General features: G+C 42.4%; 38 protein-coding genes (1 of these 38 cut by a window edge). 10 read left to right on the forward strand and 28 right to left on the reverse strand.

The annotated features are described in order from the left end of the window. The 10 genes from FET73_RS11575 to FET73_RS11620 form a co-directional block, all read right to left on the reverse strand. Positions 1-205 carry the 5' end (the start) of a DUF4124 domain-containing protein gene (locus tag FET73_RS11575; RefSeq protein WP_154224123.1) on the reverse strand. Its footprint begins 317 nt before the window's first position, so the window shows 205 of its 522 coding nt (coding positions 1-205); its start codon is at positions 203-205; the stop codon falls past the left edge of the window. A gap of 128 nt (positions 206-333) precedes the next feature. Next, positions 334-1,518, reverse strand: coding sequence for an ABC transporter permease (locus FET73_RS11580; protein ID WP_154224124.1), 1,185 nt, complete (start codon positions 1,516-1,518; stop codon positions 334-336). Beyond that, the gene (locus tag FET73_RS11585) at positions 1,515-2,240 is read right to left on the reverse strand and encodes an ABC transporter ATP-binding protein (protein ID WP_154224125.1); all 726 of its coding nucleotides are present in this window, start codon (positions 2,238-2,240) and stop codon (positions 1,515-1,517) included. Before FET73_RS11585 ends, FET73_RS11580 begins: the two co-directional genes overlap by 4 nt. After that, complete coding sequence (locus FET73_RS11590) at positions 2,237-3,667, reverse strand: alpha/beta hydrolase (RefSeq protein WP_179952252.1); 1,431 nt, start codon at positions 3,665-3,667, stop codon at positions 2,237-2,239. Before FET73_RS11590 ends, FET73_RS11585 begins: the two co-directional genes overlap by 4 nt. A gap of 301 nt (positions 3,668-3,968) precedes the next feature. Next, complete coding sequence (locus FET73_RS11595) at positions 3,969-4,280, reverse strand: cupin domain-containing protein (protein WP_179952253.1); 312 nt, start codon at positions 4,278-4,280, stop codon at positions 3,969-3,971. A gap of 131 nt (positions 4,281-4,411) precedes the next feature. Beyond that, positions 4,412-4,915, reverse strand: a complete 504-nt coding sequence (locus FET73_RS11600; protein WP_154224127.1) for a DUF695 domain-containing protein — start codon at positions 4,913-4,915, stop codon at positions 4,412-4,414. An 84-nt stretch (positions 4,916-4,999) separates the two neighbouring features. Continuing rightward, a complete protein-coding gene (locus FET73_RS11605; RefSeq protein ID WP_154224128.1) occupies positions 5,000-5,365 on the reverse strand; it encodes a hypothetical protein in 366 nt (121 codons plus the stop codon). A gap of 25 nt (positions 5,366-5,390) precedes the next feature. Beyond that, positions 5,391-6,158 (reverse strand): hypothetical protein, encoded by a 768-nt coding sequence (locus FET73_RS11610; RefSeq protein WP_154224129.1) that lies wholly within the window; start codon positions 6,156-6,158, stop codon positions 5,391-5,393. 110 nt (positions 6,159-6,268) lie between these two features. After that, positions 6,269-6,916: an NAD(P)H-binding protein gene (locus tag FET73_RS11615; RefSeq protein ID WP_154224130.1), complete on the reverse strand. Its 648-nt coding sequence runs from the start codon at positions 6,914-6,916 to the stop codon at positions 6,269-6,271. Between the two features lie 31 nt (positions 6,917-6,947). Further along, positions 6,948-7,370 (reverse strand): MarR family winged helix-turn-helix transcriptional regulator, encoded by a 423-nt coding sequence (locus tag FET73_RS11620; RefSeq protein ID WP_154224131.1) that lies wholly within the window; start codon positions 7,368-7,370, stop codon positions 6,948-6,950. A gap of 235 nt (positions 7,371-7,605) precedes the next feature. Between FET73_RS11620 and FET73_RS11625 the strand changes: the two genes are divergently transcribed. Next, positions 7,606-8,631, forward strand: a complete 1,026-nt coding sequence (locus tag FET73_RS11625; protein WP_154224132.1) for a helix-turn-helix transcriptional regulator — start codon at positions 7,606-7,608, stop codon at positions 8,629-8,631. Between the two features lie 152 nt (positions 8,632-8,783). Continuing rightward, the gene (locus FET73_RS11630) at positions 8,784-10,259 is read left to right on the forward strand and encodes an amidohydrolase family protein (protein ID WP_218944317.1); all 1,476 of its coding nucleotides are present in this window, start codon (positions 8,784-8,786) and stop codon (positions 10,257-10,259) included. Positions 10,260-10,433: 174 nt separating this feature from the next. Here the strand turns inward: FET73_RS11630 and FET73_RS11635 are convergent, their stop codons facing one another. The 7 genes from FET73_RS11635 to pyrC form a co-directional block, all read right to left on the reverse strand. Next, on the reverse strand, positions 10,434-10,907 hold the full coding sequence (locus FET73_RS11635; RefSeq protein ID WP_343032285.1) for a GNAT family N-acetyltransferase: 474 nt from the start codon (positions 10,905-10,907) through the stop codon (positions 10,434-10,436). Between the two features lie 277 nt (positions 10,908-11,184). Continuing rightward, positions 11,185-12,144, reverse strand: coding sequence for a glycosyl hydrolase family 18 protein (locus FET73_RS11640; protein WP_179952255.1), 960 nt, complete (start codon positions 12,142-12,144; stop codon positions 11,185-11,187). 272 nt (positions 12,145-12,416) lie between these two features. Next, entirely contained in the window at positions 12,417-12,884 is a 468-nt protein-coding gene (locus FET73_RS11645) for a GNAT family N-acetyltransferase (protein WP_154224135.1), read from the reverse strand. Positions 12,885-13,070: 186 nt separating this feature from the next. Beyond that, entirely contained in the window at positions 13,071-14,000 is a 930-nt protein-coding gene (locus FET73_RS11650) for an SdiA-regulated/phytase-like domain-containing protein (RefSeq protein ID WP_154224136.1), read from the reverse strand. Positions 14,001-14,165: 165 nt separating this feature from the next. Beyond that, the gene (locus FET73_RS11655; protein ID WP_154224137.1) at positions 14,166-15,386 is read right to left on the reverse strand and encodes a M24 family metallopeptidase; all 1,221 of its coding nucleotides are present in this window, start codon (positions 15,384-15,386) and stop codon (positions 14,166-14,168) included. 288 nt (positions 15,387-15,674) lie between these two features. Then, complete coding sequence (locus tag FET73_RS11660; protein ID WP_154224138.1) at positions 15,675-16,046, reverse strand: VOC family protein; 372 nt, start codon at positions 16,044-16,046, stop codon at positions 15,675-15,677. 13 nt (positions 16,047-16,059) lie between these two features. Continuing rightward, a complete protein-coding gene (gene pyrC, locus FET73_RS11665; RefSeq protein ID WP_154224139.1) occupies positions 16,060-17,097 on the reverse strand; it encodes a dihydroorotase in 1,038 nt (345 codons plus the stop codon). A 183-nt stretch (positions 17,098-17,280) separates the two neighbouring features. Between pyrC and FET73_RS11670 the strand changes: the two genes are divergently transcribed. The 5 genes from FET73_RS11670 to FET73_RS11690 are packed head-to-tail and all read left to right on the forward strand — an operon-like array spanning position 17,281 to position 24,357. Next, entirely contained in the window at positions 17,281-17,670 is a 390-nt protein-coding gene (locus FET73_RS11670) for a GntR family transcriptional regulator (RefSeq protein WP_154224140.1), read from the forward strand. 11 nt (positions 17,671-17,681) lie between these two features. Continuing rightward, positions 17,682-18,599 (forward strand): ATP-binding cassette domain-containing protein, encoded by a 918-nt coding sequence (locus FET73_RS11675; protein WP_154224141.1) that lies wholly within the window; start codon positions 17,682-17,684, stop codon positions 18,597-18,599. Further along, the gene (locus FET73_RS11680) at positions 18,592-20,478 is read left to right on the forward strand and encodes a hypothetical protein (protein ID WP_154224142.1); all 1,887 of its coding nucleotides are present in this window, start codon (positions 18,592-18,594) and stop codon (positions 20,476-20,478) included. The genes FET73_RS11675 and FET73_RS11680 overlap by 8 nt, the downstream gene beginning before the upstream one ends. After that, the gene (locus FET73_RS11685; RefSeq protein ID WP_154224143.1) at positions 20,471-22,333 is read left to right on the forward strand and encodes a hypothetical protein; all 1,863 of its coding nucleotides are present in this window, start codon (positions 20,471-20,473) and stop codon (positions 22,331-22,333) included. Before FET73_RS11680 ends, FET73_RS11685 begins: the two co-directional genes overlap by 8 nt. Beyond that, positions 22,330-24,357, forward strand: coding sequence for an alpha/beta hydrolase family protein (locus FET73_RS11690; protein ID WP_179952256.1), 2,028 nt, complete (start codon positions 22,330-22,332; stop codon positions 24,355-24,357). Before FET73_RS11685 ends, FET73_RS11690 begins: the two co-directional genes overlap by 4 nt. A gap of 85 nt (positions 24,358-24,442) precedes the next feature. Here the strand turns inward: FET73_RS11690 and FET73_RS11695 are convergent, their stop codons facing one another. From FET73_RS11695 to FET73_RS11705, 3 genes are all read right to left on the reverse strand, one after another. Beyond that, the gene (locus FET73_RS11695; protein ID WP_154224145.1) at positions 24,443-24,988 is read right to left on the reverse strand and encodes a YaeQ family protein; all 546 of its coding nucleotides are present in this window, start codon (positions 24,986-24,988) and stop codon (positions 24,443-24,445) included. Positions 24,989-25,083: 95 nt separating this feature from the next. Beyond that, the gene (locus FET73_RS11700) at positions 25,084-26,298 is read right to left on the reverse strand and encodes a dipeptidase (protein ID WP_154224146.1); all 1,215 of its coding nucleotides are present in this window, start codon (positions 26,296-26,298) and stop codon (positions 25,084-25,086) included. A gap of 89 nt (positions 26,299-26,387) precedes the next feature. Beyond that, positions 26,388-27,542, reverse strand: a complete 1,155-nt coding sequence (locus FET73_RS11705) for a Vgb family protein (protein ID WP_218944318.1) — start codon at positions 27,540-27,542, stop codon at positions 26,388-26,390. Between the two features lie 200 nt (positions 27,543-27,742). On the opposite strand from FET73_RS11705, the gene FET73_RS11710 reads away from it, so the two are divergent. Both FET73_RS11710 and FET73_RS11715 read left to right on the forward strand, forming a co-directional pair. Then, the gene (locus FET73_RS11710) at positions 27,743-28,609 is read left to right on the forward strand and encodes an SPFH domain-containing protein (RefSeq protein WP_154224147.1); all 867 of its coding nucleotides are present in this window, start codon (positions 27,743-27,745) and stop codon (positions 28,607-28,609) included. 21 nt (positions 28,610-28,630) lie between these two features. Further along, a complete protein-coding gene (locus FET73_RS11715; RefSeq protein ID WP_154224148.1) occupies positions 28,631-28,798 on the forward strand; it encodes a type II toxin-antitoxin system antitoxin in 168 nt (55 codons plus the stop codon). Positions 28,799-28,819: 21 nt separating this feature from the next. Here the strand turns inward: FET73_RS11715 and FET73_RS11720 are convergent, their stop codons facing one another. The 8 genes from FET73_RS11720 to FET73_RS11755 all read right to left on the reverse strand — a co-directional run bounded on the left by FET73_RS11720 (position 28,820) and on the right by FET73_RS11755 (position 38,075). Then, complete coding sequence (locus tag FET73_RS11720; RefSeq protein ID WP_154224149.1) at positions 28,820-29,773, reverse strand: alpha/beta fold hydrolase; 954 nt, start codon at positions 29,771-29,773, stop codon at positions 28,820-28,822. Between the two features lie 92 nt (positions 29,774-29,865). Then, the gene (locus tag FET73_RS11725) at positions 29,866-32,976 is read right to left on the reverse strand and encodes a TonB-dependent receptor plug domain-containing protein (RefSeq protein ID WP_154224150.1); all 3,111 of its coding nucleotides are present in this window, start codon (positions 32,974-32,976) and stop codon (positions 29,866-29,868) included. Between the two features lie 18 nt (positions 32,977-32,994). Next, a complete protein-coding gene (locus FET73_RS11730; protein ID WP_154224151.1) occupies positions 32,995-34,149 on the reverse strand; it encodes a tetratricopeptide repeat protein in 1,155 nt (384 codons plus the stop codon). A 2-nt stretch (positions 34,150-34,151) separates the two neighbouring features. Next, the gene (locus tag FET73_RS11735; protein ID WP_154224152.1) at positions 34,152-34,808 is read right to left on the reverse strand and encodes an energy transducer TonB; all 657 of its coding nucleotides are present in this window, start codon (positions 34,806-34,808) and stop codon (positions 34,152-34,154) included. After that, entirely contained in the window at positions 34,808-35,218 is a 411-nt protein-coding gene (locus FET73_RS11740) for an ExbD/TolR family protein (protein WP_154224153.1), read from the reverse strand. The genes FET73_RS11735 and FET73_RS11740 overlap by 1 nt, the downstream gene beginning before the upstream one ends. A 1-nt stretch (position 35,219) precedes the next feature. Next, entirely contained in the window at positions 35,220-35,822 is a 603-nt protein-coding gene (locus FET73_RS11745) for a MotA/TolQ/ExbB proton channel family protein (RefSeq protein WP_154224154.1), read from the reverse strand. Positions 35,823-35,828: 6 nt separating this feature from the next. Beyond that, on the reverse strand, positions 35,829-37,241 hold the full coding sequence (locus tag FET73_RS11750) for a MotA/TolQ/ExbB proton channel family protein (protein ID WP_154224155.1): 1,413 nt from the start codon (positions 37,239-37,241) through the stop codon (positions 35,829-35,831). A 12-nt stretch (positions 37,242-37,253) separates the two neighbouring features. Then, complete coding sequence (locus FET73_RS11755; protein ID WP_154224156.1) at positions 37,254-38,075, reverse strand: DUF3450 family protein; 822 nt, start codon at positions 38,073-38,075, stop codon at positions 37,254-37,256. Positions 38,076-38,290: 215 nt separating this feature from the next. On the opposite strand from FET73_RS11755, the gene FET73_RS11760 reads away from it, so the two are divergent. After that, complete coding sequence (locus tag FET73_RS11760) at positions 38,291-40,042, forward strand: hypothetical protein (RefSeq protein ID WP_179952257.1); 1,752 nt, start codon at positions 38,291-38,293, stop codon at positions 40,040-40,042. Positions 40,043-40,724 lie beyond the last annotated feature (682 nt).

The raw sequence follows: 40,724 nt of genomic DNA on the forward strand, positions 1-40,724 counted from the left end.
CTTCATTGACTTTTGGATTGGGTGTGGTTTTCAATTGTGAAGGCACCACAGAAACTGGCTGCGCCTCAACGGCTTCATACCGGTCATCAATTTTGGTTTGACTGTAATGTGTGACACCATTAGGGTCTGTATATTTATACAAAGTGGTTCCTGCAATTGCCAAAGAAGACAGCAAAACCAAACAAACTAAAGCAAACTTTTTCATGAAGGATTCAACAATTAAAGGTTATAAAATAATGCTTTTTACCACAAAACACCAGCATTTTTATTGATTTCAGGTCACAGGAAAAGCCCAATGACCTTTCCTGTAAAACCTCGTGTACTGACATCTTATCAGTCTGAAAACAGCATTTTTTCTCGGTTGTATAACTGAACAGCAACCCAAGCCAAAATCAAGCCAAGTAACAAGGTACTGAAAATGGTCACTAAAATCGCATCCCAGCCCACCACTTCACCACGAATCATTTGATTGATGATTAAGTTTTGGTTCAAAATGGGAATCGCCATCATCCAGAGCTTTTCTTTCACCGGCAAGAACATCAGCATCATGCTGGGTATCATGGGAATCATAATCAACAACCCCACATAAGTTTGCGCCTCACGGAATGTCTTGGCAAAAGCCGCAATTATCGTCTGAATTGAACCCGCTAACAATGCCAAAGGTGCCAACACCAAAAACATCAGCGCCATAGACATGATATCCAAGTCGAAACTCATACCCAGTTTTTCAAATGGGTACCAAGGCAAGGTTAATTTGAAGGCCAATACCGTCAGGACCAAAGTCAACAATCCAAAACTGACAGTCGCTGCCAATTTACCAGACAAAATCGCACTTCGTGACACTGGATTCAAAAACAACGGCTCCATCGACTTCCGTTCTTTTTCACCCGCAGTGGTATCAATCGCCAAATACATGCTACCTGCAAACAAACCAATGATCAAAAAGTATGGCAAAAAGCTTAAAAACTGTGCACCACGAGAAGTTTTTGTCGATAAATCATGGTCTTCAATATATATAACTTGAGTCAATGACTGTGGAATTCCACGCAACTGTAAACGCATGTTACCAATGCCCCTGCTGTAACCATTCACCAATGCTCGGGCACGGCGTACCGTCACCTTTGCCGCGCCTTTGGCTGAATCATCATAGTAAAGCATCACTTTTGCCGGTTCTCCGTTGCTGACTGCCTCAGCGAATCCTTCATCAATCTCTAAAACCACATCATGGTCTTTGTCTTTAATCACCTGTTCAGGAGATTTGTCGATTTCTATGAGTTCAACACCTTGGCTTAACAAAAACGTCTTCATGCTCTGCGCATGTTCCATCGCAACAACGGGTAATTCCAAAGGCTTTTCTGACTTGTCTTTTTGCATTTTGACCGTCATGTTCATTAAACCGACCATCAACAATGGCCCCATAACAGAACCCATTAAAACCGAAGACATCATGGTGCGTTTGTCCCTCAGGTTTTCGAACACCTCTTTCCAATACACCGTACTGAATGCAGAACGACTCATAGCTGACCTCCTGTTACTAAATGCACAAAGGCATCTTCTAAATTGTCTCTGCCCGTTTCTGTCAACAAATCAGCCTCAGAACCACGAGAGCGTATCGCGCCTGCATCTATCACCACAATGTCATCACACACTGCCGATACTTCTTGCATCACGTGCGATGAAAACAAAATGCACTTGCCTTTGGCTTTTTCATCACGTAAAAAATTACGCACGCCTCGTGTACTCATTACGTCCAAGCCATTGGTTGGCTCATCTAACAAAATATTTTGCGGGTCATGAATTAAACAACGTGCCAAAGCCACTTTGACCCTTTGACCCTGAGAGAAACCATCGGTCTTGCGTTCAATGAATTTTTCCATGCCCAAACGCTCAACCATTTCATCTATTCGAAGGTTTATATCAGCATCATTCATGCCTTGCAAACGCCCAAAATATTCAATATTTTCACGTGCGGTCAACCGGGTGTAAAGGCCGCGAGCATCAGGTAACACACCCATGCGAGCTCGGGCTCCAATCGGATCAACTACAGAGTCAATCCCATCAACAGTCACCGATCCAGTCGCCGGTTTGATCAAAGCATATATCATCCGCATGGACGTGGTTTTACCTGCACCATTGGCGCCCAACAAAGCGGTAATTTGTCCGTCAGGGGCTTCCAAAGAAACGTTTTTTACTGCTTCGACTTCACCGAAGCTTTTACTGATAGATTTTACTGAAATCATTCTTTTGGCCCATTGAGGTTAACGAAAAAGGTCAAGTCTTGGAAACTTTTCATGCATTCTGTGTCCAACTCTACCTCAGGATCTTTGATAAATTGGCCAAATATTTTTGGCATACAACCACGCGTCACAGCAATGTGACCTTGCCCTTTGGCCACTAAATGTTGGGAATTACTCAGCGTTTGCATCGCTTTATCGGCAAAAGCCGGTGGCGTCACAGGATCTAACTCACCTGATAACAACAAAGTCGGAATGTCTGATACCACATCTTCCTTGAACGATGCATCCGCCCTTGGGCTGTCCCAAATGTCACAACGTGCTTTGATCAATTCATAAAATTTATCACCAAAAATATAATTCGACATTTCAGGCTGTTTGTCTGCCATGAACGGTACATCCTCAGCACAAATCACAGACAGCTCTAAAGCATTGTTTAAACTTTCTTCTAAATTGGCGCCTACCATTAAAGACTGATAAGCCATGGTTTCATATTGACCATGATTGGCCAAAGACACCATCAAAGGTATCAAGCCCATGGTTTCAGGGCCATATGAAAACATGCGCAATGCAATCGCCGCATACTCCTTAGAAAAGGTCAGTTCTTCACGCTCACCCAAAGCTGGGCTGATCATGCTCAACTCAACAGGGGATTCCTCTAAAGTTTGGAATAATTTCCACATTTGCTGCTCAGCATCACCAAAAGCTTCTTTACATGAGACATCGGCTTCACATCGCTCAAAAACAGCGCGTAAGGTGTTTTGCAAATTGGCTTCATGAGAAGAAGCCAAAGGTTCACTTTGAGGCACCACTGAATCTAACACCACAGCACGCAGCGATTCTGGAAACATTTTCATGTAGGTTAATGCCTTACGTGTTCCGTAAGAACCACCATAAATGTTCCATTGCTTAATATCCAAAGCCTGCCTGACAGCTTCCAAGTCTTTGATCGCATCGGTGGTGGTGAAATAATCTGTGTCCACATCCATGCTGTCTTTACAATCTTTCAACCAAACTTTCCAACCATCAGACTCATAGTCCAACAATGTCTCCACGTCTTCATCCTCGATTTCACAGCGCAAAGGATGTGAGTTACCGGTGCCTCGTTGATCAACCAAAATGATGTCACGGTCACGCATATAAGAGTGGAAAACACGACTCAATCCTGCATAAGTTTCTACTGCGCCTTGACCCGGGCCACCGGCCAATAAAACAATCGGATCATCGGCTTTATTATCAGAAGGTGCGGCAATCAAAGCCACATTCAAATCAATCGTCACATCAGGAACGTCTCTATTAACAGGAACCGTTAATTGACCACACTGCGCTTTTTTACTGACACCGCCCTTGCCAATATAACAAGGCGACAACTCAAGTGCCTGAACAGGTAATGACAAAGCCATCACCGCCAAGGCGGAAAAGATTTTTTTCATAATTAGGGATGCTTTTTGAACTGTAAAGATTGTAGCGAAAAGTCGATTAAAAAGCCATAGACCATGAGTCATGTTAGTGAGTCTCAACATCGCTTCTTTTTCTTATATTAGAAAATACCAAAATTAAATATCTGTTTAAGAAAAAACCGCAACGTTTCGACCATTTTTGGCGTTTTTTCTGAGTCGACTTAATGCACCTACAGGCCTATTGCTAAGACTCACGCCTAGCTATGCAGGTAAAAATAGCTGACTATAATCGCGAAGCGATGGTCAACTGTTTTTATTTCGTTTCAACAACTTGTTATACGCTTCCTTCTGATTCTATGACTAAGATTCTTGCTTCACCACGAGGATGCGCAACATGTTCAGTTCCAATAGAGGCATAAAATATATCACCAGTTTCTAGCACTGCTGATTGCTCAATTCCATTTTTTTTAAACAACATTTCAACAACGCCATCTAAAACAACAAACACTTCTTCGCCGTCATTTACATGCCACTTATAAGGCTGATCACTCCAATGCAAGCGCGTCGTAATACCGTTCATATTTGCGATATCTTTTGCACCCCAAGCACGTTCAGATTTGAATTCCTTAGTTCTAATTATTTCCACGATATGTCCAAATTATGAATAGCGTTTAACGCCCAGCTAAGCCGCTGGAACGGCGTTGATTGTTTTGTGCGAGCGTAGCGCGGTTAAACACAAAAGAACCGACGCAGTGTAGGTCAGACTTGAACCGCTTGTTATGTTTTTAATTGATCGAAATACCATTGCGCTTCCTTCCAGTCTGGGTCTTGAACCATACGCCAATCAAATTGACGAGGATATCTGTGGTTTTCAGCGACATATTTTAGATGCTGGTCCGCTATCTCAGGATCATATACTCGCCAAACCAACCGTCTAGTACCATTCCAAGTTTCTCTGATGAGGAAAAGAGCGTTTCCACCTGCCTTTATATCTTCCTCAAGCTTATCTCCAAACGGATCAACAATTTCCCTCTCCGCGATAGACGGCATTCCATTATCTATTAAGTCTTCAAAATCTATAATTACTGATAAATGCCAAGAAAATATATTTTTGTGCTCAAATCCTTTTAGTCCCGAATTAAGCATACCGATACATGGGAGGTTTTCTTCCTTCCAGTCTAACAATGCATAAGACTCGTCAGGAAGATCAATCCGGACTTCATTTTCTTTTAGAGATTTTTCTTTCTTCCGCCAAAACATTTTAAATCCATTGGTAAACATAACAACTTATTAAACACACATTATAGGCTATTAACAAAGCTGTAAAACACTGGTTTTGCTGGTTATTTGGGGGGGGTTAGCCATTTATTGCTTATGTTCAAACGCATTCTTTACTTTTATCGCTTCTTTTGAGCAATCATTCATTAAACACAGTGCCACAGCAATGCCCAGCTCGTTAGTTTCGCCCTCTAGCAATGTTTTTGCTTCATCAAACTTATGTTGATTCAGAAGTCCAAGCACCCGCATTTTAGAGAAATATTCTTGCGCATGAATGCCATAAACCTCATCATAGTGCTTCAAGTTAGCCCTTCCCAACAACACGAAACCAAGAATGGCCAAGGCCAGTGTTGGCAAAAAAACCCATAAAGGTACACTGCGCTTCAATCTGGCATTGGAATTAGAATTCATAGTCATAAAAAAAGTATAGTTGGATTGGCGCTCAAGTTTCAATCAATTATCGACAATTAAAATCGCATCAGTCATACAAGCGGCTGATAAATTGATCGACATTGACCGTGATGTCATCTTCGCCAATACCATCAAAAGGATTCTCTAAATGGTTTTGAATGTTAGACAAACTCACCAACACCAAGGAAAACAACACCGGCATCACATAGGTTAAATAAGGCGAGTAATCTTGCGACTCAAAAGCGAAATAAGGCCCATAAAGCACAGGCAATAAGGAAATGAAAACGGTGCTGAAGGTTCTTAAGGTCCTTGGCGTTCTGTATTGAAAAATGTGTTTGGCATCTTCAAAAGCCAGGAACATCTTGCTTAAATATTGGTTACAGCGTGAGACTTCGCCACTGGCCAAACCATTGCCACGCAGTTCCACCTTAATGAAACGTGACAAGCGGGAAAACGATTGATACACCGCCTCTTCGTTTTTTCTCACATCACAAACGCGATTGACTAACAGATTCTGATAGGCCAAAAACAACCCCCTGATGGTGTCTTTGGCTTCTTTCAATGTGGCATCTGTAGGCTTTTCCAAACAATCTCTGGTAACAAAATAGATGGCTTTGGCATGGGCTTTCAATGAACTGTATTTCATCAACGCAATTTCACGCCTTTTGTATGCGCCATTGATTGAAAACACTATCGGAAAAATGATGGCTGTAGCGAACAAGGTCAGTGGATAATCTGCCATGATTGAGTATCTGATACAAAAGTAAGTCGACAGCACAGAAAGGGTGGCGATGATTAACGTTTTGAAATTGATGATGAGGAATATTTTTTTCATGAAACGATGTCAAATGTAAAACGGCTGGCATTATAAGCCAAATTTAAAAAGGAATTAAGCGAATATGCTGTCTCTGCATTGAGGTGTTAATGACTGAAAGGACTTAAACTTTAAAAAATTTCATCCAGTGCAAACACCTGCTTAACACCCGCACCACTTTTGGGGGTTAATGCGACAGCCACCATTTTCTTCGCCACTTCATCACCAGTTATGGGCCGGTACTTTTTAAGAAATGGCAATTTGCACAACGCGGGCATGACCCAGCTGCCGATGGTTTCACCCAATCGAAACCCTTCACGCTCTCCCAACAACAATGAAGGTTGCATGATGCTGATGCGCTCAAAAGCCAACAAAGACACGGCATCTTCGAGTTCACCTTTCATCTTTAAATACGAGCTTCTGCTGTTGGCATCAGCTCCTGCCGATGAAACCAACACATAATGTTTCATACCGTTATCTGCTGCAAACTTGGCGATTTCATACTGGTAATCATAATCAACCACCCTTTGCGCCGCTATAGAACCTGCTTGTTTGGCGGTCGTTCCAAGGCATGAAAACAGCACATCGCCTTGAAAACTGGCTTTGTGGTTTTCCAAAGCGTTAAAATCCACCACATCATTTATCACTTTTGAAGACTGATAAGTCACAGGCCGGCGGGTAACAGCTATGACTTTTTTAAAACCAGCTTCATTAACCAAACGACCGACCAGCCTACCGCCAACCAAACCCGTTGCACCAATCACTACAGCTGTTTTCATGTGTTTTCTCTATTCAATATATCCTTTATTTTTAGCATTTTATTTTATTCAATAAGCCCAGCAGTTGAATGACTTCTGATTCATCCAATAAAGCAAAAGCGGAAGCACAACTGTGCCCAAAGGTCACTAAGGCATCGCGATACAAAACTTCACCCGTGGTTGTAAGCGCGACCATACTTTGACGCGCATCCCTGCTGTTTTCAGTTTTTTTCACCACATTATTTTTCATCATAGGTGTTAACAAACGAGTCACCCCAGATGCTGTAAGTCCAATCGAATCAGCCAAAGCAATGCGACTCAAAGCTCCGCCATTTGATTCATTTAACTGATTCATGATGGTGAACTCAGTTAAGCTGATACCATGCGGTGTCAAACTTGAATCCACTTTTTTATTTAACATGGTGTTGATATATCCTTGTTCTAACATCAGTGTAGTGTGTTTATTTAAATCCATTTCTTATCCTTTACTAATAATTGAGTAGTCAAGTATATTTCAAGCATAAACCAATGTCAATAAAACCAACAATGTTGTTAAGCCATGCGTCAGCTTGGTTAGAAGTTAATACAAAAACAAACACCTAAAAGCACCGACTAAATGCCAATAATCTGTTAACCTGTACTGATGAAAACAGAAACCTTCCTCTACAAACCATGAACAATAAAAAACCCTCATTGAGGCAAAGCAACTGATGCTGTGGCTTGATGCTTTTTTCAGATTTTCGGCCATTGGGCTGTTGATGTTGTCGATGCCTGTGATGCTGACGTCTAGAAAATTATCTAAACCAATGGTTTATCTGTTGGTTTCACAGTTCTTTTTGTTGGTACATTTATTGGGGTTTACTCCCTTGGCATTTCATTTGCCCGATGAACTGAAGTTAATCCTGCGTTTGCTTGATGTCGGCTTGTTGGTGTCGGTTTGGTTGTTTGTGCTATCGATGTTCCAGCGGCATTTTAAACTTCAGGTTTTGCATGTGGTTGCATGCGCATTTGTTGCGGCCATTATGCTGGCCGAACGATTGGTGCAGTATGGCTATATGTCGTCATTACCCACATGGTGGGCTTATTTGGTCAACATATCGGCGCTTTTCATCACGATTCATATGGTCTTTGTTACCATCACGGGTCACACAGATGATTTGGTTGAAGCCAGACGCAGAACCCGCATCAAAATGATGCTTTTGGTGGCGCTGTCAGTCACCATCATGGTTGTGCTCGGCTCGGTTTTGTTGCCCGAATTTCAACCAACAATCAATGCCATCAGTATTTGGCCTTTGGTATTCATCATGAGTTATTGGGTGTTCAGGGTGGATGATGCGGTGTTTGCCTTTGATGCCGTGGTAAACAAACAATCCCAATCGCTTTCGGTTAAGGAAACCAAACTACAAACCGATTTAATGCAGCTGATTGATTCCGAAAAAATCTATTTACAAGCCAACATAACGATTAACTCTTTGGCTAAAAAATTGGGCGTCAGTGCGCACGTATTAAGACAACACATCAACCAACATCTGGGCTTTGAAAATTTTTCTGCCTTCATCAACCAATACCGCATTGAAGACATCAAATTGGCATTAGAAAATCCAGAAAACAATCACATTCCAGTTCTGACATTGGCCTTGAATTATGGCTTCAACTCCTTACCGCCATTTAACCGCGCTTTTAAGAAAATAACAGGCCAAACCCCCAGTGCCTATAGGAAAAACACCTTAACTTGAGTAATCGATCAGGTTTTTTAACTAATCGACCAGACCGAATTGATTAAAATTCATAAGCTGGAAGCCTTTCAAATCAAGGCAACAACATGCGCTTCAACACCATCAAAAAAATATCCAAATGGACCGTCCTGACCCTATTATTCACAACAGCCATGACAGTCTTTTATGGTTACACAGAAGTTAACCGTTTGTGGGGTGCATACACCACAAAAGTAAACCCATCAGATTATGAAACCGCACAAACTGATGTGGTCATAACTCATGTGAACCTGCTGTCAGAAGATGCCACAAATATGATTCCTAATCAATCAGTGGTAATTCACCAAGGCAGCATAACAGCCGTCGGCAGCGATATCTCGATACCAACCGGTTACCAAGTGATAGATGGCACAGGACAATACCTGATTCCCGGCTTGATCGATTCACATGTGCACCTGTGGCAAAGCCCCAATGATTTGCTGCTGTATTTAGCCAACGGCATCACCCACATCAAAGAGATGAACGGCAGTGAAGAACATTTACAATGGAAACAAGAAATAGAACAAGGCCGACCTGGGCCTGATATGTTTGTCGCCTCACGCCGCCACAACAGCAACGACTTCATCAAGGGATGGTTTGACAGATTGACTGCAAAAATCAATCCAGTCAACGATATGGCAGACATTGAAGATGATTTACTGGCGCTCAAAGCACAAGGCTTTGATGCCATTAAAGTGTATACCTTCTTAAAGAAAAAACACTTCATGGCATTCAATGAAACAGCAAAAAAACACGACATCAAATTACTTGGACACACGCCGATTTCAATGACCTTAGATGAAGTTTGGGGCACTGAACTGCGCGAACTGGGACATGTGGAAGAAATCGTTAAAGCCTTGATTCGTGAATTTGCTGGCTATGATTACAGCAATGCCAATGAGTTTTTGGCCCATGTAGCATCTCGAAAAAAAGACATCATATCTAATTTATTGAAACACGACATCACCGTCCAAACCACACTAACCATCATGGAAGGACTGGCACCCATCCGTGCAGATGTTGATCAAGTGTTACAGCAAGTTGAACTTGAATATGTGAATCCCGGCATCACCGAATCAACCCACCCATCCATCCCAGTATTGGGCTGGTTACCCAAAGTGAACATCTACCGCCTGCCAGATGACATTGTTGATGACATGTCAGAAGAACAGAAAGCCGATGACCAAATTTACTGGAAAACCTATGCCGAAGCCAACCGCATGCTGATCCGTGCATTTGCTCAAAATAACGTCAAACTACTCGCCGCCACTGACGCCAATGTTCCAGCCAGGGTGCCCGGTTTTTCTTTGCACGAAGAATTAGTGGCGCTGAACAAAGCAGGCCTGTCAAATGCAGCAGTATTAAAGACCGCCACAACCAATCCTGCCCAAGCCATGGGCATCAAAACGGGAAAAATTAAAGCGGGCTACCAAGCTGACATGTTGTTACTCAATGACAACCCCTTACAAGACATCAAACACACCCAAAACATAAAAACCGTCATCAACAATGGGCGGATTTATGACCGTGACACTTTGAACAGAATCTTAACCGCAGTAAAAGCCGCCAATGACGAAAGCAGAACCGAAGACATCAGCCATTATCATTGAGTGGGCTGTAAGGGATAGTTGGCTAAAGTTGAATCGACTCTTTGGGTTAGTTCAACGCCGCAATTAGCGACAAATTTGGAGTGGCCGTTTTGTGCTAGCGTAGCGTTAAAGCACAAAGAGGTCACGGAAGATTTGTCCAGCACTAGCAACGCTAGTGCGCGCTACTTTGCCTTGTTAGGTATTAAGCTGTAGCCCTTTTCTAAAGAACTTACTAAATACATCGAGCTCATAATTACCAAACGGACCGCATTCTTCAAACCCATGTTTTTTATACAGCGCTACAGCCGGAGCAAAGGCCTCGTTACTTCCCGTTTCTAAACCAATTGTTGAGTATGCGCGCATTTTTGCTTCTTTAAGAACTAGCTGTAGAAGACTCTCCGCGACACCTTTTCTTAGAAAGAGACGACTCGTCTTCATTGACTTAATTTCACCAAAATTATCATCTATCTCTTTTAGGGCAATACAACCTGCTATTTCTCCGTTAACACGTGCGGACCAGAAGGTTATTGATCTATCATTGAGCGTTTCAGGATCTAATGCATGAATACTCTCTGATGGTGAATATTTGAGCATCTCTTTCAGGTGCTCATTGAGTAATACCAAAACTGCACCATCTTCTAGATCATCCTGAATAATCTCAATTTTCACTAGAACATTCCTTCTGCCTAACAATTTATTAAACACACATATTATACTTTTCACAAAGGAAAAATGCCTTGATTTTGCTTATTTATTGGGCTTAGATTCACAAATCAATCAACTTAATTGGCCTTAATGGTGTTAGATACACTCTTATACGCTGGTATCTTAAATATTCATGATAATAAAGCATAAATATGGAGTTTCTCGACAAGTCAGGGTGAAGATCAAATTCCTACATTACAGTGATCATACAGTTTACTTTAAAACCACCTGACTGTCTTTCTCAACGCTTCACAATCACCCCCCTCACCAACTTCGACAAAGTCACTTGTTGGTCTTGTTCGAAGATGTAGTTTTGGGAATTCAGGCGCCAGGTGGTGACGGCTTTGAAGCCGTAGGTTTGCATACCGGCGTGAGCTTGTTGGGCTGTTTGGTAGCCGGGTTCTTTGCCTGTTGGGTTGGGTATTGCGGTCATGGCTTCGAATTTTGCGCCGTAGGCGAAAGCATCGGGTTTGACGCCAATATCAATGAACTGGCTAGGCAGGCTGTTACTGAAATACATTTGGAAAGCGATGATGTCAAAATGTTCATTGACGGTTTCTACATCTAAGTTGTTGGTTGTGGCTGGGCCCATGGTGAGTAACAAGTTATTCGCTTTGAAGGCTTTGCCGATTGCTGAAAAAGCCGATTTGAATTGTGCTGGCGTGGTGTCGTCACTGATGCCAGGGTTTCCCCACTCCCAGTCAATATCGAAGCCATCTAAATTGTAATGCTTGAGGTAGGCGACCACATTCGCAGCAAAAGCATCGGCTGATGCGACATCTGGGTTAGTGGGATCTGGGAATATTTGTGATATCAAGTTTGCTTTGCCATAAAGTAAGGTCAGGCAGATTTTGATGTTTGGATTGGCTTGCTTGGCATCTCTGACGATCCATTCCATGTAGTCCTGATTCGTCGGGATGCTGCCATCTGGGTTGGCAGGGTGTGTGACATGGTCTAAAAACAGGGTGTGGCTGCTGCCATCACCTGTTGGGAACGTTTCATTGCTGGTTGGCACGATGTCTACGAAGCACAAGTTGATGATGTCATTGGTCTGATAGACTTTTTCAGTGATAAGTCGCTGAAATGCACTGTTTGGACTGTTGTAATTTGTTCCTGATGGATCGTCTTCATTGAGCAAGATCCATGCGTTACACATGGCTGGTAATTTTGAAGCGAATGGTGGATTAGATGACTGAGTCATGCTGATTCTCCTGTTATGTTGGCGTGTGTGAGTCATTGATTAACCTCTACAAAGCGATGTTAATACAATGGTTTCTGTATTTTTTGAGCTTAAAATACTGAGGCAGGTTTACGTTGAACACATCTCATTGCATTTATAAAACACAATTGTCTCGCTATAAACCCAGCCTACATAATAGGGTGTTATCGAAATGAACTTCATCTCACTTTATCTGGAGGTATATTCTTTCAAACAGGAATATGAACCCAAACTGTATCTATTAAATTGATTTTTTAAGTTTTGTGAAATGATCGTTTCATGACAGTTTTAGGAATGCCGTGGTCTGGCAGGTACTGTTTGTATTCCGTGAAGCCGTGTTTTTCATACAGCTTGATGGCGGGTTTATTGACCACAGCGGTTTCAACAATGTATTCATCGACCTCATGCAAACTGAATACGTATTGAATTAACTGGCCTGCTATGCCTTTTCTGAAGTGTTTTGGGTCAACGGTTAGGCTGCAAATTTTCAATTGAGAATAATCACCGACGGTGTGGTTGACTTCAATCACTGCGGCCAAGTCTTCACCTTCGAAGAAACCATAAAAATCTGTAGTCGAATTCTGGATAGCTTCTGCACTGCGGCTCAAGGGTGGAAAATCATCCACGCCAATCAAACTCGCTTCGATTTGATATGAATCTTGAAACACTTGAAATATGTTTTGTGCAATCGATTCATCTTGATGACTTAGTATAATTACCATACTTTTTGACCTCAAGTCAGAATTTAAAACTCGTATTGAATAGGCATCACAAGAACCCTTTTCTAAGGGTGCTACCAAAATATCAGATAATGGCAATGTTATTAAATAATATAATGCTTACAATAACACAAACATTTTAATAAGCCAGCTCGAATGAACCCTGAACTGGCTTAATACTAAAGCTGTTTATTGAATGTCGGCACAGGAATTAAATTCAAATCCATTTTTAAAAATCAGATCTAAATTGTTTGCTGCTGAAGGAACTGCCAAAGCACCCGCTGAAAAAGTATCTGCGGCGGCGAATGGCGAAGTTAAAGGTGTGTCATAGGTTAGTGTAGAAAGATCCAGAACGGATATATCCCCAGCTTCATCGGTTACCAGGTAGGCAAAACCACCACCCACTGCAATACCATCAATATCAGTAATTCCAACAGGATAAGCAACTAAATTCGTTATATTACCACTGGTGTCTATGGTAACCACCTGACCTGCTGTATCATTAACACCATAAATAATACAGGTTTCTGGATCTGCATCAATACCGCTGATGCTTTCTGTTGAGGCTGCAATTAAAGTGGCTTCAAACGTTTGTAAATCAATTTGATAAAAACCATTTGATGCACCAGCTCCAGCTTCATATCCATACAACACACCATTTCTCATGGCTAATCCATCAATTCTTTGTTCAAGCCCACCTACAGTAATATTGCCTAATAAAACTGGAGCTCCCCCGTCCGTATAAGGTAAAGCAAATAAATTATCACCAAAACCAGTAGCGCTGGATTGTGTGAACAAAATACGCTCATTGTCTGGGTCAGCAGTTGCCCCCCAAACACCATTACCAGAAAGAATGGATTGAGCTGTGTTCATGTCTACATCTACAGAAAACGTATCATTTAACGATGATGTTGATCCAGAAGCATTAGTACTTGTTCCAACAAATAAAGTATCACTTATATCGACTGGCATGCCTAATACTTGTTCATCGTCAACTTTATTAATGTGATTGTTTTTTAACTCGCCCGAATGACTCCATTCCTCAATTCCCTGCGACTGTACTGGAGCTGCAATTAAAAATAAAGAAGTGGCAGCTATGGTTAATATGATTTTTTTCATTGAATTCCCCTGTTTAGTAGAATCTATTATTATGATTGAAATCAGCTAACCTGTAAATATAATTGGATTACTTTTTGACAAACCAGTCACAAATCTATAATTCTTGTCGTGATAAGTACGTCAAATCAAACCCATATCACCAAGTAATACTATTTCTCAAAATACTTAACTTTCTCCAAATGGATTATCGATAGATTGCGATGGTTCGGTGAACCATTTTGGCCCTTCAGCCGTCATGTAAAAATGGTCCTCTAAACGCACACCAAATTCACCGGGCGCGGCAATCATCGGTTCGTTACTGAAACACATGCCAACATCCAAAGGTGTTTTGTCACCGCGAACCAAATATGGGCCTTCATGAATTTGTAATCCGATGCCATGGCCGGTGCGGTGTGGTAACCCGGGCAAGTCATATTCAGGGCCGAAGCCGTGTTTTTCTAATTCATCTCTTGCCGCTTGGTCTGCCGCTTCACATGGCACGCCCAATTGAGCGGCTTCAAATGCCGCTGCCTGTGCGGCTTTTTCTGCCACCCAGATTTCACGTTGGCGGTCGTTCGGTTCGCCGAACACGTAACTGCGGGTGATGTCCGAAATGTAACCTTCGACCATACAGCCAGTATCAATCAGCACCATGTCGTTATTTTCAAGTGGCTTGGGTGTTTTGACACCATGTGGAAAGGCACTGTCTTCGCCAAATAACACAATACAAAAATATGAGCCCTGGGCGGCACCCACTTTCTGATGTGCTTGGTTAATAAATGACGTGACTTCTGCTGTGCTGATGCCTGTTCGCAATATCTTTGCAGCGGCTTTGTGTACAGCAATCGTCATGTCTTTGGCCACTTGCATCAATGCAATTTCATTCGCTGACTTTCGGCTGCGACAAAATTGACTGACCCCTTGACCGTCTTCAAACTGGGTGTCTGGGCTGATGTGTTCGCCGGCTTTTTTCAATGCACTGAACATGGTGAAATTCAAATTTTCATCCAATCCCACCGTCTTGATGTCTGATGATTTGAACAATTCAGCCAATAATTGGAATGGGCTCTCATGTTCTTGCCAGCCTTTGACCTCACCTTGAACTTGCATGAAGTCATTGATGGTTCCAATCTCAAAAAAGGGAGCGATGTAAATCAACTCACCCTCTGCTGTCAACAAAGCACCAACCAATCGTTCACTTGGCTTCCAATGTGTACCAGTGAAATAACTGAGGTTAGGCCCTGCGTGAAGGTACAAAGCATCCCAGCCCAAATCACTCATGTGCTGTTGCGCTTTTTTGATGCGTTGTTGGTATTCTGGCAGTTGAATGGCTTGCACAGATGCAGTCATGTTGGATAATTTATCCAGTTCCGTTTGGGCATCACTGCCGCCAACACCAATGGTCATGTCATCACCGTAATTTGAAATAGAAAAAGCATTATAAAGAAGGTGTCTAACAAAAATAAAGGACTGAAAGCACAAGGAGTCATTTTGGTTTCATTCTTCAGATTAAACTCAAAATATGGATTAAAAGAAACTAAAAGTACCGTCGCAGGCACGACTCGATTATTTAGCTACTATTGGGAAATGATCCAAACATTCACGTCACCTTCGGGCTTGACCCGATGGTCTTGTTGTTTTTAGTACAATATTGAGATAATCGGGTCAAGCCCGAGTATGACATCAATCTTAATTTTACGAGATATTCCCAAGTTTAGAGTGAATACCAAATTTATTACCTGATGGATCGATAAAGCTCAAATGGTGACCACCTAAGTTTTCAATTTCTTCATATTGCACACCGTTTCTTTTTAGGTGCTCTAACAAAACAATCGGTGTATCATTGAGAACATCACCAACTCCAATCCAGAAGTTTGAGGATACCTGCTTATTTTGCCCAAATACAGTCAAATGCCTCTCTGTATCTGTTTCTTCCAAATCGAGTATAAGCCCTACACCTAAGTTACAAACCAACCTCCCTGCCTTGTATTCAAAAACACCTAGCTTATTAGCATAAAAATCAATTGCCGCCTCAATACAGGTCACAGACAAATTTAAATAGACCATTTTTATATGGTTATTAAACCAAACGCCAAGCCAAAATTTCGCCCGCTTGATAAGGCGATATGGTCAAGTCGCCTTCGCCTATGGTAGCGGGGACTTGCTGGCTTTCTTTGACCAAGCTGATTTGCTTTTGATTCACTGGCAAGTCATAAAATGCTGGTCCATTCAAAGAGGCAAATTTTTCTAACTGATCCAAAGCACCATCTTCTTCGAACACTTGGGTATAAACTTCGATGGCGTGTGGTGCACTGAAGATACCAGCGCAACCACAAGCGCTTTCTTTGGCACCGATGGCATGTGGTGCGGTATCGGTACCGAGGAAGAATTTTTTACTGCCCGATGTGGCGGCTTTTCTCAATGCCAGTCTGTGTAGTTCACGTTTGGCTACCGGTAAACAATACAAGTGCGGTTTGATGCCACCGACCAGCATGTCGTTGCGGTTGATTTGTAAATGATGTGCCGTAATAGTGGCAGCGATGTTATCACCTTGTGACGCAACAAAATCAGCGGCGTCTTTTGTGGTGATGTGTTCAAACACCACTTTCAATTCTGGCATGTCTTTGAGCAACGGCGCCATGATGGTTTCAATAAACACCGCTTCTCTGTCAAAAATATCAATTTCGCTGTCAACCACTTCACCATGAACCAACAAGGGCATGCCGATTTCTTGCATCGCTTCCAAAACAGGATAAATGCCTTTCATGTCGCTGACACCGAAACTTGAATTGGTCGTGGCATTTGCTGGGTATAATTTGGCCGCGGTGAACACGCCTTGTTCATGCCCCTTTACCAATTCTTCTGGCGCGATTGAATCGGTCAAATAAGCCGTCATCAATGGTTGGAAATCTGGGTAATCAGAGGTCGCTGCCAAAATACGATCACGGTAGGCACTGGCCAAAGCCGTGGTGGTCACTGGTGGTGCCAAGTTTGGCATGATGATGGCGCGGCCAAACTGTCGAGCGGTGTATTCCGCCACTTGATTCAACATGTCGCCATCGCGCAAGTGTACGTGCCAGTCGTCTGGTTGGGTGATGGTGATGGTTTGCGCAGTCATGAATTATCCAGCAATTTTTGATTGTGGCAATTATAACCATTCACAGCACAAGGTAAACAATCATGACATGGCTAAAGTATGCCATTCGTCCTTTTTTTCTTTCAATTCACAGAAAATTCTTGCTTATCATTTGAAGTGTATGTACTGTACCACTACTTATGGTACACCATTGATGATAATCATATGATTCAAATAGTAACCGGGGACGCCCGGCCGATATTTAAACAAATTGTAGATGGCATTCGAATGCAAATTATGACAGGTCAATTGGCAGTGGGCGCGAAGCTTCCCAGTGTCCGTGGCTTATCAGTACAACTGACGGTTAACACCAATACGGTTGCAAAAGCTTATTCAGAATTGCTCTCTCATGGCTTGGTTGAGTCTCGCAAAGGTTTAGGCCTTTTTGTCATTCAACCGAAACAAATACTTAGCGATCAAGAACGTGAACAGCGACTTGATAAAGCGGTTGATGCTTTGATTCATGAAACGATTGGACTCAGCTTCAGCCACGATGACATCTTGCAACTGGTAACAGAAAAGTTATCAAAATTGCCCGATGGGAAAACAGAATAAACAGGTGAAGCATGTCAAAATACATTATTGAAACTCAAAACTTATCAATGCAATTTGGCGCCAAGCTGGCATTGAACAACCTCAACTTAAAAATCAATAATGGAGGAATCCATTCTATTGTGGGCAGTAATGGAGCAGGGAAATCCACCCTGTTCAAACTGTTATTGGGCGTTTTATCACCGACTACTGGTGAAACATTCATTCTAGGTCAAAACAGCCAGCAGCTTAAGCCCATGCACCGTGGCCACATTGGCTTTGTCAATGAGGAGCACACTTTACCCAGTTGGATGCAAGTGGATGCTCTGGTTTCTATGGAAAAAAGCTTCTATTCAAACTGGAACGATGCCATCTACCAACAGGTTATCGGCAATTTTAATGTTTCACATAAACAGAAAATCAGCCAATTATCTCGAGGTGAACGGGCTGGCGTCAACTTAGCCTGTGCTTTGGCAAAAAGACCAAAAGTGTTGATTCTGGATGAGCCCACTTTGGGCTTGGATGTGGTGGCCAAACAAGCATTTTTAGAATCCTTGTTGTTCACTGAAAAGAATGACAAATGCACCATCATTTACTGTTCACACCAAATGGATGAAATAGAAAGGGTCGCAGATCAGTTGATTGTCATGGAGCAAGGGCAACTGGTTAACACCTCAACTCCTGAAGCTTTTTGCCAAAGAATTCATTATTGGGTGGTTGACTTTCAGGGTGAAACGCCAAAATCTATGCAAATCCCGGGGTTCTTGCAACAAAGAGAAATTGAAGGGGAAATCCATTATATGGTGATTGATCAAGATGAAGCATTGAAAGAGGCATTCCTGCAATTGGGTGCGCTGAGTGCTTTTCAATCAGAAGTCAGTCTGCAACAAGCAGTGAATGGCTTTTTGTCCCGTAACCACCATAAGCCAGACACCGAGATACAACATGTTTAATCTGTTTTCATGTGAATGGCAGAGAGTCAGGAAAGCCGTCTTTGGGGGGTTGTTAACACATACCATTTTGCTGGGGCTTTTTATTAATTTTGGATTGTTCAACAGCGAGGCCATTGGTTTTAAAATTTCTCTCACCTTGCTTTATGCTGCTTGCGGTTATTTATTTGGCATCACTCAACTCAACACGCACACCAAAAGCAGTCAATGGACATACCTAGTCAATCGCCCAATTGGTGTTAAACACATCTATTTGGCTTTGTGCCTGACTGCTTTAACAGCCTTTGTAGTGGTCATAGTTTTGCCCTTTTTCTTAGCAACACTGGTATTAGACATATCACAAAAAGAGGTCATTGACCTGAGGCACTACCAGCTGCTCGCTTATTTGTTTGGCATCACTACCAGTTTTTATTTGGTTGCCAGTTTTACCGTTTTAATACAGAAAAAATCAGCACATCTGCTGTTAATGATTACCCTGTTGCCAATCATCAGCATCAACATGGGCGGGTCAGTTTATTGGCTCTTATCTGGCGTCTTGATTTGGATATTTTTTATGGTTTTTGCCGCTGTTAAAGTCAACCTAAACGACCTGCCAACTAATAAAGTATTCTTGATTTCAACAGCAGCCGCCTATCAATATGTCATTTATTTCATGGTGATTTCAGCAGTGTTTCTGACCAGTGAATTTATTTTGGATATGGAAACCAGAAATAAAAAAAGCCAATCCTCAGAACCGCTGAATGCCGATGATTTCAGAACGGTAATTTTCATGGAACCCCAAAAAGCCACAATCACCGGCCTATACACTTCCGATAACAAATATAGAAATGAGATTGCTGAAATCGAACTCAATAAAACTTCTCGTATCAGGAAAAGGATTTGGTTTCACCCTGTAAAGCAACAAATGCCATTTATGGATGAGAATAAACCTGTTATTACGGACCCAGAAAACAAAATAGTTTGGCACTTCAGCCACAATCTCATGTTATTCATTGGTAAAGACAGTGTCAGTAATCGTATTATCGGTTATCTAGGAGCAAACGGACGCCAAACGCAGCTCGAAACAGCCACTGACAATTCCTACTTTCCTGAAGTACCATGGATTGAACATGACCAAATTGTAGTAAAGCATCAGCTATACCAATACCAAAGCCAACAACAAAAATTGCAGTTATTATTTACTGCCAATGAAAACGAATACTTACTCAATGGCCTGCAACATCATGGTTCTGTGCTTTCTGTGATAACCAACCAACACCTGTACCTTTTTGACAGCATTAATTACCACAATGATGAATTACCCTTAGTACCTCAAATAGTGATGCCCTTACCTGGTGATTATAACAACCTCTGGGATGCTCAAATTACAGAAGTGGGTAACAAATTTATCTTAGCGTTTACCTATGGAAAATCATTCCGTCGTAACATTTATGGCGCAGAACAATTGAGTTATGAATTCACTTTAGGAGGTGAAGTTAAACCCATCAATCGAAGACAACTAAAACAAAACCCAAGCTACCTACTCAAGGATCTTGAATACATGCTATCACCTGCTTGGAAGTTGGGCTTAGATTATTTTCCTCCGCATCCTTCACGCGACCGTTATTTAGTTGAAAGACGACAAATCACTGGATTATCTCAAAGCACATATATGAAATTGCTTTTTTGGGGTATTTTTTATGCTCTGATTACATTCCTTTTGGCTCAAAACAGAAGCATACCTCGCTCAAGAAAATGGAGCTGGACAGTACTGAACATTGTCCTTGGCTTACCAGGTGTCATCTCATTCCTGTTGCTAAACCCTAAAAACACACCTCTTGTCACACCCCCAGAAAAGGCAAATACTGCACAAATCAATACGGAGCAACCTTCTCATGTTTGAACTATATATCAATGAAATAAAGCGGCTGAAAATGTGGGCTTTTATACCTTGCTTGGCGTTTTTACTGCTTAACACTGCGTCAATTTATTTTGGTGAATATGCAGACTCAGGCTTGATGATTGGCAATGTTCACTCAGTAATTTTTGCTGTGGTTACTTTATTGTTAGGCTTGGTACAATTCCACCCATATAAAAACAGCAGTGCCTGGCTGTATTTAATCAATCGACCTGTATCAAACACCAGCTTGTGTCTGACTTTAGTTTCAGCAGCTGCCACCATCATTTTTTTCCAATTTGTCTTCACTGACATAATGATCACTTTAGTCATGGATAATGTCAGTGACTTTCTCATTGAAAGTCGACACTATCGACAAGCAGTTTATATTTTCTTCGTTTCATTGGGCTTTTACTTGAGTGGCGTTTATATCCGTTTGTGCCACAGCAAAGGTGCATTCTTAGTGATTATTTTTCCAGTATTTGTGATTGCATCATTGTTACTTGGAGGCCCATCAATTGGACTTAGTTTTTTCTCAGCTGCGTGGCTGTTGTTGTTGGTCATCAGTGTCTTTAAAGCCAACATCAATAACAATCAAACCCATTTGTGGGGGAAGGTTTTAGCCGTAATTCCTTATCAATTGGCGATGTTTCTTATCGTTGGTATGCTTATCACCTTCAGCATACAAATGAAGAACATGCTGATTAATGGGGCTGGCGTTGATATTCCATGGAATGAATACTTTCCAAATGATACTTATTCACATGTGGTTTATTTAGAAGGAAATGAACAGTTAGGGTTGACTTTAGAAGAAGCCAACAAGACCATTAAAGCACGTTACCAGTCACAACTATTGAACGTAGAAACCACCCCTATTACCCGGAATGTAAACGCATCACCTTCAGTAAACTTGTTACCCTATCAACAAAGAATCAACAACCTATCTATTTTAGACAACGCGAATAACAAGCTATGGACATTTAGTTTTGATCAAATGTTGTTTTTAAATACAGACAGTTCAAAAAACAAAGAAACAAGACTCGGCATACAATCCGAAGATGGTGAAACAACTGCTTTTGACCAAATTCCGACAGCAATAAACCGTGCTGGTTACCAACAGGTCATTACCGAGCAACAGCTTCATTTTTATGACCCGGATTTAGAGTCGCTAACCCTACGCATGACCGTACCCAGTGATGAAACCATTCTGTCAACTTTGAATAAAACAGGTACATTGATGGCGTTAATTACAACCAAGAACCTGTATTTCTTCAACGCCAACCAAGTGAAAAATACGGCGGGCATGTTGACACCAACTACAGTCATTGCTTTGCCTGGTGCACATGAAAATATAGGCCAAATTGAAGTGGCTGAAATGATGGACAGCACCTTAGTGAGCTTTTTGTTTGGAAAAAACAGCAGCACCGGTTTATTCCCAGCTGAACAAATTGCGATTGAGGTTGATTCAAGCAGCAATCATGTCTCGATTTTAGCAACGAGGCCTTTAAAGCACGGATTCAGCGAGCTTTACCACCATTTGGGCTGGATGATTTCCCCATTAACTAACTGGGTGTATCAATATCAAATGGTTCCCCTGATTAAGGCTAAAAGCATCAAACCTGAAAGCCTTACTGGTCAGCTTAAATTATCATCACAATTTAAATTGATCATCGCATTGTTAACATTAACGGCTGTTTTTCTGGTCATTTGGATTTCTGGAAAAAGATCCAAAACAGCAACTGAGCGCTGGGCATGGATCGGACTCACCTGCTTTACAGGGATTATTGGCTTGTTCACTTTCCTGTTATTAAGCGACAGCAATCAAGCGTTAGTTCAGTCTCACAACGAGGACAAATCATGATTTTAATCTATTCAAATCAACTGTTGGCATTAAGTTTATTGCTATTCAGCACCTTGCTTTTTGGTCAACAACCTTCTAAAGAAACCAACTTGTCTGATGCAATCAAAATACATCAGTCTGCAAAAATACCTGAGCCATTCAGTATCCAACATGCCACTACTAAGGTAAAAATCAAGCACATTCAATTGTCTCCTAATGGAGAAAACTTATACTTCATAACACGAAAAGACAATGGCGTGGTTTTGCACATTTATAACATTGAATCTGAAAAATCGAAAACACTGTTCCATTCGAACGTTCTTAATCGTGCCCATTGGTCAACCGACGGCAAGATATTGTTTTTACAAAGTACTGACTATTTGGCATACATTGATCCTTTTGCTGAAAATGCCAAAGCCCACATTTTTCATCGTTTTAACCACGAAAATGAAGAACAATTCTATGGCGTCGATCGCAGTCAATCACAGCAGGTGTTGATTAACAGGAAGATGAACACCCAACATGACGGCAAACCTTATCAGCTCCTGCGCATCAATACCTTAGGTGATCAACAGTTGATTTTTTCCGATAAATCAAAAATTTATGATTACCTTTTTGATGCATCAGGACAATTGGCTTTTATTCGCCAACCAGGTAAAGAGCAACACAATATTTTTCAAATCACTGGCAAAGAGAAGAAACTGGTTTTCAATTGCCAAACCATCGATAAATGCCAATTAATACAGTTTAAACAATCGACAAAAGAGTTGAGCATTTTAGGGCTTGCTGACTTCAATTTCAGGAGCTTATTCAGCTTCAACTTAAACACAAAAGCAATTGAATTGATTCACCAAGATCCCGAACAAATTGCAGATTTGATATCGATTAATACAGACCCATCAACTGGTGAAGTCACTCAACTGGATTACCTTTCTGATCGAATGCGTCATTATTCGTTAAATGAGGATTTGAATGCCGACTATCAGTGGCTTGAATCTCAATTACCAGGAAACTTGTACATCAGTTCAAGGAAAACTGGTGAAAATTGGCTGGTCATGCAGACCAATGCCCAATTACATCACCACAAATACTATATATACAACTTCAAGGAAAAACAGCTAAAGCCCATATTAGATAATCATCGCCTTTCAGGCAATCCAATTTCACCTGCACAGTTAGCCGCGAATATACCTGTCAGTTATACAGCTTCAGACGGCATGTTATTACATGGATATGTGATGTTACCCGCTGGCCGTAAACTGTCGGAGGTACCATTAGTTGCCAGCATCCATGGTGGCCCTTTTAATCGCGTCAAAGGTGGATACAGCCCAGTCCAATATTTAGTCAACCAAGGTTATGCTGTTTTTCAACCAAACTTCAGAGCCTCTACGGGTTATGGTCTTCAATATTTATTGGCTGGTAAGGAAAAATTCAGTACCCGAGTGCAGCAAGACATTGTTGATGGGTTTGAGTATCTATTGGCTCAAGGCGTGGGTGATCGTGAAAAATTAGGCGTATTTGGTCACTCTTTTGGCGGCTACTCAGTACTGTCACTGATGTCTAGTTACCCCGATTTATTCAAGGCAGGTATTGCTACCGCACCGGGTACAGACTTGTTAGAACTGTTACAAACATTGGACAAGAAAGGCATCAATGAATATGACGGTGTACCACTCAGGTTTGCTCTGCCGGTCTTGTTTGCAGACATGGAAAACCCTGTAGTTGTTGAACAAATGAGAAAAACATCCCCAAGAAACAATGGTAATAAAATCACCAAACCTTTATTAATTTGGGGAGGTGGTAAGGATGAACGCATACCTATAACACACCTCAGGGAATTTGCTTTGAAATTAAGACAATCAGGTCAAACAATTGAATTTATAGAGGATAAATACACAGGGCACAACCCAAGCCCTAATGACAGCATTACGCCAAAATCCATGTTGTTTTTGGTTGCTGCGTTTCTGAATAAGCACATCAAAAATGTAGAAACTGAATCAGACACTGATATCAGCACATACATCAAGAAGCACAGGGTTTATTAAAAAGATTTCAGTTCTAAATCAAGGTGAATAACTCATTATTCACCTTGAAACCTAAACTCATATTATCTGTTTTAATAGATATGTTTTATGAAAGTGTCTTCACAACCATTTCACAAGCTTCAGTTTCGTCGCTGATGTAAACGGTGTCATCGCTGATGCTGACTGACCAGTCCATGTTGCGTCTGGCGAGGCTGGCCAATTGCTGTGTTTGGTTCCAGTCGAATTGGAAATACTTGACGTTTTTGAATGCGCTGACCTTGCCTTTGGTTTGCTCCCACCAGGTGTCTGACTTGCTATTGAAACTGTAGACCAAAACCTCTGGTGCTAAGCGGCTGGATTTTTTAATACGCTCAGGTGAGGGTTCACCCATGTCGATCCACATCTTCAATTGGTCATCCAATGTTTTGATCCAAATGTCTGGCTCTTCGACCACCGACAAGCCTTTGGTGAACTGCAGTTGTGCTTCATAATTGACTTGAACATTGAGGCAATATGCAATGATTCTCGCCATCATACGTTCTAAATTTTCTGAAGGGTGTAATGCAATGGTCAGACTGAAAGCATCATAATGATTGCGGTTCAAATCAGACAAGGCAATATTCAATTTATAGATGGTTGGCTTCAGGGCCATAAGACATGTGCTCAATATGTGGGATGTATATCAATAACAATTGTTAAAAAAACCCTCACGCTGGATAAGGGTTTTATTTAAACGTTTGTTCCGTTTTATTTTGAACGGTGCTGGTTGGCGTAATCTTCAACTTGTTGCCATACACGGAATAAATTACCTGACATGATTTTTTCAATGTCTTGCTCTGAGTAGCCACGTTTCAAAAGGCCGGCAATTAAATTTGGGTAGGTAGAAACGTCTTTCAAACCTGTTGGCAATGAGTCACCGACGCCATCGTAGTCAGAACCGATACCCACATGATCAATCCCTGCAATCTTCACCACATGATCGAAATGATCCAAAACAATATCTAAAGTAGCGAATTTTGTTGGGTTTTTTTCTAGGTATGCTTTAGAAAAAGCTTTGGCTTCTTCGCTGTCAATCGCAACACCCTTTTCTTTCAGAAATTTCATGCCAGCTTCTTTATAAGCATTGAAGCTTTCAATAGATTCTTGTGAAACAAATGTAGAACCAAAGTTGATAAAGATGACACCGCCTTTGGCTGCCATGGCTTTGATCATGTCATCACCCATGTTACGTTCAAAGCCTGGCGTGAAGTGACGTGCCGAAGAATGTGAAGCAATAACTGGAACTTTACTGGTTTCCATCACGTGTTCAAAGGCTTGGTCAGAAATGTGTGACACATCGACCATGATGCCGATGTTATTCATTGCTGTGACCAACTTTTTACCGAAATCAGTCAAACCTTGTGCAGGTCGCTTTTCATCATATGAAGAATCTGAAATGTGGTTACTCAAAGAGTGTGACAATGTGATGTATCGGATGCCACGGTCATAGAAATGTTTTAAGTTATCCATGCTGCCGGCAATTGGAGAACCGTTTTCCATACCCAAAGGCAAAGAAATCAACCCCTCTTTGAAATTGGCTTTCACTTGTGTTGGCGATGTCGCTAAGGCGAATTTATCTGGTGATTGTGCCACCATTTTTTCAACGCCATCAATCAACTCATTGGCAACGGCTGTGCTGTCACCCCCTTCCGCTTCAATGCTGGCAGGGATATAAATCGACATAAAAGGCGCATCCAGTCCACCTTTTTTAGCGCGAGGATAGTCAAAGTCACCGCTTTCGGTCGCTTGGCTAACGTCTTCATACTTTTCTTTCAAACGGTAAGGCACATCAACATGTAAATCAGCAATGACGTATTTTTTACTGATGGTTTCGGCTTGTTTCGCCAAATCTGATCCTGCTTGAACGGAAAACGTCAGGCCGAAAAGACACATGGCTGACAAAGTTTTGAGTTTGAATTTCATGACATAACCTTACCAAAAAAAGAGTGATTGTACACCAGCACAAAGTCGTTATCTGTTATCTAAACACTTATCAACTCAGTTATCTTGATTCAATTCCTTTTTATATCCACTTCAATGATTCTGTTGGTGCTGCTTTGGTGAATCAAAATATTTCCTTCTTTTGTCGCTCGCATGTGCCTGATGATCCCCGCATAAAATGATCCCGAGGGTATTGTCCAGCTTTGGAAAGTTTCATGTTGAGGATCAAAACGCACCAAGGCATCTGGCCGCATGCCCGACTCGTTGTACCAAATGATGTCATCCACAACGACAATGGCATAAGGGTGTGACTTGGGACCACTGGGTGACGGCCATTCTTTTACATGTTTGGTTTTGGGATCAAAACGACCCAAACGACCGAGGCTTGAATTAACATACCACAACATGCCATCACTGGAAAAATCAATGCGCCTCACTTTGGTTGCTTCATCAGGTAACAGGTGTTCTGTCAGTGCCATGGTTTCTGGATTAACCTGCACCAAACAGTTGTTACCATTACATGCCACCCATGGTTGACCGTTTGCATCAATTTTGATGCCATAGGGCCTTGAGCCGGATCTCGGCATATCCACTAATTTTATCTCACCGATTTTAGGGTTTAAACGACCAATTTTGTTGCTGTGTTGCAAAGTAAACCACATAATACCTTGATCATCAAATACCGCTGTGTGTGGGTCTTTGGCATTTTGATCTGGCATCGGATAAACAGTGATATCACCTGTTTCAGGATTTAACTTACCTACCGTTCCATTCTTATTACCTGTATACCACACACCACCTGAAGGGCCTAAGGTCACAGAGTGCGGCATCGCATTGGCTGGCAAGGGGTATTCTTTCATTGCTCCTGTTTTTGGATTAATGCTTCCAACCAAGTTACCCCATTGTCCAGCCCACCAAATCAAGCCATTTTCAGCTTGCACAGGGTCGCGTGAACGCTGGCCTAAAGTCGGCACCACCCACTCTTTGAATTCGATTTGGGCGTTCCCAGAAATCAGTTGTGGTTGTCGACGCGTATTGGGCGGGAATTGTTTTGCCAAATAATCAAGAATGCTTGCCTGATTTGGGTTGCCATTCAAATCAATCATACTAGCGGTCAATGCTTGCCAATCCTTGTGGCTGTAACCCATGCTGTCAGTGATGCGATTGATGCCATGACAAGCCGTACAATATTGTTCTGTTAGTTGTGCTCCAGATGCTTTTGTCACGACAACTTCCTCATCTGCCAGCACCCTTAAAGGTAACAAAAAAACCAAGATCACTAAGTAACACATCAACTTCATATCTTTTACCATCCAAAACTTGAATCAGTTCAATATTATAAACCATGACTTTCCTCACTGTTTATTTTGAAAAATAAGGTACATAATGATATCATAATAATATCACTTGATTGTAGGAGTCAAAAATGAACACAGAGAAAAAAATTGAAACCAAATCCGGCATTCCGATGCTGTTACTGTTTATTGGTGCATTAATACTAGACATCTTGTTGCTGGTTTATGCGGGTAAAAACCAAATCAAGCCGCTGATTGTTTTGTGTATATTGATGGCCCCAGTGATACTCATCATGATGATTGGCTTTTTCATGGTCAATCCAAACGAATCAAAAGTACTGCAATTGTTTGGTAAGTACGTAGGTACCGTGACCCAACCTGGCTTGAAATGGGCCAATCCCTTTTATGCCAAAAAAGCCGTCTCTTTGCGTGTCAGGAATTTTGAAAGTGGGCAGTTAAAAGTCAATGACAGTGCAGGCAACCCAATTGAAATAGCCACTGTGGTGGTTTGGAAAGTGGTGGACACTGCTGAAGCCATTTTTGAGGTCGACGACTATGAATCTTTTGTTCATATCCAAACCGAAGCGGCTTTAAGGAATTTAGCCACAGCACACCCTTATGAATCACACAATGACGAAAAAATCACTTTGCGCTCTGACCCACAAGCCATAGCCGACCTGCTACAAAAAGAAGTGCAAGACCGTTTGGACAAAGCCGGCGTTCAAGTGATTGAAGCGAGGATTTCACATTTGGCTTACGCACAGGAGATTGCCGCGTCAATGTTGAAAAGGCAACAAGCCCAAGCCATTGTCGCCGCTCGAACGCAGATTGTTACTGGCGCAGTGGGCATGGTTGAAATTGCTTTGTCACAATTAAGCGAAAAACAAATCATTGACCTTGATGACGAACGCAAAGCGGCTATGGTGAGTAACTTATTGGTGGTCTTGTGTGGTGAAGAAAATGTCAAACCAGTGGTTAATTCTGGCAGCCTCTATTAACCTTTGAATCAATAGCATCGTATGGCTAAAAAGAAATCATTCCCCCTCAGAATCAATGAGGAAATATTATCAGCAGTCCAAAAATGGGCTGCTGATGATTTGCGCAGTGTCAATGCTGAAATTGAATACCTGTTGCGTGAAGCATTACGCAAAGCCGGTCGATTAAAGAAAGAAGACAAAACCAAATAAAAGACTTCTTACAACATCACTTCATTCAAATTGAGTCAAAAATTGTTTAAAAACCGCAACGGTTGCAGCAGGGTCTTCTTCTTGAGGCACATGCCCAAGGTGTTCAAAACGCACCAACTGACTGCCTACAATGTCTTGATGAAAAAGGTCTCCAATTTCAGGTGGAATCAAACGGTCATGCTCACCCCACATAATCAGCGTTGGCAATTTTAACTCTTTTATACGATGCGCATGTGTTCCTGGTTTCATTTGTTTTAATCTAAAAGCCAGTGCTTTCCTGTTACCGACTCGAGTAGTCAAATCAAAATACCGCGACACCAATTCCTCTGAGACCAAATCGGGATTGGCATAGACATTTTTGACACTGCTTTCAACAATACTTCTCGGCAACACATTTTCCATCAATTGATTCAACAAGGGAATTCTAGCAATCATGAAGCCGATGGGAACTGATTCAGGTTTAAAAGGATAGCCAGTGGCATCAACCAGCACCAAACCATCAAAACGACTCGGGTTCAATAAGGCCGTGAACCATGCGATATGCCCACCCAATGAATTGCCGACTATCATACTGCGCTCTACCTGCAAATGATCAAGCACCGCCATGATGGTGTGTGCATAATTTTCAATCGTGTAGTCATTTTTTGTATCTGGCCCGGTCAGACCAAACCCTGGTAGGTCAAACCGAATCACCCTTCGCTCTCCCTTTAAGGCATCGACCCAACCATCCCAAGTGTGTAAGGACGCACTGGTGCCATGTAATAAGACAATCGGTGTTTTATCGTTTCTTGGACCTTCATCTCTAAGATGAACACCCATGCCAGCAACTGATATGAACTGCGAAGGTGGTTGTGCCCACTTAGCCTTCAAATCATCAACAGAACGGTCTGGCACCCAATGAATAATTATATAAACTGCTGAAACCACAATCAGCAGAAAAAGCAACCACAAGCCAAATTTCAATACTTTTTTCATCACAAGCAGAGCACCCAGATTCAAACAAGAAAAGAATCAGCGTATCACATGTTTTAAGCTGTCATACCTATTTGTTTCAAGGAAGTTTATCTTTAATAAAAGTCATAAGACACACCCAAGCCAAATGTTCGGCCTTTTTTGTATTGTCGTGTGATGGCATCCCCTTGTAGGAATTCCACTTCATCGTCAAGTAGGTTTTTGGCTTTGAAGCTGATTTTCCAGCGATCAGCAAATTTTTGGCTGTAAACAAAATCCAATTGACGGAAGGGCTGCTCATAAACATCGGGCGAACCTGAGGTGCCTGCTTCTGAAATACGCTCACCAAACACATTGAATAACAGGGAAGCATTGATGCCCTTTTCTTTGTTGTCATAACCAATTTGCACATTAACCACATAAGGCGACTGTCCTTGCAATGGTCTGGTGTTATTGGTTTGGCTGCCAGCTCGGTCTGTACTGAGGGTGATTTCAGAATCAATATAGGCAAAGTTGGTGCTTAAATAAAGGTCTGACAATGCTTCACTGATGAATGAAAAGTCTTTGAAAAATTCCAGTTCCACACCTGAGTTTTCAGCAAAGTCAGCATTATCAAAACTGATGATACCAGAAGCACCGGGTAGAATAATCATTTCGATTGGGTTGATGAATTCCTTATAGAAAAAACTTAATGAAACAAACTCACCGGCTGAAAAATACATATCCCACCGCAGGTCGTAATGCTTAATCTTGCCGACCTCAAGTTCTGGATTACCGATGACATTGCGGTTAAAAACTGGGTCTTTAAACTGTGCAGGCGACAATTCTTTGAAGTCTGGCCTGGCCGCTGTTTCTGAGTAGTTCAACCTGAACTGGTGCTTATTCCAAACAAAAGTCGATGAAAAGGCGGGAAAATAGTCGCTGTCACTCAAGCCTGAAACCACAGGACTGGCATCGGGATCAAATAACTGGAATGTCGTCACAGATTGATCAAAACGTTCTTCGCGCACGCCCGCAGTGACGCGGAAGTTTTCTTTGAAGGCATAATCGATGCTTAAATAGCTGGCTTTGATGTCCAATGCAGCAAAGTAGTTATCAGTTGAGCGCGTCACTTCAATCAATTGATATCCGTTGGGGGCGATGTAATCAGGATTCAAAATTTGGCTCAAAGGGTCTGAGCTGTTGGCCTCATTGGTTAAACTGCCACGGTCTTCAAAAACAAAACGCCTGATGTCAGAATCACGGTCTTTGTTAACCCAGTTTTGACCAAAATTAAACAGCAAGTCGTGGCTTCCAATACTCAAAGGCCATGCCAAGTCATAACGAATGTTTTTACTCATGTCACTGAGGCCACGCCATACACGTGAGTTTGAGTCATTTCGCGTTGAAAAAACAAAATCACCTTCGTCACGTTGATCATATCGGTAAATGCGGTTGTCTGGTTCATCAAAATTGGCCGTTGAATCGGTGTATTGCCAATCAAGTTTCAAATCATTCAACACAGGATAAGTGTGCTCTCCCGCAAACTGAAACGATTCCAAATCACGTTCAGTCCAGCGTAATTCATAAATCCGACGGGAATTACCCAAATCTTCATTGAAACCTTCGGCTATTTCATTAAAATTTTCCGTGCTGCGCAACCACATCAAGTTGGCCGAAACCATGTGCTGCTCGCTCAGCTCAGCACCCAGGGTGGTGAACAACGAAGCATTGATGTTGCGTTTGGTGGTGTCAGACAATTCTTCGGCATCTAATATCAACTCATCACCTGACGCCACATATGAGCGCCTAAGCTCTTCTCTGGTTTGGTAGTCACTGCCATATTCCAACGCCGATGAAAAACCTAAAACCACACCAGAATCAAGGTCAAAACGCATTCCGCCAGCAACATCCAAACCAAGGTTCGGGTCGATGGTGCTGTATCGCAAATCGTAATCACTGTGCAATGACTCACCGATGGCCTCCAACTCCTCAGGTGCATAACCACCTGCAAAAAACGGGTTAGATGGCCTGAGCTCTGTATCTCCTTCGGTGGCATCAAGCAAAGCCCTTGGCATGCGACGAGAACCGTCATCAAAGCCAGTCCAATCTTTACCGCCTTTGTTGCCCTTCAATCCATCTTTGCCACTGGTTTGTGTGTTGTTACCATAAGACAAGCCCATGCCGAGAAAATTATCATCGGGTATTTTGATGGTTTCTAAGATCACCGAACCACCGCCAAACTCAGCTGGCAATGACGCGTTGTAACCCTTTTGTACTTCAATACTTTGGATGATGCCTGTAGGAAATAAATCCAATGGCACCACACGGCGTGTTGGATCTGGACTGGGCATGTTGGCACCATTTAACAAGGTGCTGGAATAACGTTCACCCAAACCGCGAATAAAAATAAATTTACCGTCCACCAAAGTCAAACCCGTTACCCGCTTCAAAGCGCCTGCCGCATCTGAGTCACCTGACTTGGATATTTGTTCCATACTCAGGTAATTGGCGACCGAGTTATTTGAACGACGTTCTTCCAAAACCGATGCCAATGAACCTTCAATATAAGGCTCAACCACGACAAATTCTGGCAATTCAGAACCCGCAGGCGTCAATTCGATATTCAGCACATTAGCCGCTTCAGTCAGTGCCACATTGTTTTTGATCTGGCTGTTGAAATGCGCATGCAAAACAGAAATATTAAAAGTGCCTGCATTCAAGCGAGTTTTGAATTTACCTTGCTCATCAGTCACCAGGTGATCGGACAAACCACTGATGAAAACCTTTGCACCTTTGATGCCCTTTTGCCCTTCTGCGGAGGTGATTTGTCCAAAAAAATCTACCACTACAGCTTCTTTTTCCTCTGTCATTTCTGGAGCTGGGGACACCGATTCTTGGTCTATCGAAGATTCTGTGTCCACCAAGGGCTCCTCGCCTTTGACTTTGAAATCCACCAACACTTGAACAATTTCATTGGCTCTTAATGTGATGTCATGTTGATAGACAAAGTCACCTTCAGACTGCATCACCAAAGCATGAGCACCCGCGGGCAATGACAATTGTACTCGGCCAAAAGCATCGGTTTGACCTAAAATTTTTCCACCTCCATACACGTCGATGTGACTTAAAGGCCCACCTGTTAAAAACACATAAAAGGTGACTTGTGCATTGGGCTCTTTTTCTGCATGAACTTGGGTATTTAATGCCAAAAGCAAAAGGCATAATATTAAAGTTAAGGGTTTCATAATGACCTCGAAGCGTTGTTAACAACGCCAGCTTTCTGCTTCGCAATCTGCGATAATTTTTCTGATTTCTACGGTTTTTTGGAACAATTGTGTGTCGGTAATTTGTCCCAAATAATGTTCTGATTGTCGGTAATTACCAACCTTAAACAAGGCATAAGCCAAGGCATACTTGATGTTTTCATCTTGGTCGATTCGTACCCTCAGAATATCCTGTTCCATGGCGGCTGCTTGCTCGAAATTTTCCAATTCAATCAACAAAGCCAAACGTTGGGTCAACTTCTGTTCCTGATCTTCGATCAATCCATTGAGCGTCAATGCCATAAATAATTGTCCTGCCCGACGGTACAATTCTGCAGCTTCACTGATCAAACCATTGTCAGTGAGAGCCAAATCATGAACAATTTTTGCTGCTGAATGATAGGCTTCATTTTTAATATAAGCAGCTGCCAAAGATTTGGCGACATCAGCATTTTGTGGGAACATCAATCGGGCTTTTTCTAGGAACTGAAGTGCCATATTGAGGTCACCCGTACCCTTATCTGATTGGCGCAAAGCATTCCCAATCGCCACATAATCACTGGCTTCTGCATTGTATCGAGTCAGATAATCAGCGCCCAATTCTGCAGCTGTGCTGTTCATGCCCAATTCGATCAAGTAAAAAATCTTGCGACGCATAAAGCCTGACTCTTCCGGAAACACCAGGCTGGCTTGGTCCATCACCGCCAAAGCCATGGCGTGCTGCTTCATTAACCAATGGCTTTGTGCACGCATATGATAAACCGAAGGAATGCGTTCCACTGCTGTACCGGCACTGTCCAAAGATTCAATCACCAAAGCGTAATTTTGAATCGAATAAGCCGCTTGAGCCAAATACACATTGATAACTGAATCCACGGGGCCAGCTTGTTTGGCCTGTGTGAACGCATCGATCGCTTCCTGATGCTTGGCCTGTCTAACCGACAACAAACCTGTCAGCACATAAAACCTTTGAACATTGATCCCCTCTTCGCTTAAATCCACCTGGGAAAGTGCCTGAGTTGCACGGTCTAAATTACCGTCTTTGAGCATCAAAGAGGCCAGTTCTAAATAATCCACATCTGAAACACTTTCTTCAGCTGCTTGTGCTGTGATTACACATAATAACAGGTACAATAATAATCCTAATTTTTTCATGCTTAACTCAAATCAAAGCGAATGCGCTGTTTGGCCCAAGACTTCACCGATTGGCCTTGGTATTGGGCAGGTTCAAATTTCCAAGCGTTGACACCTTGTGTTGCCACTTCATCAAAAACACCTTCTGGGTGCGATTCAATGATTTTAATTTGTTCAATTTCACCCGTAATACCTATCAACAACGAGAACACCACATAGCCTTCAATACCCTTGGCACGTGCACGCGGCGGATACATCATGGGTGTCTGCACCACGGCTTTGACGGCTTGATCCACGGTGTCATCGGTCATCACCACACCGGCAGCTGAACCCAACAAATCACCATCAAGACCATTCAAACCGTCCATAGAAAAGTCTGGCAAACCCAAATCCAAACCCGACAACTGACTGTTTAGCCCCAAAACCGGTGCAGGCGGTGCAGAACGTGTGCGTTTAGGTTTTGGCTTGGGCTTGACGCGTTTCACTTCTTGCTTCGCTTTGGGTTTCTGGCGCTGAATTTTGATGTTCACGCCTTGACCGTTTTTCACCGCCTCCATGTGCTCTTTGGAGTCATTGATCAATATCAACGTGCCCAAAACCAAAACCGTACCAAACACCATAGAACCAAAAGCCACCGCGTTTTTCTTGATATTTTGGGTCCTACTTATTGCTGTGTTCATCAACCAGCCCCAACTTCTTTTTCAGTGGCCACACCGACATCAGAAGCGCCGGCCAATCGTGCTTGATCCACCACTTCAACCAACTTACCTGAGGGCACATTTTCATCAGTTACCACCAAAACAGATTTCTGGGTTTTGGTTTTTAATAAATCACGCAATCGTGATTGAATCACCCAAATTCGAATGCTTTCCCCATCCATATAAACCTCACCGGCGTTGTCAATGTACAAACGGATTGCTTTGGTAGAAGCTGTTGTGGCACTTGATGCCGATGGGCGATCCAATTCCAGCTTCATGTCTTTGACGAAAGTGGTGCTGACCATAAAGAAAATCAGCAGAATAAACACCATGTCTATCAAAGGTGATATGTTCAAATCTTGTACCGTTTCTTTGCTTTCTCTGTAACGCATGTTACGCCTCCAAACCCGGAATTGGGCTGCATAAAAAGTCTTTCAATTGCGCCAAGTCAATTTCAAGTTGTTTCTGTTTTTTGTCCAAAATGCCATTCACAATCAAGCCTGGAATAGATACTGCCAGACCCATCTGCGTCGTAATTAATGCCTGTGAAATGCCACCTGCAATGCCACCTGATTGTGAAAATAAAGACATGTCACCCAATGAATCGAAGGTTTCAATCATGCCCGATACCGTACCCAATAAGCCCAGCAAAGGAGCCACCAAAACCAAGGTGGTGATTAACACTTTGTATTTTCTGATTTCTCGGTCTTCATCAACAAAAGCATCATCTAAATGTCTTCGCAAATGCGGCAAATTCTCTTTGCGCAATGCCATACCTTTGGACAATGCACGCACCAATACGCCATTGCTTTTTGATGGTAATTTGCCATGCATGTATCGGTAAACCAAGTTTCTGGTGCCACGAACCGTACCGCGCTGCAACGACATCATTCGGTAACCCAAAGTCCACCACAACACCACGGTAATGATGAACAAGGGCGGCATCACATAACCACCCGATTCCAAATACCCCCAAACATCTTGAAACACATTCATAACAAGTTACTCGGCTACTTTTTGATAGACATTGATGGCACGCAAAGCCGCTTTTTCCATGTCATCCTTGATGCGCTCTGCCCAGCCGGACAAAATGTTGCCAAACATCAAGGCAGGAATCGCCACAGCCAAACCGACTTCGGTGGTTACCAAGGCAATAGAAATGCCACTGGACAACAATTTCGGATCACCCGTACCAAACTCTGTAATGATGTCAAAAGTCGATATCATGCCTGTAACGGTACCCAAAAGCCCCAATAATGGCGCCACAGTCGCCACCACCATGATCAATGAACCAAAGCGATTCAATTGTGCTGATTCATGCAATATAGATTCTGAAATGATGTCTTCCAAATGGTCACGATCACGGTTCAAGTTGCGCAAAGCCGACAACAGGACACGTGCCGAAGATGAAGATTTTGAGCCGGCGTATGTGATGGCCGCTTTAAGGTCACCCGCTTTGATTTTTTCAACCACATGAGCCAATAATTTTTCGGTACTCGCCGAAGCACTTTTCAAGAAACCTATGCGCATGATGATCAACAACAGCGCAAACAAACCCAAAACGGTGATGATCCAAGCGATCATACCCCCTGAGTTAATCACTGATAAAACTGTCTTTCCTTGTTTTTCTTCTATCGCTTTGATTGAAGATTCGTATAAAAATATGGGCAGCATACCCGCTGAACTTCCATTGAAAACATCTGCATTCAATGCTTGGTCATTGTCAGCCCAAACCTTGAATTGGTTTTCACCAGCCGGTGCCAAAACGCCGCCACCTTGTGCACTGTGACCGTAGGATGCCACTTGTCCGACATTCAAGATATCACCCTTGACTTTGGTACCATTGGGGAGAAAAAACTCGCCTTTGCTTTTGGTGATGGTGGCTTGTTTTTTAATCAAAGCATTGGCTTGATTAATCAACTCAGCCATTTTCTCTAAGTCTGCCAATCTGTTTGAATTTTCTCTGTTGTTGTCATCAAAACCTTCAAAACCATACTCGGTCATGGTTGAAGATGCTTGAATGATGGTTGAATCCATTAAGCCTTGGTTGTCTTGAGCTGACTCTGAGTTTCTTTGAATCTCATAAATTTCATCTTCTAAAGCTGAAGCTTCAGTTTCAGCGTTTAACAATTGATTTTCTAAAGATGAAATTTCTGCTTCAATTTGTCTTTTTTCTATTTTGACTTCTGAACCATACGCTTTGATTCGCTTTTGAATATTCGCAACCTGACCGCTCAAGAACGCATACTCTTTTTTATATGCCAGTTGAATATCAGCTTGAGATTTGGCTTCGTCAGCCTGTGGAATGGGTGGTGCTTGAACTGCTGCCGCAGCAGCCGCCTCCTCATTCGTGTCGTCCTGTGCCCAAGTCGTCAAACTCAGGGTCAACAATATAATGATAATGAATTTTTTCATGATGATCTCCTATCAACTTTGCGACTGCACGTTTGTTGTTTTTAAATCTAAAGGCAAAGTAAACAAGCCTTGTCTGATTTGCTTTTTCAATGAATCGAATAAAACTGCAACAGCTTCTGCATCAGAGGCGTTATCAAACACATTGAACGTCCAGCCCTGTCCTTGACGCACCGCTTGACCGTATATATTGTCACGGGTTTTGAAATACATCATCACCGTGCCTAATTTCGCCACATCAACCAATACATTTTTGCCATTCAACTGTACCGTTTGTGAGTAAATGGCATTCTCTTTGGCCAAACGCATTTCATCTTCTAAAAAAGCCCACAAGCGGTTGATGGCGTGTTGTGATGTGATTTTTCTGCCTTCTAAATCACGTTCAATACCTTCAACAACCGACGTCCTTTCCAAAACCTTAAATGGAATACCGAATTCAATCCCTTGTTTGATACTGGCAGCATAGGCCACCACATCTGGAATCATTTGTTCAGAATCTGCACCCAAGGATTTGATTTTTTCTTGCAGCTTCACCAGCTCTGCTTGCGACTGCTTGCTTTGCAACTGCTTCCTGTCTAAGTTGGCTTCCAGTTCTGTTTTTCGTGTATTCAAGTACGTCATGGATTGTGTGTGCTCAGCTTTCATGATTTGCAATTCAGCTTGTAAATCTTCAACTTGTCCACGCAATTCGATCAAGTTTTGAATCATCTGTTCGTCATTTTTTTGGGCACTGCTGTCAGCCACAGATGCAGTTGAACTGACTGACATCAGAGCCAGCAAAGACATTTTCAATACTTTGCCTTTTACAGTTCTTTGGGATTGGTTTAATAAAGTCATGATGGAATCATTTTCATAAAATTTGAGCCAATTCTATGAAGCGAATGTGACAATTCAGTGACCTTTGAAACATTTTCGTAAAAATTAAAACCCCTTGCTATATATAATGAATAGAGGTATTCACTGTCACACAATCTTCATGAATGAGTCACACATTTGACACAGTCAGTTCCTAACATGGGCGTTTTATTTGATTTATCACTGAGGTTATTGACATGAAAATGACACCCATTAAAGCCGCTGTTTTGGGCGGATTATTCGCAGCATCGACTGCGCAAGCGATCAATGTTGACGCATTGTTTGAAGGCCAATGGTACAGAACTGATATTGACGGTGGTCAAGGTTGGTCATTGGATTACATGAAAGTTGGACCTGAAAAAGGTTCTTTCTTTGTATCGGGCTATGTATATGACGACAATGGCAATCCATTTTGGGTTGTGGGTCAAGATTTAGATGTACAAGCAGGCGAATCAACTTTGAACTTTGATTTGTTGTCAGTCACCGGAGGTTCTTTTGATGGCGCTTCATCTCGTGACGTGGCTTCTTTTGGCACCATGACCATGGAAGTGAACAACTGTCGCAGCATCTCTGTTGACATCAGCGGCATCGACAGCACTTTTGTTGGTCAAAGCACTTCAAACTTTGACTTGACACCTTTTGATGAAATCACAGGCTATGCCCGTGACATTTCAGCTTGCCCTTACCAAACAACTTTCACATCTTGTCCTTCATTTGCGACAGCGGCTCAACAGCCTAAAACCTGTGTTATTCAGGGTACTTTGACTGGCGACAAAACATTAACCAACGACACCAACTGGGTATTGAACGGTGGTGTATTCGTCGGTGAAGATGGCGGCACAACAGGTAACTTGACCATTGAGCCAGGTACACGTGTATTGGGCGTTTCAGGTAACGATTTCTTGGCTGTACAACGCGGTTCTAAAATCTTCGCTGAAGGCACAGCCAAAGCGCCTATCGTTTTCACAGGCCCTTACAACGCATCAGCTCCAGAAGCTGGCGCCGGTAACTGGGGTGGTTTGGTGATTTCTGGTCGTGCACCATTGAATATCTGTGATGATTCAGTGCCGTTTGGACAGTGTGAAGCTGTTGGTGAAGGTGGATCTGGCTTATACGGTGGTGACGACCCTACTGATTCAAGTGGCGTAATTAAGTACGTTCGCATCCAGTTCGGTGGTTACAGAATCAATGACGAAGACGAGTTGAATGGTTTGGCTGTTCAAGGTGCCGGTTCTGGTACTGTTTTGGACTACATTCAAATCCATGCCAACGAAGATGATGGCATAGAATTTTACGGTGGTACGGCCAATGCCAAGCACTTGGTTTTAACTTCTATCAAAGATGATTCTTTAGATTGGACACACGGCTGGCAAGGTAACTTACAGTATGTCTTGGTTAAACAAGACCCAAGCGCATCTGCTGTAAAAGAACGTGGTATCGAAGCAGATAACTTCGAAGGCAACAACGAAGCCACACCACGCTCTATGCCTATGATTGCTAATGCCACATTTATTGGTGGACCGTCTGATGACAAAACAACCACAGGTATGGTTTTACGTCGCGGTACAGGTGCCAACTTCACTAACACCATTGTGACTGGCTTTGAAAAATGTTTAGACATCGACTCAGGTGCCACTTTTGATGCCGCAGGTACACCACAAGCATTGACCGGTACTTTGACTATGGAAAACACCACCATCAGTTGTGATGTGAATTTTGAAGAAGAAGACGGTGATGCATTCACTGTACAATCTTTCTTCGAAGCACAACCTGGTAACATGGTTGCAGACCCTATGTTGATGGGTATTTACCCTACAGCAGATTCTCCTGCCGCCATGATGATGGATGCTGAAAAATGGGGTCCTTTCTTTGACAAAGTGACTTACATAGGTGCATTCAAAAACCAAGCCACTGCATGGACCAATGGTTGGACTGAGTTTTTAGATTAAGACGTAAGATTCAATAAAAAGAAAAGGCGTCCAATGGGCGCCTTTTTTGGTTTGAAGTTTTTTTGCGCCTTGCTCATTTGCGCAGCGGTTGTAGTGGAATTTTGTGCAACAATGAGCGGAGCGAATGCACAAAATGGAGCGTAGACCGCTGCGTCAAATGGAGCAACTTGTTAGCCATAGTGCCCGTTTAAGTACAAATAGATTTTAGAATTCTTATTGCTGGCCATACCAACCTCGTCTTGATCTACATAAAGCTTATTAGATGTACCGTCATCGAAGACTATTGTGAGTATATACGATGGATGCCCCTCGTTTGATACAAGTGGAAATATGTGATACCACTGCCGCCCGCAGGCCTCTTTCAACTGATTTATTGCGAAGTCATCTTCAAGTAAAACGGTACGCTTTTTAAATTCCGTATCAACGAACTCTATACGAATGCTTCTAATTTTTCCCTCGATAGGATGGACGGGGTATCTAGCGAAACCCAAGACTACCACTAGAACCAATATTCCCAATATGCTCTTCATAAGTAGATGTGGCTAACGCCCGCCTCAACTGCCGGAGGCCAATGGCGCCTTTTGTGCGGTTTTTTGCACAAAAGGCGCCATTGGCCGGAGGTCAGATTGCAGGCGCTTGTTAAGTTTTTTACTGCTCATACTTCCGCAGTTTTTTGTACACC

It is taken from the genome of Marinicella rhabdoformis (assembly GCF_009671245.1).
Classification (GTDB): domain Bacteria; phylum Pseudomonadota; class Gammaproteobacteria; order Xanthomonadales; family Marinicellaceae; genus Marinicella; species Marinicella rhabdoformis.

Coding starts and splice junctions, on each gene's coding strand:
- FET73_RS11715 (WP_154224148.1), top strand. CDS start 28,631: ATGGCTAAAAAGAAATCATTCCCCCTCAGAATCAATGAGGAAATATTA.
- FET73_RS11700 (WP_154224146.1), bottom strand. CDS start 26,298: ATGAAATTCAAACTCAAAACTTTGTCAGCCATGTGTCTTTTCGGCCTG.
- FET73_RS11740 (WP_154224153.1), bottom strand. CDS start 35,218: ATGCGTTACAGAGAAAGCAAAGAAACGGTACAAGATTTGAACATATCA.
- FET73_RS11710 (WP_154224147.1), top strand. CDS start 27,743: ATGAACACAGAGAAAAAAATTGAAACCAAATCCGGCATTCCGATGCTG.
- FET73_RS11695 (WP_154224145.1), bottom strand. CDS start 24,988: ATGGCCCTGAAGCCAACCATCTATAAATTGAATATTGCCTTGTCTGAT.
- FET73_RS11745 (WP_154224154.1), bottom strand. CDS start 35,822: ATGAATGTGTTTCAAGATGTTTGGGGGTATTTGGAATCGGGTGGTTAT.
- FET73_RS11585 (WP_154224125.1), bottom strand. CDS start 2,240: ATGATTTCAGTAAAATCTATCAGTAAAAGCTTCGGTGAAGTCGAAGCA.
- FET73_RS11675 (WP_154224141.1), top strand. CDS start 17,682: ATGTCAAAATACATTATTGAAACTCAAAACTTATCAATGCAATTTGGC.
- FET73_RS11725 (WP_154224150.1), bottom strand. CDS start 32,976: ATGAAACCCTTAACTTTAATATTATGCCTTTTGCTTTTGGCATTAAAT.
- FET73_RS11760 (WP_179952257.1), top strand. CDS start 38,291: ATGAAAATGACACCCATTAAAGCCGCTGTTTTGGGCGGATTATTCGCA.
- FET73_RS11600 (WP_154224127.1), bottom strand. CDS start 4,915: ATGTTTACCAATGGATTTAAAATGTTTTGGCGGAAGAAAGAAAAATCT.
- FET73_RS11670 (WP_154224140.1), top strand. CDS start 17,281: ATGATTCAAATAGTAACCGGGGACGCCCGGCCGATATTTAAACAAATT.
- FET73_RS11720 (WP_154224149.1), bottom strand. CDS start 29,773: ATGAAAAAAGTATTGAAATTTGGCTTGTGGTTGCTTTTTCTGCTGATT.
- FET73_RS11690 (WP_179952256.1), top strand. CDS start 22,330: ATGATTTTAATCTATTCAAATCAACTGTTGGCATTAAGTTTATTGCTA.
- FET73_RS11580 (WP_154224124.1), bottom strand. CDS start 1,518: ATGAGTCGTTCTGCATTCAGTACGGTGTATTGGAAAGAGGTGTTCGAA.
- FET73_RS11755 (WP_154224156.1), bottom strand. CDS start 38,075: ATGACTTTATTAAACCAATCCCAAAGAACTGTAAAAGGCAAAGTATTG.
- FET73_RS11750 (WP_154224155.1), bottom strand. CDS start 37,241: ATGAAAAAATTCATTATCATTATATTGTTGACCCTGAGTTTGACGACT.
- FET73_RS11645 (WP_154224135.1), bottom strand. CDS start 12,884: ATGGTAATTATACTAAGTCATCAAGATGAATCGATTGCACAAAACATA.
- FET73_RS11620 (WP_154224131.1), bottom strand. CDS start 7,370: ATGGATTTAAATAAACACACTACACTGATGTTAGAACAAGGATATATC.
- FET73_RS11630 (WP_218944317.1), top strand. CDS start 8,784: ATGACAGTCTTTTATGGTTACACAGAAGTTAACCGTTTGTGGGGTGCA.
- FET73_RS11660 (WP_154224138.1), bottom strand. CDS start 16,046: ATGGTCTATTTAAATTTGTCTGTGACCTGTATTGAGGCGGCAATTGAT.
- FET73_RS11615 (WP_154224130.1), bottom strand. CDS start 6,916: ATGAAAACAGCTGTAGTGATTGGTGCAACGGGTTTGGTTGGCGGTAGG.
- FET73_RS11655 (WP_154224137.1), bottom strand. CDS start 15,386: ATGACCATTGGTGTTGGCGGCAGTGATGCCCAAACGGAACTGGATAAA.
- pyrC (WP_154224139.1), bottom strand. CDS start 17,097: ATGACTGCGCAAACCATCACCATCACCCAACCAGACGACTGGCACGTA.
- FET73_RS11625 (WP_154224132.1), top strand. CDS start 7,606: ATGCTGTGGCTTGATGCTTTTTTCAGATTTTCGGCCATTGGGCTGTTG.
- FET73_RS11680 (WP_154224142.1), top strand. CDS start 18,592: ATGTTTAATCTGTTTTCATGTGAATGGCAGAGAGTCAGGAAAGCCGTC.
- FET73_RS11730 (WP_154224151.1), bottom strand. CDS start 34,149: ATGAAAAAATTAGGATTATTATTGTACCTGTTATTATGTGTAATCACA.
- FET73_RS11590 (WP_179952252.1), bottom strand. CDS start 3,667: ATGAAAAAAATCTTTTCCGCCTTGGCGGTGATGGCTTTGTCATTACCT.
- FET73_RS11640 (WP_179952255.1), bottom strand. CDS start 12,144: ATGACTCAGTCATCTAATCCACCATTCGCTTCAAAATTACCAGCCATG.
- FET73_RS11650 (WP_154224136.1), bottom strand. CDS start 14,000: ATGAAAAAAATCATATTAACCATAGCTGCCACTTCTTTATTTTTAATT.
- FET73_RS11685 (WP_154224143.1), top strand. CDS start 20,471: ATGTTTGAACTATATATCAATGAAATAAAGCGGCTGAAAATGTGGGCT.
- FET73_RS11735 (WP_154224152.1), bottom strand. CDS start 34,808: ATGAACACAGCAATAAGTAGGACCCAAAATATCAAGAAAAACGCGGTG.
- FET73_RS11610 (WP_154224129.1), bottom strand. CDS start 6,158: ATGAAAAAAATATTCCTCATCATCAATTTCAAAACGTTAATCATCGCC.